Annotated in this window: 45 protein-coding genes and 1 tRNA gene; 28 read left to right on the top strand and 18 right to left on the bottom strand. The window is 70.3% G+C overall.

Annotation, left to right across the window (positions count from 1 at the left end; all coding sequences use genetic code 11):
* A partial coding sequence (locus ACIRDX_RS04335; protein WP_396624174.1) for a CHASE domain-containing protein occupies positions 1-727 on the bottom strand: 727 nt, incomplete at its 3' end.
* 388 nt (positions 728-1,115) lie between these two features.
* Between ACIRDX_RS04335 and ACIRDX_RS04330 the strand changes: the two genes are divergently transcribed.
* From ACIRDX_RS04330 to ACIRDX_RS04310, 5 genes are all read left to right on the top strand, one after another.
* Positions 1,116-3,350 carry a TonB-dependent receptor domain-containing protein gene (locus ACIRDX_RS04330; RefSeq protein ID WP_396624173.1) on the top strand — a complete coding sequence of 745 codons (2,235 nt, stop codon included), beginning with the start codon at positions 1,116-1,118 and terminating at the stop codon, positions 3,348-3,350.
* Complete coding sequence (locus ACIRDX_RS04325) at positions 3,351-6,725, top strand: M20/M25/M40 family metallo-hydrolase (RefSeq protein WP_396624172.1); 3,375 nt, start codon at positions 3,351-3,353, stop codon at positions 6,723-6,725.
* A 67-nt stretch (positions 6,726-6,792) separates the two neighbouring features.
* A complete protein-coding gene (locus tag ACIRDX_RS04320) occupies positions 6,793-8,151 on the top strand; it encodes a sigma-54-dependent transcriptional regulator (protein ID WP_396624171.1) in 1,359 nt (452 codons plus the stop codon).
* Between the two features lie 132 nt (positions 8,152-8,283).
* A complete protein-coding gene (locus tag ACIRDX_RS04315) occupies positions 8,284-8,493 on the top strand; it encodes a hypothetical protein (protein ID WP_396624170.1) in 210 nt (69 codons plus the stop codon).
* A gap of 69 nt (positions 8,494-8,562) precedes the next feature.
* The gene (locus ACIRDX_RS04310; RefSeq protein WP_396624169.1) at positions 8,563-9,954 is read left to right on the top strand and encodes an ATP-binding protein; all 1,392 of its coding nucleotides are present in this window, start codon (positions 8,563-8,565) and stop codon (positions 9,952-9,954) included.
* A gap of 196 nt (positions 9,955-10,150) precedes the next feature.
* Here ACIRDX_RS04310 and ACIRDX_RS04305 read toward each other — a convergent pair whose 3' ends face one another.
* Positions 10,151-10,768 carry a YceI family protein gene (locus ACIRDX_RS04305; protein ID WP_396624168.1) on the bottom strand — a complete coding sequence of 206 codons (618 nt, stop codon included), beginning with the start codon at positions 10,766-10,768 and terminating at the stop codon, positions 10,151-10,153.
* Positions 10,769-11,036: 268 nt separating this feature from the next.
* Between ACIRDX_RS04305 and ACIRDX_RS04300 the strand changes: the two genes are divergently transcribed.
* From ACIRDX_RS04300 to ACIRDX_RS04285, 4 genes are all read left to right on the top strand, one after another.
* Complete coding sequence (locus tag ACIRDX_RS04300; RefSeq protein ID WP_396624167.1) at positions 11,037-11,666, top strand: DUF4410 domain-containing protein; 630 nt, start codon at positions 11,037-11,039, stop codon at positions 11,664-11,666.
* Between the two features lie 116 nt (positions 11,667-11,782).
* On the top strand, positions 11,783-12,505 hold the full coding sequence (locus tag ACIRDX_RS04295; RefSeq protein WP_396624166.1) for an ABC transporter ATP-binding protein: 723 nt from the start codon (positions 11,783-11,785) through the stop codon (positions 12,503-12,505).
* A 5-nt stretch (positions 12,506-12,510) separates the two neighbouring features.
* Positions 12,511-14,874 carry an ABC transporter permease gene (locus ACIRDX_RS04290; protein ID WP_396624165.1) on the top strand — a complete coding sequence of 788 codons (2,364 nt, stop codon included), beginning with the start codon at positions 12,511-12,513 and terminating at the stop codon, positions 14,872-14,874.
* A gap of 9 nt (positions 14,875-14,883) precedes the next feature.
* Positions 14,884-16,071 carry an efflux RND transporter periplasmic adaptor subunit gene (locus ACIRDX_RS04285; RefSeq protein ID WP_396624164.1) on the top strand — a complete coding sequence of 396 codons (1,188 nt, stop codon included), beginning with the start codon at positions 14,884-14,886 and terminating at the stop codon, positions 16,069-16,071.
* Positions 16,072-16,152: 81 nt separating this feature from the next.
* Here the strand turns inward: ACIRDX_RS04285 and ACIRDX_RS04280 are convergent, their stop codons facing one another.
* Together ACIRDX_RS04280 and ACIRDX_RS04275 are read right to left on the bottom strand one after the other, a co-directional pair.
* The gene (locus ACIRDX_RS04280; RefSeq protein ID WP_396624163.1) at positions 16,153-16,662 is read right to left on the bottom strand and encodes a GNAT family N-acetyltransferase; all 510 of its coding nucleotides are present in this window, start codon (positions 16,660-16,662) and stop codon (positions 16,153-16,155) included.
* Positions 16,659-18,662 carry an alkaline phosphatase gene (locus tag ACIRDX_RS04275; RefSeq protein WP_396624162.1) on the bottom strand — a complete coding sequence of 668 codons (2,004 nt, stop codon included), beginning with the start codon at positions 18,660-18,662 and terminating at the stop codon, positions 16,659-16,661. The genes ACIRDX_RS04280 and ACIRDX_RS04275 overlap by 4 nt, the downstream gene beginning before the upstream one ends.
* A gap of 114 nt (positions 18,663-18,776) precedes the next feature.
* Here ACIRDX_RS04275 and ACIRDX_RS04270 point away from each other — a divergent pair, with 114 nt between their 5' ends.
* The 5 genes from ACIRDX_RS04270 to ACIRDX_RS04250 all read left to right on the top strand — a co-directional run bounded on the left by ACIRDX_RS04270 (position 18,777) and on the right by ACIRDX_RS04250 (position 24,332).
* Positions 18,777-19,892 carry an alkaline phosphatase gene (locus tag ACIRDX_RS04270; protein ID WP_396624161.1) on the top strand — a complete coding sequence of 372 codons (1,116 nt, stop codon included), beginning with the start codon at positions 18,777-18,779 and terminating at the stop codon, positions 19,890-19,892.
* A gap of 73 nt (positions 19,893-19,965) precedes the next feature.
* Entirely contained in the window at positions 19,966-21,114 is a 1,149-nt protein-coding gene (locus tag ACIRDX_RS04265; RefSeq protein ID WP_396624160.1) for a D-2-hydroxyacid dehydrogenase, read from the top strand.
* A gap of 137 nt (positions 21,115-21,251) precedes the next feature.
* Complete coding sequence (locus ACIRDX_RS04260) at positions 21,252-22,208, top strand: sugar phosphate isomerase/epimerase family protein (RefSeq protein WP_396624159.1); 957 nt, start codon at positions 21,252-21,254, stop codon at positions 22,206-22,208.
* A gap of 13 nt (positions 22,209-22,221) precedes the next feature.
* The gene (locus tag ACIRDX_RS04255) at positions 22,222-23,379 is read left to right on the top strand and encodes a Gfo/Idh/MocA family protein (RefSeq protein WP_396624158.1); all 1,158 of its coding nucleotides are present in this window, start codon (positions 22,222-22,224) and stop codon (positions 23,377-23,379) included.
* Positions 23,376-24,332 carry a sugar phosphate isomerase/epimerase family protein gene (locus ACIRDX_RS04250; protein WP_396624157.1) on the top strand — a complete coding sequence of 319 codons (957 nt, stop codon included), beginning with the start codon at positions 23,376-23,378 and terminating at the stop codon, positions 24,330-24,332. Before ACIRDX_RS04255 ends, ACIRDX_RS04250 begins: the two co-directional genes overlap by 4 nt.
* Before the next feature lie 29 nt (positions 24,333-24,361).
* Here ACIRDX_RS04250 and ACIRDX_RS04245 read toward each other — a convergent pair whose 3' ends face one another.
* A complete protein-coding gene (locus ACIRDX_RS04245) occupies positions 24,362-25,615 on the bottom strand; it encodes a M14 family zinc carboxypeptidase (RefSeq protein WP_396624156.1) in 1,254 nt (417 codons plus the stop codon).
* 133 nt (positions 25,616-25,748) lie between these two features.
* Here ACIRDX_RS04245 and ACIRDX_RS04240 point away from each other — a divergent pair, with 133 nt between their 5' ends.
* A complete protein-coding gene (locus ACIRDX_RS04240; protein ID WP_396624155.1) occupies positions 25,749-29,099 on the top strand; it encodes an amidohydrolase family protein in 3,351 nt (1,116 codons plus the stop codon).
* A gap of 64 nt (positions 29,100-29,163) precedes the next feature.
* Here ACIRDX_RS04240 and ACIRDX_RS04235 read toward each other — a convergent pair whose 3' ends face one another.
* Together ACIRDX_RS04235 and ACIRDX_RS04230 are read right to left on the bottom strand one after the other, a co-directional pair.
* The gene (locus tag ACIRDX_RS04235; RefSeq protein ID WP_396624154.1) at positions 29,164-30,324 is read right to left on the bottom strand and encodes a hypothetical protein; all 1,161 of its coding nucleotides are present in this window, start codon (positions 30,322-30,324) and stop codon (positions 29,164-29,166) included.
* A 199-nt stretch (positions 30,325-30,523) separates the two neighbouring features.
* Positions 30,524-31,645, bottom strand: coding sequence for a sugar phosphate isomerase/epimerase family protein (locus tag ACIRDX_RS04230; RefSeq protein WP_396624153.1), 1,122 nt, complete (start codon positions 31,643-31,645; stop codon positions 30,524-30,526).
* Positions 31,646-31,767: 122 nt separating this feature from the next.
* On the opposite strand from ACIRDX_RS04230, the gene ACIRDX_RS04225 reads away from it, so the two are divergent.
* Positions 31,768-32,649 carry a c-type cytochrome gene (locus ACIRDX_RS04225; RefSeq protein WP_396624152.1) on the top strand — a complete coding sequence of 294 codons (882 nt, stop codon included), beginning with the start codon at positions 31,768-31,770 and terminating at the stop codon, positions 32,647-32,649.
* A gap of 10 nt (positions 32,650-32,659) precedes the next feature.
* Here ACIRDX_RS04225 and ACIRDX_RS04220 read toward each other — a convergent pair whose 3' ends face one another.
* Entirely contained in the window at positions 32,660-33,691 is a 1,032-nt protein-coding gene (locus tag ACIRDX_RS04220; RefSeq protein ID WP_396624151.1) for a potassium channel family protein, read from the bottom strand.
* 29 nt (positions 33,692-33,720) lie between these two features.
* Positions 33,721-34,641, bottom strand: a complete 921-nt coding sequence (locus ACIRDX_RS04215; protein WP_396624150.1) for an ankyrin repeat domain-containing protein — start codon at positions 34,639-34,641, stop codon at positions 33,721-33,723.
* Between the two features lie 59 nt (positions 34,642-34,700).
* Here ACIRDX_RS04215 and ACIRDX_RS04210 point away from each other — a divergent pair, with 59 nt between their 5' ends.
* From ACIRDX_RS04210 to ACIRDX_RS04200, 3 genes are all read left to right on the top strand, one after another.
* Entirely contained in the window at positions 34,701-36,236 is a 1,536-nt protein-coding gene (locus tag ACIRDX_RS04210) for an arylsulfatase (protein ID WP_396624149.1), read from the top strand.
* Positions 36,237-36,246: 10 nt separating this feature from the next.
* On the top strand, positions 36,247-37,521 hold the full coding sequence (locus tag ACIRDX_RS04205) for a porin (RefSeq protein WP_396624148.1): 1,275 nt from the start codon (positions 36,247-36,249) through the stop codon (positions 37,519-37,521).
* Between the two features lie 166 nt (positions 37,522-37,687).
* Positions 37,688-37,921: a hypothetical protein gene (locus ACIRDX_RS04200; RefSeq protein WP_396624147.1), complete on the top strand. Its 234-nt coding sequence runs from the start codon at positions 37,688-37,690 to the stop codon at positions 37,919-37,921.
* Between the two features lie 13 nt (positions 37,922-37,934).
* On the opposite strand, the gene ACIRDX_RS04195 is transcribed toward ACIRDX_RS04200, so the two are convergent.
* From ACIRDX_RS04195 to ACIRDX_RS04185, 3 genes are read right to left on the bottom strand one after another with little or no spacing between them, the layout of a single operon-like run.
* Positions 37,935-38,330 carry an iron chaperone gene (locus ACIRDX_RS04195; RefSeq protein WP_396624146.1) on the bottom strand — a complete coding sequence of 132 codons (396 nt, stop codon included), beginning with the start codon at positions 38,328-38,330 and terminating at the stop codon, positions 37,935-37,937.
* A gap of 8 nt (positions 38,331-38,338) precedes the next feature.
* Positions 38,339-39,499: a cation:proton antiporter gene (locus ACIRDX_RS04190; protein ID WP_396624145.1), complete on the bottom strand. Its 1,161-nt coding sequence runs from the start codon at positions 39,497-39,499 to the stop codon at positions 38,339-38,341.
* Positions 39,500-39,511: 12 nt separating this feature from the next.
* Positions 39,512-39,760 (bottom strand): hypothetical protein, encoded by a 249-nt coding sequence (locus ACIRDX_RS04185; protein ID WP_396624144.1) that lies wholly within the window; start codon positions 39,758-39,760, stop codon positions 39,512-39,514.
* 222 nt (positions 39,761-39,982) lie between these two features.
* Between ACIRDX_RS04185 and ACIRDX_RS04180 the strand changes: the two genes are divergently transcribed.
* A complete protein-coding gene (locus ACIRDX_RS04180) occupies positions 39,983-41,575 on the top strand; it encodes a right-handed parallel beta-helix repeat-containing protein (protein WP_396624143.1) in 1,593 nt (530 codons plus the stop codon).
* 410 nt (positions 41,576-41,985) lie between these two features.
* Here the strand turns inward: ACIRDX_RS04180 and ACIRDX_RS04175 are convergent.
* From ACIRDX_RS04175 to gap, 5 genes are all read right to left on the bottom strand, one after another.
* A tRNA-Leu gene (locus ACIRDX_RS04175) sits at positions 41,986-42,072 on the bottom strand.
* A gap of 107 nt (positions 42,073-42,179) precedes the next feature.
* Complete coding sequence (secG, locus tag ACIRDX_RS04170; protein ID WP_396624142.1) at positions 42,180-42,632, bottom strand: preprotein translocase subunit SecG; 453 nt, start codon at positions 42,630-42,632, stop codon at positions 42,180-42,182.
* 120 nt (positions 42,633-42,752) lie between these two features.
* Positions 42,753-43,508 (bottom strand): triose-phosphate isomerase, encoded by a 756-nt coding sequence (gene tpiA, locus ACIRDX_RS04165; RefSeq protein ID WP_396624141.1) that lies wholly within the window; start codon positions 43,506-43,508, stop codon positions 42,753-42,755.
* Between the two features lie 187 nt (positions 43,509-43,695).
* On the bottom strand, positions 43,696-44,886 hold the full coding sequence (locus tag ACIRDX_RS04160; protein ID WP_396624140.1) for a phosphoglycerate kinase: 1,191 nt from the start codon (positions 44,884-44,886) through the stop codon (positions 43,696-43,698).
* A 115-nt stretch (positions 44,887-45,001) separates the two neighbouring features.
* Complete coding sequence (gene gap, locus ACIRDX_RS04155) at positions 45,002-46,009, bottom strand: type I glyceraldehyde-3-phosphate dehydrogenase (protein WP_396624139.1); 1,008 nt, start codon at positions 46,007-46,009, stop codon at positions 45,002-45,004.
* A gap of 194 nt (positions 46,010-46,203) precedes the next feature.
* On the opposite strand from gap, the gene ACIRDX_RS04150 reads away from it, so the two are divergent.
* The 5 genes from ACIRDX_RS04150 to ACIRDX_RS04130 all read left to right on the top strand — a co-directional run bounded on the left by ACIRDX_RS04150 (position 46,204) and on the right by ACIRDX_RS04130 (position 51,226).
* Positions 46,204-47,511, top strand: coding sequence for a 3-deoxy-D-manno-octulosonic acid transferase (locus ACIRDX_RS04150; protein WP_396624138.1), 1,308 nt, complete (start codon positions 46,204-46,206; stop codon positions 47,509-47,511).
* Complete coding sequence (gene lpxK, locus ACIRDX_RS04145; RefSeq protein WP_396624137.1) at positions 47,508-48,542, top strand: tetraacyldisaccharide 4'-kinase; 1,035 nt, start codon at positions 47,508-47,510, stop codon at positions 48,540-48,542. Before ACIRDX_RS04150 ends, lpxK begins: the two co-directional genes overlap by 4 nt.
* Positions 48,539-49,486, top strand: coding sequence for a lysophospholipid acyltransferase family protein (locus ACIRDX_RS04140; RefSeq protein WP_396624136.1), 948 nt, complete (start codon positions 48,539-48,541; stop codon positions 49,484-49,486). Before lpxK ends, ACIRDX_RS04140 begins: the two co-directional genes overlap by 4 nt.
* The gene (gene waaF / locus ACIRDX_RS04135) at positions 49,483-50,493 is read left to right on the top strand and encodes a lipopolysaccharide heptosyltransferase II (protein WP_396624135.1); all 1,011 of its coding nucleotides are present in this window, start codon (positions 49,483-49,485) and stop codon (positions 50,491-50,493) included. Before ACIRDX_RS04140 ends, waaF begins: the two co-directional genes overlap by 4 nt.
* Positions 50,494-50,752: 259 nt before the next feature.
* Positions 50,753-51,226 (top strand): REP-associated tyrosine transposase, encoded by a 474-nt coding sequence (locus tag ACIRDX_RS04130; protein ID WP_396624134.1) that lies wholly within the window; start codon positions 50,753-50,755, stop codon positions 51,224-51,226.
* A 120-nt stretch (positions 51,227-51,346) separates the two neighbouring features.
* On the opposite strand, the gene ACIRDX_RS04125 is transcribed toward ACIRDX_RS04130, so the two are convergent.
* The gene (locus ACIRDX_RS04125; protein ID WP_396624133.1) at positions 51,347-52,792 is read right to left on the bottom strand and encodes a sodium:solute symporter; all 1,446 of its coding nucleotides are present in this window, start codon (positions 52,790-52,792) and stop codon (positions 51,347-51,349) included.
* A 122-nt stretch (positions 52,793-52,914) separates the two neighbouring features.
* Between ACIRDX_RS04125 and ACIRDX_RS04120 the strand changes: the two genes are divergently transcribed.
* The 3 genes from ACIRDX_RS04120 to ACIRDX_RS04110 are packed head-to-tail and all read left to right on the top strand — an operon-like array spanning position 52,915 to position 54,952.
* Complete coding sequence (locus tag ACIRDX_RS04120; protein WP_396624132.1) at positions 52,915-53,493, top strand: D-glycero-alpha-D-manno-heptose-1,7-bisphosphate 7-phosphatase; 579 nt, start codon at positions 52,915-52,917, stop codon at positions 53,491-53,493.
* Positions 53,490-54,497, top strand: coding sequence for a bifunctional heptose 7-phosphate kinase/heptose 1-phosphate adenyltransferase (locus ACIRDX_RS04115; protein ID WP_396624131.1), 1,008 nt, complete (start codon positions 53,490-53,492; stop codon positions 54,495-54,497). Before ACIRDX_RS04120 ends, ACIRDX_RS04115 begins: the two co-directional genes overlap by 4 nt.
* Positions 54,494-54,952, top strand: a complete 459-nt coding sequence (locus ACIRDX_RS04110; protein ID WP_396624130.1) for an adenylyltransferase/cytidyltransferase family protein — start codon at positions 54,494-54,496, stop codon at positions 54,950-54,952. Before ACIRDX_RS04115 ends, ACIRDX_RS04110 begins: the two co-directional genes overlap by 4 nt.
* Positions 54,953-55,040 lie beyond the last annotated feature (88 nt).

The following is a 55,040-nucleotide window of genomic DNA, read 5'->3' as shown; positions in this document are numbered from 1 at the left end:
GTTCGCTTGCCACCAGGGGGGTGTACACGAGCGCCAGCAACTGCCGGCGGCGCTCCGCGACGGTCGTCGGCTGGCCGCGGTACACGGGGACCAGGAGGATGTAGCCGGGCCCCTTGTCTCGGTCATATACGAGCGACACGCGCTGGGTCAGCGCGGGCTCGCCGGTGTCGATGGCCCGCTCGGCTGCCCGCCGGCGGAAGAGTTCGCTGCCCATGTCGTAGCCCCAGGCGGGGCGGTTGGTGTCGAGGGGCTCGATCGTGGTGACCACCAGCAGGTCGGCGGCATGGCCGCCCGTGCGGACCGCGAAGCCCTCGCCGTCGTCGGCGCGCTGGGCTGCGACGAAGGCATCGAGGTCGACGCGCGCCACCCGTGTCACCACGCCGAACCCGCGGACGCCTGGGAACTCGCGGTCCATGTCCCGCGAGGCGACGTAGCGGCGGAACTCGGACCGCGTCAGGGGACGGCCCGCGACGGCGAATGCCGCCACGGCGCCACGCATGCCATAGAGGGGCTGGCGGAGGCGCTGCGCCACGTCGGTGCGCAGGCGCTCGCTCAACTGCTCATAGCGGGCACGGGCCGTGGCATCGATGGCCGTCGCGCTCGAGCGCGCAGCCTGGACGCTCACGACCAGACCGCAGATCACGGCCGCAAGGGCGCCGGCCAGCACACCCCGCCGGGATCGTCGAAGGCGCTGGAGCACGGCCGGAGCCGCGGCGATGGTAGGCATGTCCCGGACGGACCTCCTGTCGAGCTATCGGCAGAAAGGTCCATGTCTTGACTCACCAAGGGCATGGCGGCGGTGGCGGGCCTTCCTGGGCCGAGGCGCTGCTCCCGAAGACCCCGCCGACTGCCGACTGCCCACTGCCGACTGCCGTTCCGTGGCCTTCGCCGTCCCATGAATGCCACGCCTCAGGCTTGACCCCGGCTCGGCCGTCGGTGACAGTACCCATAGGCCCCTCGCCGCCGTACGGCGTGTCTCCGATCCCAGACGGGGCCCTCGTTCCCATGCGTGCCGCCCGAGCGGGCGGCGACAGGGCGTGTTCGTGTCAGGCCAGGTTGGCTGGACTGACCTCGGCGTTCGTTTTCCCGGTCGCTCGACCGTTCGCGTTTCCCCCATGCACTGCTCCCCTCTCGCTCGTGCGGCCGTCCTGCTGGGCGCCGCGATCGTCATGCTCCCCTGGTCGGCCGTGCGCGTCGGTGCGCAGGTGCCGGCCGTGTCTCCCGGTCGTGTCGAGGTCACGGTGCGCGACGTCGACGGCGTGATCCCCGGCGCCGCGGTGAGCGCTGCGCCCGCCGCAGCGCCCCAGTCGCCCCTCGCGTTCGCGACGACCGACGAGTCCGGCGTCGCCGTGCTGCCCGGGCTCGTGCCCGGCCCCTACACGATCCGCGTCGCGTTCCCGGGGTTCGCCGAGGCGACGCACCCTGATGTCGCGGTGCCGGCTGACGGCGCCGCCACGTTGGCGGTGACGCTGTCGGTCGCGCAGTTCTCGTCGGAGGTCACCGTGACCACGGCCAACCGGCGCGAGCAGGTGCTGCTCGACGTGGCCGACCCGATCGTGCTCATCGACGAACAGCAGATCGCCGACACGGGGGCGCGGACGGCCAAGGACCTGCTCGTCGAGCAGACCGGCGCGGGCATCCAGGTGCAGGCCGGCGGCGGGCAGGGGCACCTCTCGCTCAACGGCATCCCGAACAGCGGCGTGCTCGTGCTGATCGACGGCCGTCGCTACCTGGGCAAGGACGCCAACGGCAACCTCAACCTCGAGGACCTGCCGCTCACGGGCATCGACCGGGTGGAGGTCGTGAAGGGCGCCGGGTCGGCGCTGTACGGGTCGGACGCGCTCGGCGGGGTGGTCAACTTCGTGACGCGGCAGTCCAAGACGCCCGGCATCACGAGCCTCTCCGACCTCAGCGGCGGCAGCTACGGCGACTACCGCGCGAACCAGACCCTCGGCTGGCGAGGCGCGCTCGGCGGCATCAGCGGCAGCGCCGGCTACCGCGAGTACGAGGGGTTCGACCTCAGCGAGGCCAACCCGCAGACGATCGGCCAGCCGCGCAGCGACTGGTGGTCGGGCACCCTGAACGCCGACACGCGCATCGGCTCGCGCATCTTCCTGCGCGCCGCCGGCGACTACTCGAAGCGCGACATCGACGACTACTTCTTCTCGGGCGCCACGCAGTTGCCCGCCACCGTCTACGACTCGCAGCGCGAGCTCACGCGCTATTCGGTGTCGCCGACCGCCGACCTCATCCTGGCGCCCTCGACGACGATGACGATCGGGTACACGGGGGGCTGGTACCTGCGCGACGAGACGCGCGTGTTCCCGGTGGGCAATCGCGTGCAGCCGCAGGCACCCTGGCGAGAGTGGAACGACGAACTGCGCGTGACCGCCGCGCACACGTGGCGGGCCTTCGGCGGCGACCATCCGCTGCAGGGCGGCATCGAGCGGCGTCACGAGCAGCTCTCGCGCGGGTCGCTCAACGTGACCGACCCGGAGCGCGACATCACCACGGCGTGGTTCCAGCAGGAAGTGCGCCTCGGCAACCGCCTCACCGTGGCAGGCGGTGCGCGGTACGACGACTTCAGCGACTTCGGCAGCGAGTGGAGTCCCAAAGCCAGCCTGTCGTATCGCCTCGGCGACACCCAGCGCCTGCGGTTCTCGGCGGGGCAGGGCTTCCGGCCGCCCTACTTCGGCGAACTGTACCTCTTCACGCCGCCGGCCTTCGTGGGCAACCCGAACCTGCAGCCGGAGACGGCCACGACGTACAACGGCGGCTATGCCTGGTCGAGCGCCCGCCTGCAGGTCTCGGCCGACTGGTTCCGCTCCGACGTCGAGAACGGCATCACCTTCGACCTGAGCCGCCAGCCCTTCACGTACGCCAACCTGCGCGCGTTCACCTCGCAGGGCACCAACCTCTCGGCCGGCGTCGTGCTCCCGGGCGGCTTCGCTCCGAGCGTGGCCTACACCTACACGCGGCGCGAAGACGCCAACGGCGTGGAGATCGGCGGATTCGCGCGTCACACTGCGTTCCTGAAGCTGCTCTGGACTCAGCAGCGCTGGGGCCTGCGCGCCAACCTGCGCGGCCAGATCCTCGGCGACGTGCCGCCGGCCGTCGACGGCACCTACCAGAGCGGCTACCAGGTGTGGAACGCGCAGGTGGCCAAGACCCTGTGGCGCAGCGGGGGCAGCATGGTGAGCCTGTACGCGCAGGTGGGTAACATCTTCGACGAGGGCGACGTGTTCCTGCGCAACGCCCAGGGGCAGCCGATCGAGGGCGACTTCCAGGCGTGGCTCGCGCCGCGCACGTTCCTGGCCGGACTCACGGTCGATCTCGGAGGACTTCGGTAGATGAACGGACGGATGCGGGTCGGACTCCTTGCCCTGTGCGCCACGCTCGTGGCGGGCAGCGCGGCGGCGCAGGACCGCGTGCACGAACGGCTCGACGTCGCGCTCGATGCCGCCAGCGGCCGCGTCACCGTGCGCGCCGACGTGACGCCCGACGGCGGACTCCGCGAGGTGGAGTTCCTGCTGCACGCGCGGCTCCGCATCACGAAGGCCGAGCCTGCGGTCACCGAGATCGCTCTCGGCGACGTCGCCTGGCTGGGCGACATCGAGGGCGGCGAGATGCAGAAGGCGCCCGCGATCAAGCGATACCGGGTGCAACTGCCGATGCCGGGCGCGTCCTTCCACGTCGAGTACGACGGCGTCTTCGACTTCGCGCTGTCGGACGCGCGCGAGGAGTACACCCGCGGGTTCCGCTCCACACCCGGGCTGATCGGCAAGGAGGGCGTCTACCTCCCCGGCGCCAGCGGCTGGTATCCGCTCGTCGGGCGCGCGCTCGTCACCTTCGACGCCGTCGTCGCGCAGCCCGAGGGCTGGCGCGTGGTGGCGGAGGGCGAGGGCACGTCGCGCGACGCCGACGGCCGGGCCCGCTGGGCGTCGAAGGCGCCCGTCGACCAGATTCACCTGGTGGGCGGCCCGCTTCGCCTCACCACGCAGGCCGCCGGCGCCGTCGAGGCGCAGGTCTACCTGCACGAGGACGACAACGCGCTCGCGCAGAAGTACCTCGCGGCGACGGCGCAGTACCTCGAGATGTACCGCGGCCTCATCGGCCCGTATCCCTACGGCAAGTTCGCCCTGGTCGAGAACTTCTGGGAGACCGGCTACGGCATGCCGTCGTTCACGCTGCTCGGGCCGCAGATCATCAGGTTCCCGTTCATCCTCACCTCGTCGTATCCCCACGAGATCCTGCACAACTGGTGGGGCAACTCCGTGTTCGTCGACGAGACCCGCGGCAACTGGTCCGAGGGGCTCACCGCCTACATCGCCGACCACCTGATGCAGGAGCAGCGCAGCGAGGACGCCACCTACCGTCGCTCGACGCTGCAGAAGTACCGCGACTACGTCTCGACCGCGCAGGACTTCCCGCTCGTGCAGTTCCGGGGCCGCCACAGCGCCGCTACCGAAGCCATCGGCTACGGCCGCACGATGATGGGCTTCCACATGCTGCGCCGGCTGGTCGGCGACGACCACTTCCGCACGTTCCTCGCGCGCTTCTATCGCGACTTCCGCGGCAAGCGGGCGTCGTTCGACGACGCCAGGAAGACGATGGAGGCGGTGAGTGGGCGCGACCTCGCGCGCTTCTTCGACGACTGGATCGCCCGCACCGGCGCGCCGTTGCTCGTGGTGAAGGACGTGCGTGTCACGCGCCAGGGCATCTCGCACGTGGTCGAGGGCTTCGTCGAGCAGGCGCAGCCGGGCGAGCCCTTTGCCCTCGACGTGCCCATCGTGGTGCAGACCGACGGCAAGCCCCTCGAGACCACCGTGCCGCTCACCGGCGCACGCACGGCCTTCCGGTTCGAGATGGGGGCGACGCCACTGATGCTGCACGTCGATCCCGCGTTCGACCTCTTCCGGCGCCTCGAGGCACGGGAGACGCCGCCCTCGCTCGGCCAGATCTTCGGCGACGCCGCGCCGCTCGTGGTCATCGCGTCGAAGGACTCGCCGGCCCGGATTGCCGCGTACCGCGCCATGGTGGAGGGCTGGAAGGCGCCGGCCCATGCGCCGCGCATCGTGCTCGACACCGAAGTCAAGGCGCTGCCCGCCGACCGCTCGGTGTGGCTGCTCGGCCGCGAGAACCGCTTCGCGAAGGCGCTCGTCGACGGCGCTGCGGTCCGTGTCGATGCGGCCGGCTTCGCCATCGACGGGCAGAAGATGGCTGCCACCGATCACGCCGCCGTCATCGTGCGGCGCCACCCCGGCAGTGTCGGTCGGGCGCTCGGCTGGATCGTGGCCGACCGCGTCGACGCGATGCCCGGCCTCGGCCGCAAGCTGCCGCATTACGGCAAGTACTCGTACCTCGGCTTCGAGGGCGCCGAGCCCACCAACATGCTGAAGGGGCAGTGGCAGGCATCGGACTCGCCGTTGTCGGTCGACCTGCGCGGGGTGGCCGCGAAGGTGACGTCGATTCCGCCGTTGTCGCTGGCGCGGGCGCCACTGGCGGCCCTGCCCGCCGTCTTCTCCGAGACGTCGCTCAAGGGCCACGTGGACACGCTTGCCTCCACGCCCTACACCGGGCGTGGCGTGGGTACGGCGGGCCTCGACAAGGCCGCGGAGTACGTGGCTGCCCAGTTCAAGGCGGCGGGACTCGCGCCGGGGATGCCCGATGGCAGCTACCGGCAGCCCTTCACCTCGCCGCAGTCGCCGTCGGGCTCGCCGGCGTCGCTGGTCAACATCGTCGGCGTGCTGGCCGGCAGCGATCCGGCCATGAAGGACCAGTCCATCGTCGTCACCGCGCACTACGACCATCTGGGCATGGGCTGGCCCAATCCACGCGCCGGCGACGAGGGGCGCCTGCACCCCGGCGCCGACGACAACGCGAGCGGCGTTGCCGTGCTGATCGAACTCGCCAAGGTGATGGCGGCCGCCGGCGCGCCGCGTCGGACGGTCGTGTTCGTCGCGGTCTCGGGCGAGGAGGCGGGCCTGCTCGGGTCGAAGCACTACGTGGAGCATCCGGTGCGGCCACGCGAGGGCATCCGGGCCGCGCTCAACATCGACAGCGTCGGTCGTCTCGGCACGACGCCGCTCGGCGTGATCGGGAGCGGGACGGCCACCGAGTGGCCGCACGTGTTCCGCGGCATCGGGTTCGTCACGGGCCTGCAGACGCAGATGGCGCAGCAGGGCCTCGAGTCGTCGGACCAGGCCAGCTTCATCGCCAGGGGGATCCCGGCGGTGCAGTTGTTCACGCCGCCGCACGTCGACTACCACCGCCCGGGCGACACGTCGGACAAGGTCGACGTGCCTGGACTGGTGCGCGTGGCGACCGTGGCCAGGGAGGCGGTGTCGTACCTGGCCGAACGGCCGGAGCCGCTCACGGTGACGATCAGCACGACGACGCTGACCGGGCCTGGGGCGCCTGGCCGCCCCGCTGCCGAGGCGCCGCCGGGCGCGGCCGCGCCGCGTCGTGCCGGCTTCGGCATCGTGCCCGACTTCGCGTTCGGCGGCCCTGGCGTGAAGGCGTCGAGCCTGGTGCCGGGATCGCCGGCCGAGCAGGCCGGCATGGCCGCCGGCGACGTCCTCGTCGAGATGGCGGGCAAGCCCCTCGCGTCGCTCTCGGCCTACTCGGACGTGCTCAAGACGCTCGCCCCCGGGCAGGCCGTGCCCATCGTCTTCGAGCACGCCGGGACGAAGGTCAACGCCACGGTCACGCTCACGGCCAGGTGACATGGCTGCGGGCCACGGGCCACAGGCTGCCTGCCGCCCGTGGCCTGTGGCCTATACTGCGCCCTGCATGGCCAGCATTCTCGTTGCCGATGATGAGCAACTGATCCGGTGGTCGCTGTCCGAGCGCCTGCAGTCCGACGGGCTGCGGGTCGTCGAGGCGGCGACCGGGCAGGAAGCGATCGACAAGGTCCACGAGGGCATCGACCTCGTGCTCCTCGACTACAAGCTGCCCGACATCGATGGCGTCACCGTGCTCCGCCAGATCAAGGAGCACGACCCCGACATCGTCGTGATTCTCCTGACCGCCTACGCGACCGTCGACACGGCGGTCGAGGCAATGAAGACCGGCGCGTACCACGTCGCCAACAAGCCCTTCAACGTCGACGCCGTGTCGGACCTCGTGGCCAAGGCGCTCGAGACCACACAGCTGCGGCGCGAGGTGCGGAACCTGCGCGCCGAGAAGGCGCAGCCGTACTCGCCCGAGCGCATCGTCGGCGACTCGGGCAAGATGCTCGAGATCAAGGCGCTGCTGAAGAAGGTGGCGACCAGCCCGGCCTCCACCGTGCTGCTCACGGGCGAGAGCGGCACCGGCAAGGACCTCGCCGCCAAGGTGCTGCACTTCAACAGCGATCGGTCGCACAAGCCGTTCGTCAACATCACCTGCTCGGCGATCCCCGAGACGCTGCTCGAGAGCGAGCTGTTCGGGCACGAACGCGGCGCGTTCACCGACGCCCGGCAGCAGAAGCGCGGCCTGCTCGAGTCTGCCGATGGCGGCACGGTCTTCCTCGACGAAATCGGCGAGATGGTGCCGGCGCTGCAGGCCAAGCTGTTGCGCGTGCTCGAGGAAAAGGCGTTCAAGCGGGTGGGGGGCCAGCACGACGTGCGCGTGGACGTGCGCATCATCGCCGCCACCAACCGCAACCTCGAGGAGCAGGTGAAGGGCGGGCACTTCCGCTCGGATCTCTATTACCGGCTCAACGTGCTGCCCATCGAGCTGCCGGCGCTCCGGTCGCACCTCGAGGACGTGCCCGCGCTCGTGACCTTCTACGTGGACCAGTTCAATCGCGAGTTCCGCAAGGCGGTGCGCGGCGCGTCGCCGGCCGCCCTGAAGGCCATGCAGCAGTACGGCTGGCCCGGCAACATCCGTGAGCTGCGCAACGCCGTCGAGCGCGCGATGCTGCTGTCGGATGGCCCCTGGCTCGAGCCGGTCGACTTCCCGGCGCTCACCGGCGGCCTGCCGGTCGCGTCGGGGCTCGGCTTGCCCGCCGAGGGCGTCAACCTCGAGGAACTCGAACGCAGCCTCGTCGTGCAGGCGCTCGAGCGCGCCGGGGGCAACCAGACGCGCGCGGCCGCCCTGCTCGGCCTGAACCGCGACCAGATCCGGTACCGCATCGAGAAGTTCTCGCTGGGCAAGACCACGGCCTGAGGGGAGGGGTATTTTCCCCCTGCCTGCGGGAGAGTTCGGCTGCCGAGGGGCGCCGGATCACCGCCGAGTATCGGCAGGGGCCGTGTTTTTGGTTGTCGAAAAGTCGGCACGTGTGTTGCTGAGCGTTTCGGCATGAGTGCCGGCAAGCACCTCGACGCCCTCGCGATGCCCTGCCCGTCGTGCGGGCAAGCGCGCGTGCCGCCGATGGCCGGTAGCACCCTGACCATCGCCTGGTACGCGTGCGAGTGCGGGCACTTCTGGTCGGCCCGCGTCCGCGATGGCCGGCCGGTCGCCAGTCCGCCCACCACACCCGCCGCGCAGGCAGCGCAGCCCCAGCGCTGAGCGCTGAGCCCTGTACCCGGCACCCCGTACCCGGCACCCGGTCCTTGATGCGCTAGCATCGAGCCCTGCGTGCCCACGACCCTGCGACGCCTCACGTCCTCACGCGCGAGCACCGTGCCGCTGCTCGGCCTGCTGCTCGCCGCCGTCATCTTCACCCTCGACTACGAGGCGCCCGTCGGCGCCGCCGTCGGGATGCTGTACGTCGGCGTGATTCTGCTGGGCCTCTGGACCCCCTCGATGGCCTACCCCGTCGTGGCGGCCGGCGGGGCGTCGCTGCTGGTCGCCTTCGACCTGTACGCGTCATGGAGCGCGGACGTCCCGCCGGGCGTCATGATCAATCACCCCCTGATGATCCTGGTGTTCGGCATCACCGCGATCGTCGTCAGGCGGTTCGTGCTCCTCGAGCGGCAAGCGGAGGCACACTTCGAGCAACTCGGCGACTTCAAGCGGGCGCTGGACGCTTCGGCGATCGTGGCGATCACCGACGTGAAGGGCCGCATCACCTACGTGAACGACAAGTTCACCGAGATTTCCGGGTACTCGCGCGAGGAACTGATCGGCCAGGATCACCGCCTCATCAACTCGGGGTTCCATCCGCCCGAGTTCATCCGCGGCCTGTGGCGGACCATCGCGACGGGCGCGGTGTGGCAGGGCGAGATTCGCAATCGCGCCAAGGACGGCCACCTCTATTGGGTGGACACCACCATCGTGCCCTTCGTGAACGAGCAGGGCAAACCCTACCAGTACATCGCGATCCGGGCCGACATCACGGCACGCAAGGCGGCGGAAGACACGCTCACGCACCAGGCCTCGCTCGCCCGGGTGGGGCAGATGGCGGCGGTGCTCGCGCATGAGGTCCGCAATCCGCTGGCCGGTATCCGTGGCGCGATGCAGGTCTTGATGGGGAGGCGTCCCGACGGCGATCCCGAGCGGGCCGTGATGCAGGAGATCCTGAAGCGGACCGAGTCGCTCAACGACCTGCTCGATGACCTGCTGCTGTTTGCGCGCCCCAGGCCCCCCCGCATGTCGATGGTCGACCTGGCGCCGTTGGTGCGCGACGTGTTCGCCACGGTCTCCCAGGATCCGGCCGGGGCGGGCGTCACCTTCGAGGCCGCGGGCGAGCCGCTCGCCGTGCACGCCGATCCCGACCTGACGCGGGCCACGCTGCTCAACCTCGTCCTCAACGCCGCACAGGCGCTCCAGGGCTCTGGCCGGATCACGGTCTCGACGGCGGCGCGGCCCGCCGGGATGGTGGAGATGCAGGTGCGCGACACGGGACCGGGGATTCCCCCGGAGATCCGGGAGCAGGTGTTCGAGCCCTTCTTCACGACCAAGGTCCGCGGCGGCGGGCTCGGGCTGCCCATCGCCCAGCGCACGGCGGAGCTGCACGGCGGGTCACTGACCGTGGCGTGCCCGGCCGAAGGCGGCACGGTGTTCACGCTCACGCTGCCGAGAGGGTAGAAGAGCAGAAGAGCAGAAGGAAAGAAGGCAGAGCGGGAAGACGGAAGAAGGGCAAGGACACTGCAAGGGGTCGACAAAAGAAGGGGCGAGCGGACCAGGGGAAGCACCGGCTTCTCCTTCGTCCCCTCGCCCCTTCCGACTTCGACCTTCCCGGTTTGCCTTCTTACCTTCTACTCTTCTGCTCTTCTGCTCTTCCCTATGTCGTCGGCTTGGCGAGCACGGTCTCGAACTTGATGGTGACCTTCGGGTCGGTCTTCAGCATGCCCATCATGGCGGTCGGCGGGGCGATGCCGAAGTCCGTCATGTTGAGGTCGACGCTTCCGAGCACCAGCAGCTTGCCGTTACGCAGGCTGGTGACGAGCGGCAGCATGATGTCCTTCTCGACACCGGCCACCTTGAGCGTACCGAAGGCATTGGCGCCACCGGGCTTCTTCTCCATGCGGGCGAGCGTGAAGACGATGTCGGGGTGCTGATCGGCCTTGAGGGCGACGTGCATGTCGGCCGTGAAGTTGTCGCGGTCGGACTTCAGGGCGGCGATGGGCACCACCACCTCGAAGGACTCGACGGCGCCGGGCTGGATGACGCCGACCCAGAAGAAGTCCCCACCCGGAAGGTCCTTGGTGACCTTCACGTTGCGGGTCTGCGCCTCATTGGTCGTGGCGCTCCAGTCGAGCACGGTCGACGTACCGGAGATGGTCACCTTGGCGCTGGCGACGACGACGGGGGATTCCTGCGCGTACGCGAGGCCGGCGACCAAAAGAGCGGTCACGGTCATCGTGGCGAGCAGCCTGGGACGGGGAATCGAGAAAGTCATGATGGGAACCTCGGCGGAATGGATGAAGCAAGCTCCGACGCTCACAGAGGCAACTTGCGTGCCGCTGCCGGATGCGCTGGAACCCGCCGATTCCGTATTGATTCCATAAGTGCGGGACATAAGTGGGGAAGGGTCCCCGAGGGGCTGCGGAATTCTCCGCCATGCCCGCCGGCCGGGCGTCTCCGCCGGGAACGCAGCGAGCCTGGGTGTCTTCCCGCGCTGGCGCGTTGTTTGCCTCTGTACACCTGCGGACAGGGAGGCAACATCCATGCACACGAGACTGCTTGCCGTCGCCGGGCTGGCGATGGCCGGGACGCTGGTTTCAGCCCAGGCTCCCGTCCGCGTCGTCGAGGGCGGGGTACTCGATCGCATCGAGTTGTTCGTGGCCAGTCCCGAGGGGGCGTCGGGGGCCACCGTGGCCATCATGGCGTTCGACACCTCCGGCACCGATCTCGGGACCGGCGGCAAGGACGGCAAGCAGTCGCGGCAGGAAGAGGCGCAGACCATGCAGGCCGAGGGGCCGCGGCTGCTGGCAGAGCGCTTCGTCGCGGCACTGAAGGCCAGCGGCGGCTACAAGGACGTGATCGCCCTGAAGGCCGGCGAGACGCCGCCCCCCGGCGCCCTCGTCGTGAGCGGGCGCTTCCTGACGCTGGATCCAGGGAGCCGAGCCAAGCGTCACTTTGCCGGCTTCGGCGCCGGCAAGTCGTCGGTGGAGGTCGCTGGCGAGGTCAAGGACGCCGCGGGCAAGACGCTCGCGACGTTCCAGCAGCGGCGCATCGGGGCGATGGGCCTGGGCGGCGGTGACTCGCTCGGGAAGTTGATCAGTGACTCACGCAGCATCGGCGAGGACATCGCCAAGTTCATGGCGGCCTGGGCGGGCCGTGGGAAGTTGAAGTAAGGGCGAGCCCCGCGCGCCAAGGGGGCGCCGCCAGGCGGGCTCGTCGCGCTGGCGCGTCCGGCCCCGGGCATCCGCTCCCGGCCTTGGCGTCGGGCTTGCACTACATCAAGGCGGTCATGGCCGTCTCCCCGGATTCGCCGGTGGTCTTCCGCGCCCGCGGGCTCACCAAGGTGTACCGCATGGGCGAGGTGGAGGTGCAGGCGCTGGCCGGCGTCGACTTCGACCTGCGCCAGTCCGAACTCGTCGTCCTGCTCGGACCCTCCGGCAGCGGCAAGTCCACGCTGCTCAACATCCTCGGCGGGCTCGACGTGCCGACCACGGGTGAGGTCGTCTATCGCGACCACGTCCTCACGACGGCTGACGATCGCGCGCTCACCGAGTACCGCCGCGACCACGTCGGCTTCGTCTTCCAGTTCTACAACCTGATCCCGAGCCTCACCGCCCGCGAGAACGTCGCCCTGGTGACCGACATCGCCCGCGACCCGATGCGCCCGGAGGAGGCGCTCGCCCTCGTCGGCCTGTCCGGACGCCTCGATCACTTCCCGTCGCAGCTGTCGGGCGGTGAGCAGCAGCGGGTGGCGATTGCCCGCGCCATCGCCAAGCGCCCGGACGTGCTGCTCTGTGACGAGCCGACCGGCGCACTCGACAGCACGACGGGCGTGCTGGTGCTCGAGGCCATCGACCTCGTCAACCGTGAGCTGGGCACGACGACGGCCGTCATCACCCACAACGCCGGTGTTGCCGCGATGGCCGACCGGGTCGTGTCGTTGGTCGACGGCCGCGTGACGTCGATCCGCGAACACGCCACCCGCGTCGCGCCACGCGACCTGTCCTGGTGATGCCGATGCGTGCCCTCGATCGCAAGCTCCTGCGTGACCTGTGGCGGCTGAAGGGCCAGGCCATCGCCATCGGTGCCGTGATGGCGGTCGGCCTGGCGATGTTCGTGGCCTACCTGTCGACGTTCGCCTCGCTGCAGCTCACGCAGCAGGCCTACTACGACCGCTACCGGTTCGCCGACGTGTTCGCCAGCGTGCGACGCGCGCCCCTGGCCGTGCGTCCGCGCCTCGAGGCCATCCCGGGCGTGGCCCGTGTCGACCTGCGCGTGGTCGCCGACGTGACCCTGGACCTGCCGTCGCTCCGTGAGCCGGCGACGGGACGACTCGTCTCGATTCCCGTGCCGCACCTGCCGGTGCTCAACGACGTGTTCCTGCGGCGCGGCCGCTACCCGGCTGCGGGGCGCGCCGACGAGGTCCTTGTGGCCGAGGGCTTCGCGCTGGCGCACGACCTCGGGCCCGGCAGTGTCGTGATGGCGCTGGTGAACGGTCGCCGCCGGGCACTCCAGGTGGTCGGCGTGGCGCTGTCGCCCGAGTACGTCTACACGGTCCGGCCGGGAGACGTGATTCCCGACGCCTCGCGCTACGGCGTGATCTGGATGGCGCGTGATGCGCTCGGGGCCGCCTTCGACCTGGAGGGCGGATTCAACGACGTGGCGATCGCCCTGGCGCCGGGCGCGTCCGAGCCCGCCGTGCTTGCGGCCGTCGACGACGTGCTGCGGCCCTACGGCGGCCTCGGCGCCATCCCCCGCCGCCTCCAGGTCTCGAACTGGTCGTTGAGCAACGAGCTCGACCAACTGCGCGGCTTCGGGCTGATCGTGCCTGCCATCTTCCTGGCCGTCGCCGCGTTCCTCCTCAACGTCGTGCTGACGCGCATCGTGTCGGTGCAGCGCGAGCAGATCGCGGCCCTGAAGGCGCTCGGCTACTCGCGCGGCGCCCTCGGCTGGCACTACGTGACGTGGAGCCTCGTCGTCGGTGCGTGTGCGAGCGTGGTGGGCGTACTGGGCGGCGTGTGGATGGGCGGTGGCATCGTCGGGATGTACAACGACTACTTCCGCTTCCCGATCCTGCTGTACCGGATGCCTCCGGTCGTCGCGATCGGCGCCGTGGCGATCAGCCTGGCGGCCTCGGCGCTCGGGGCCCTCGGGGCGGTGCGGCGCGCCGTGCAGTTGCCGCCTGCCGAGGCGATGCGGCCAGAGCCGCCGGCCCGCTACCGGGTGAGCCTCGTCGAGCGCCTCGGCCTCGGCGGCTGGCTCGGTCCGGCCGCGCGCATGGTCGTGCGCAACCTCGAGCGCCAGCCGTTGCGGGCAGCGACGTCGGTCATCGGCGTCGCGATGTCGGCGGCGTTGCTGGTCGTGGGCCTGTTCTTCCTCGACGCGATGGCGGAGATGATCCGCGTCCAGTTCGACCTCGTGCAGCGGCAGGACGTGACCGTGTCGCTCGTCGAGCCGCGAGGGGCGCAGGCGTTGCACGAACTCGAGCGGCTGCCGGGCGTGATCGCCATCGAGCCGGTGCGTGCCGTGGCGGTGCGCCTGCACGCCGCCCAACGTTCCCGGCAGGTCGCGATCACGGGACTCCCCCCGAACCCGACCCTCCAGCGCGTGGTCGACGTCAACGGGCGGGTGCGCGACGTGCCACCTGCCGGGCTGCTGATCTCGCGGGCGCTGGGCGATGCGCTCGGCGTGCAGGCAGGCGCCGTGATCGAGGTCGAGGTGCTCGAGGGACGACGGCGGAGGGTGCGCGTGCCGGTTGCCGGTCTCGTCGACGAGTACCTGGGCCTCTCCGCCTACATGGCGCGCGACGCGCTGGCGGTGCTCGCGGGCGAGGGCGCCGTGATCTCGGGGGTGCACCTGCGGGTGGATCCGCGCGAGGCCTCGATCCTCCACGCGCGCCTCAAGCGACTGCCGCTCGTCGCGGGTGTGGCGCTCACCGAGGCCATGGTGGAGAGCTTCGACAGGACCCTCGGCGAGACGATGGGCGTGATGATCGGGTTCAACGTGCTCTTTGCCAGCATCATCGCCTTCGGGGTGGCATACAACGCTGCGCGGGTGTCGCTGTCGGAGCGCAGTCGTGAGCTCGCGAGCCTGCGTGTGCTCGGCTTCACGCGCGCCGAGATCTCCGTGATCCTGCTCGGCGAACTCGTCGTCGTGACGCTGCTGGCGGTGCCGCTCGGCCTCGCCATCGGCCATGGCCTCGCCTGGGTCGTGGTCACGGCCTTCCAGACCGAGATGTACCGGTTCCCCCTGGCGGTGGCGCCCCGCACGTTCGCCGTCGCGGCCGCTGTCGCCGTTGCTGCCGCGGGCGTGTCCGGACTCGTCGTGCGGCGTCACCTCGATCACCTCGACCTGGTCAGCGTCCTCAAGACGCGGGAGTAGAGTGCTGACATGGCTGCGCCCCGTTCGCGCGTTGCACGCCGCCTCGTGCTGGTCCTGGCCGGCCTGGCGCTGGTGGGCCTGGCCGCCTGGGCACTGCGCCCGCAGCCCCTGCCCGTCGAGACCGTGGTGGCCTCGGCGGGGCCGCTCACCGTCACGGTCGACGAGGACGGCGAGACCCGCGTGCGCGATCGCTACGTGGTGTCGGCACCGGTCTCCGGTCGCGTGCTGCGCATCGGCCTCGAGCCTGGTGACGCGGTACGTGTGGGGGCCGTGGTCGCCACGATGCAGCCGGCGCAGGCGGCACTGCTCGATGACCGGACACGCAGCGAGCTCCGGGAGCGCCGGGCCGCGGTGGAGGCGACGGTGCGCGGCGCGCGAGCGGAGGAGACCCGCGCGCGGGCCCAGGCCGAGCAGGCGGAGCGCGACCTCGCCCGTGTGCGTCGGCTGCTCGAAGCCGGCGCCGTGTCGGGCGAGCGCGCCGAATCGCTCGACGTCGCTGCGACGACGGCGCGCCAGGCGCTGGCGGTCGCGCGGGAGCGCGTGGCGGGGGCGGACGCCGAGCTCCGCCAGGTGCGTGCGAGCCTCGCACCCTCGTCGGCCGCCGGCACGCGCGCCGTCGACGTCCACGCGCCCGCCGACGGCGTGGTGCTGCGACGCCTGCGCGAGAGCGAGTCCGTGGTACCGCAAGGCGAGCCCCTGCTCGAGATCGGCAACGTGACCCAGCTCGAGGTCGTGGCCGACTTCCTGTCGACCGAGGCGGTGCGAATCGCGGCCGGCCAGGCGGCGCTCGTCGAGGGGTGGGGAGGCGCCGACCCGCTGCGGGGCCGGGTCAGGCGCGTCGAGCCTGGTGGCTTCACCAAGGTGTCTGCGCTGGGCATCGAGGAGCAGCGCGTGAACGTGGTCGTCGCGCTCGACCCCCTGCCCGTTGGCGTGGCGCTCGGCGATCGCTATCGCGTCGACGTGCGCGTCGTCGTGTGGGAGTCGCCGCGCGTGGTGACGGTGCCGGTCGGCGCGCTCGTGCGTGATGGCGAGGCCTGGGTCGTGTTCGCCGTGCGCGACGGCCGCGCGCTCCGCACGCCCGTCGTGATCGGGCACCGCAACGGTGTCGCGGCGGAGGTCACGTCTGGCCTCGCGGCTGGCACGCGGGTCATCGCGTTCCCTGGCGACGGCGTTGCCGACGGCGTGCGGGTGAGGTAAGGCGCCGTCTCCCCTTCGACTCCGCTCAGGGCCGGCGACCGCGCCGCTCTCGACAGCGGCCGCGTGGGACACGCGGCCCCATCACCGTGAGGGCTTCCACTCTTCGCGCAACAGGCCGAGCATCAGGATGTCGTCGGTCACGCCGTCGAGGATGCGGGCGGCGCGGCGCCGGCCTTCCTCGACGAACCCGGCCCGCCGGTAGAGCGCGTGGGCCCGCGTGTTGGAGGCGAACACCTCCAGTTCGATCCGCGTGAAGCGCTCGAACCCTTGCCGCAGCGCCTCCAGTAGCAGTGCGCGACCGATGCCCTGGCCCCGCGCGTCTGCTGCCACGCCCATGCCGAGCCGTCCGTAGTGCGTCAGGCCTTCGAACGGGCCCGACAGGACGTCGACCCACCCCACCAGGCGCGCATCGACGTCGGCCACGAGCGCGACGCCGCCGCTCGCCTGCACGTGCGCGAGGTAGCCGTGTGTCTGCTCGAGCGTGAACGGCTGCGTGGCCCCGAGATACCGGCGCTCCAGCGCCACGGCGCCGACCAGGGCCTGCAATGCCTCGGCGTCTTCGGCGGTCGTGGCGCGGACGACCGGCGTCATCGCGCTCCTGCCGCCCGCTTCCCGGTGCCCGTCCCCGTACCCGGCACCCGGTACCCGGCACCCGGTGTCCCGGGGTATGTCCCCGCCGCGGCCCGCAGGATCTTGAGCAGCACGTCGGTGTTCTCGTAGACGCCCGTGAACTGCCAGGCGCCCGGGCCCGTCGCCGAGAGCGGCACGTCGGTGGCGGTGTGCCCGGCGAAGGTGTGGCCATTGGAGGCCGTGTCGGCAGGACACCCCTTGGGGTCCGGGCAGGCCGTCTCGCCGTTCTCGATGGTGCCCGAGACCAGGAAGCCCGCGACCTCTCCTGGCTTCGCGCGTGCGGGATTGGCCACCGCCACCAACCGGCCGTCGTCCTTCTTCTCGAGCACCGCGGCCTCGGTCTGCACGCGGTCGGAGGTCCAGTTCTCGTGATGGTCCGGCGCCGCCGCCCAGCCGAGCAGCAGCTTGCGCGACGGATTCGGATCGACGGGGAAGCCGCGCGCGTCCAGCACGTAGTTCGGGCTGAAGTCGAGGACCTGCTCGGGCAGGAAGCGGAAGACGGCCGCGTAGTCGCGCACCGCCTTGCCGAGCGTCGCGGGGGCGTAGCGCTCGTTGCCCACGCCGATGATCGCCATGCCGCCGCACTCGTGATCGGCCGTCACGATCACGAGCGTGTCGTTGTCGGGGTTGGCGTCGCTGTTGGTCTTCGCCGCGAACTCGAGCGCCACGGCCACGGCGCGATCGAACTCGATGGTGTCCCAGATCGAGCGCTCCTGATCGGCGGCGTGCGCGCGCTTGTCGATGGAGGCGCCCTCGACCATCAGGTAGAAGCCGGCGGGCGAGTGGGCCGTGAGGGACTTCAGGGCGGCCTTCGTCATGTCTTCCAGCATGGGCGTATCGCGGTAGGCGGCGTTCTTCTCGAGCGCGAGCTCGTCGCTGTAGCGGCCAGCGCCGACCTTGTCGAACGCCACCACGAGATGCGACTGGTGGAAGAGGCCGAGCAGGGCCTTCGGCGCCGGCGTCGCGGGATCGAGCACGGCCTTCACGTCCGCGCCGGTGCGCAACGTGCGGTAGCCGGCCGCCGCGAACTCGTCGACGAGGTTGCGCGAGTCGGGGCGCGAGCCGCCGGCCGCCTTCGGGGCGAAGTGCGTGGCGCCGCCGCCGAGCAGCACGGAGACGCCGTTGGTCGTCCGCTCGTCGAGGAAACGCGCCGCGATGCCTGCGCCGGCGAAGCGGCTCGAGGTGTGCACGGCGTTGGCCGCCGGCGTCGAGTCGGTGACGTCGGCGGTCGTCACGATGCCGACGTTGAAGCCGGGCCCGCGCGTGCGCCGCAGGATCTCGCCCAGGTACTCGATGCGCGGGTTGTCGAACTGGTCCGCCGTGTTGTCCGGGAACACGCCCTGCTGGTTGTTGGCCGACTTCTGGCCGGTGACGTAGCTCGACATGCCCGGGGACGAGTCGGTGATCACGTCGTTGAGCGACCCGGTCATCACCATCCCCGTCACGTCGAGCGTGTCCATCGCGAGGCGGCCGCCGGCCCTGCCGCTGCGCCAGCCGCGCGACACCAGGCGGGCGGCGGTGCGGTGCGCGGCGCCCATGCCGTCGCCGAGGAACAGGATGACGTTGCGGGCGCGCGGACGTCCCGCGCGCACCGGGCCGGCCCACGCGCCCACCTGCAGCCGCGACTCGGCGGTGGCGCCATCGGCCGTCGTGGCGCGAATCACGAGCGTGCCTGCGGTGGCACGGCTGAACCGACGGACCAGGAAGTTGGCGGTACCCGCCGCGGCGCCCTGCTGGGCGTCGGGGGCGTTGCGGGCGGTCCATTCGGTGCCGTCCACCCACACGCGCAGTCCCGCCGGGGCGACGCCGTCCGTGCCGGTGGCCTCGACGCGGATGTCGACGAGCTGCCCCGCTGCCAGCGTGCTGCCGTCGGGCGGCATGATGCGGATGGTCGTGGCCGCCTCGGCGGCGCTTCTCGGCAGCAGGGCCGCGAACAGGAGCAACAGGGCAAGGCGACGCATGCGCCGCATCATAGCCGCCCACGCGGCCCTCGCACGCGCGTGCGACGACGACGTGACGCCGGTGTTGCGTCGTCGACACCTCGGTCCCCGCCTGGCACACCTATACTCGGCGCCATGAAGAAGGCGCTCATCCTCCTCATGCTCGTCGTGCCCGTGCTGGTCTCCGCACAAGGGCGCGCGCGCAACGTCGTCCTCGTCCTCGCCGATGCCGGAGGGCTCGGCACGATCACCGCAGCCAGCCTGCATGCGACGGGCACGTCGCGTGGCCTGTTCGTGCAGTCGCTGCCGCACGTCGCGCTGTCGGACACGTCCACGGCCTCGCAGATCGTCTCCGACTCCGCGGCCGGGATGACCGCCATCGTCACCGGCCAGAAGACCCACAACGGGGTCATCTCGCAGGGGGCCGACGCCGTGCGTGGCAAGAGCGACGGCACCGCCCTGAAGACGATCCTCGAGTACGCCGAGGAGCACGGGCTGGCGACCGGGCTCGTGAGCAACGACGCGCTGACGGGCGCCACGCCCGCGTCGCTCTACGCCCACGTCAACGACCGCGGGCAGACGGCCGCCATCTTCATGCAGGCCTTCGCGCCGCGGTTCGGCGACGGCGTGGACGTGATGATCGGGCCGGGCCGGGCCTCGATTGCCAAGGCGCTCGCCGCCACCGGTAGCAGCCTCGAGGCGGTGTCGGCGAGTGCGAAGCGGCCGATCCTTGCGTCGCTGGCCGACGTCCCGGCCGACGCGCGGCGCGCCGTGGTGCTGCTCGAGTCGTCGACGTTCGACATCAAGGACGCGACGCTCGCCGCGCACCGGATCCTGTCGCGCAACAAGAAGGGCTACTTCCTGATGGTCGAGGGCGACGTCCACACCGACCGGGTGCGGGCCGGGCTCGAGAGCATGGTGGCGCTCGACGCGACCGTGGCGGCGCTCTCGAAGGTGATGGGGCGCGACACGCTGCTCGTCTTCACCGCGGATCACTCCTTCGACCTGGCCCTGCGCAGCGGCCGCCTCGGGGCGACGCTGCTCGAGGGCGTCGACGAGGATCAGGCGAAAGCTGCCGAAGAGAAGCGCAGCAGCGTGAGCATCCCGACCTTGCGCATGGACGACAGCCACACCGGCGAGCCGGTCATGGTGGCCGCGACCGGTCCCGGAGCCGAGCGCGTCAAGGGCTACATGCGCAACACCGACATCTTCACGGTGATGATGCAGGCCTTCGGCTGGAAAGCCGACTGACACACGGGCCGTGGGGAGTAGACTGGCGGTTTCCCGGATTCCATCGAGAGGACCGTCAGTGCCACAGTCGCCCATGTTCCGTCGTTTCGTCATCGGTCTCGCGGCACTCTGCGCGCTGGTTGCCACCCCCGCAGGTGCCCAGCAGGACGAGGGGCGCGCGGCCCGGCTCATTGCCGACCTCGGCCTGCGGGAAGCGCCGCAGCCCGTCAGCGAATTGACCGGCTGGGCCAAGCCGCGCCGCATCGTCGTGCGCGACCTCACGCCGGAGCGGCGCGCCTGGCTGCAGCTCGCCGCACCCGGTGTAGAACTTGTCGGCGCCGCCTCGGTGTCCGAGGCCGCCGAGGCCGCGCGGGATGCCGATGCCGTCCTGGGCTTCTGCGAGGAGCGCGTCCTCACGGCTGGGCCGCGCATCCGCTGGGCGCAGACCTACAACGCCGGCGTCGAGCGGTGCCTGTCGAGCACGATCTTCCGTGAACGCGGCATCCTCCTCACGAACATGCAGCGCATCCTCGGTCCGGTGATGGCCGAGCACGTGATGGCGCTGGTGCTGGCGCACGCGCGCGGGCTGCCAGGGTACGTCCTCGCGCAGCGCGAAGGCCGGTGGGCGCGCGGGGGCGTGCCAGCGACGCCCGGACTGCCGTCGCTGCCCGGGGGCGACCTGCCGGCGTTCGCCCTCACCGGCCGCACGATGCTCGTGATCGGCTACGGCGGCGTGGGCAGCGAGGTGGCCAGGCGGGCGCATGCGTTCGGCATGACGGTGCTGGCCGTCCGGAACAGCACCGGCCCGCTGCCCCCGATTGTCAGCCGCATGGGGAGCTCGGCCGACCTGCCGGCCTTGGCCCGCGAGGCGGACATCATCGTCGACACCCTGCCGCTCACCCCCGAGACGAAGGGGATTCTCGGCGCCCCGTTCTTCGCCGCGGTGAAGAAGGGCGCGTTCTTCGTCAACGTCGGGCGCGGCGGCACCGTGGACACCGACGCGCTGGTCAAGGCCCTGCGGGAGGGCCGGCTGGGCGGCGCCGGCCTCGACGTGACCGAACCGGAACCGCTGCCGGCGGGCCATCCGTTGTGGGCCATGCCCAACGTGATCATCACGCCGCATGTGTCGGCCGACTCCGAACTCGACGAGGAGATTCGCTGGCTTCTGGTCCGCGAGAACCTCAAGCGGTACGTGTCGGGTGGCCGGATGCTGTCGGTGGTGGATCCCGCGCGAGGGTACTGACGCTGGCAATTCAAAATCTGGAATTTGAAATTCTCGGCGGCTTGGCCTTCGGCCTTCGCCGCGCCAGGCGAAGCCGGCGCGCATGAATTTCGAATTTCAAATTTCAAATTGCCAGCGTGTCGGATATCGTGCAGTTCATGCACAGACGGCTGTTCCTCGGCGCGCTGGCCGCGTCTGGTCTTGCGTCGCGGCTCGCGCCGCCGGCGCTCGCGCGTGAGCAGCCTGCGGCGGCCACCGCGCCTGCGGGCGCGCCCACGCGGTTCCAGTACGCCTGCATGACGCTCCCGTACTCGGCCTTTCCCCTCGAGCGCGCGCTCACGGGGATCAAGGCGGCCGGTTACGACCACGTCGCCTGGGGCGTCACGCACAAGGACGCGGGAGGGCAGCAGCGTCCGGCGATGGATGTGGCCGCACCGCCCGCCGAGGCCGCCGCGCTCGCGCGCCGCTGCCGCGACCTCGGCCTCGCGCCGGTGATGATGTTCTCCACCGTCTTCCTCGAGGAGCCCAACGCCACCGACGACCACCGTCGTCGCATCGCGCAGGCGGCTGCGGCGGGCATCCCGTACCTGCTCACGTTCGGCCGCACGCGGCCGGGTGAGTACGAGCGCGTGGTGGCGTGCCTGAAGGCCATCGGCCCCGACGCGCGCAAGGCTGGCGTCACCGTGCTGATCAAGCAGCACGGCGGCAACACCGCCACCGGCCAGATGTGCGCGCGCATCATCCGCGAGGTCGGCGACGCAGGTGTCCGCATGTGCTACGACGCCGGGAACGTGCTCGACTACGAGAGCCACGACCCGATCACCGACATCGCCACGTGCGTCGGCGACGTGCGTGCCTTCGCGATCAAGGATCATCGCGACTGGCCGAAGGACGAGGACTGCGGTCCCGGCTTCGGCGAGATCGATCACTACCGCCTGTTCCAGCCCGTGATGCGCACGGGGCTGACCATGCCGCTCGTGTTCGAGAACATCTTCGAGCCCCTGGTCCCGCGCCCATCGACGCCCGAGGGCGTCGATGCGCTCGCGCGGCGCGCCAGGGAGTACATGCAGAGTGTCATCGGCGGCCTGCAGGCGCAGGCGGCCCGTCCCGCGTGAAAGGCCTGAACCCGTGACCCACGACATCTCCAGACGACACTTCCTCGAGGCCGGCGCCTCGATCGCCACCACGGCCGCGCTCGCCACACGCGCCGGCGCGCAACCCCAGATCGTCGTCCCGGCGGCGCCCGTGGCCGGTGCGATTCCCACCGGCGTGATCGGCACCGGTGGACGCGGCACGCAGGATCTCCGCTCGGTGCTGGAACTCGGCAAGGTGGTGGCGCTGTGCGACACCAAGGCCGACCGGCTCTCGGCCGCCGCCACGCTTGCCGCGCGCGACAACCCCACGACCGTCTCCGACTGGCGGCGGGTGATCGACCGGAAGGACATCGAGGCGGTGGTCATCGCCACGCCGCCGCACCTGCACGCCGAGATGGCTGTCGCGGCGCTGCAGTCGGGCAAGCACGTCTATTGCGAGAAGCCGGTGGCGATCACGCCGGCGTCGGTGCAGGCCGTGGCCAAGGCCGTGAAGGCCTCAGGGAAGGTGTTCGTGACCGGCCAGCAGCTGCGCTCGTACAAGCGCCTGCAGGCCGCCGTCGGGAAGATCCGCAGCGGTGCCATCGGCGACGTGCTGATGGTGAAGGCGCAGCGCCACTCCGAGTCCGACCTGAGTCACACGGGCTCGTCGGCCGACTGGTTCTTCGACGTCGAGAAGTCGGGCGGCTACCTGATCGAGATGTCGGTGCACAACCTCGACCTGTGCAACTGGGCCGTCGGCGCCACGCCGATCAAGGCGGCCGGCTTCGGCGGCATCCTGCTGTACAAGGACGACCCGCCGGGGCGCTCGATCATGGACGGCTACACGCTCAGCTACGACTACCCGGGCGGCGTGAAGCTGTACTTCACGCAGATGGTGTTCCACCCGAAGGGCCTGCCCGGCGGCGGCCAGTTCGTGCACGTGTACGGCCAGAAGGGCGCCTGCGACCTGATGGGCGACACCAGCGTGTACCCGCTCGACGGCAAGGCCTCGCCGTCGATGCTCGCCGAGAAGGTGGACGAGCACCCGAGCGCCCACATGCAGGCGTTCTACGACTGCATCCGCGGTACCGCGAAGAACCCGGCCGACATCAGCGTCGGCGCGACGGGTGCGCTCACGGCCATCATGGGCCACCAGGCCATCACCACGGGCAAGGTCGTGGAGTGGAAGACGATCGCCGGAGATCTCTCGTGAACTCGACCACCCGTCGCCACTTCCTCTCGACCGCCCTGACCGTTCCCGCGGCCGCCGCGCTCGGCGCCCTGGCAGCGCCGGTCCGCGTCGCCGCGCAGGCGAAGGGCAAGGCCCCGCTCTACAAGATCTCCCTCGCGGAGTGGTCCATCAACCAGCCGCTCCGCAAGGGCACGATGGAGCACCTCGACTTCGCCAAGATCGCCAAGTCGTGCGGCGTCGACGCCATCGAGTACGTCAACCAGTTCTTCATGGACAAGGCGACCGATGCAGCCTACCTCGCGGAGATGAACACCCGCGCCAAGGGCGAGGGCGTCACGCAGGTCCTGATCATGTGCGACAACGAGGGGCGGCTTGGCGATCCGGACGCGGCCAAGCGCCAGACGGCCGTCGAGAACCACTTCAAGTGGGTGACCGCCGCGAAGACCCTCGGGTGCCACTCGATCCGCGTCAACGCCTACAGCAGCGGTACGCCCGAGGAGCAACAGAAGCTGGTGGCCGAGGGCCTGCACAAGCTGTGCGTGTTTGCCGACACGCACGGCCTCAACGTGATCATCGAGAACCACGGCGGCATGAGCAGCAACGCCAAGTGGCTCATGCAGACGATCAAGCTCGCCGATCACAAGCGCGCCGGCACGCTGCCCGACTTCGGCAACTTCTCGATCTCGCGCCCGACGCAGGCCAATCCCGACGCGAAGACGGAGAGCTACGACTCCTACGTCGGCGTGCAGGAGATGATGCCGCTGGCCAAGGGCGTCAGCGTGAAGCCGACCGTGTGGGACTTCAAGGGCAACCAGAGCCCGCTCGACTACCCGCGCATGATGAAGATCGTGCTCGACGCTGGCTACCACGGCTACTGCGGGATCGAACACGGCGCGTCGGGCCGTGAGCTCGACAGCATCCGCGAGGTGCGCCAGGCGCTCGAAGCGGCGCGCGAGCAACTGTCGAAGGCGTAAGGCAGCGGGCCGGGCTGGGACAGCCGGCCCTACCTGTCCCTGAAGTACACCTCGAACACGGCCGGCAGCGCGGCGCCGTACTCCTGCCACAGCGCTGCCGACGTGAACGCTTTGCGGCCCTCGACCCGGTTCGCGTTGAGCTCGTGCACGAGCGCGTCGATGCCGTAGCGCTCGAGCCAACCGTCGCCAAGCGTGCCGCTGTTGCGGAACGCGCCTTCCGTATGCCCCTCCGTGAACCATGTGCGTTCGCGGAGGATTGCCTCGAGGCGCGCCATGCGCGCGAGGTGTTCGTCCAGGCCCGGCACCGGCGGGCGTGAGAGGTGCAGCAGGCCGCGCCCGTCGTTGTGCAACTCGATGGCGAGATCCGGCTTCCGCCCGCCCGCGATCATCCCCTCGAGCCAACGCTCCAGTGCCGCGTTCTCCGGCACCAGTGCCTGATCGACGGGCCGATCCCAGTTGCGGTTCAGGTCCTTGCCGTTGACGTTGAAGCGCGTGCCGCCGCGTGCGACGCCGTCCTTGTTGGCCATCGGCAGCACGTACACGGTGAACTGCCCGCGCCAGCGCGCCGCTTCGGCGTCGTCGCCCAGCAGGCGCTCGACCAGTCCCTGCATCACCCAGCTGCTCCCCGACTCCCAGGGATGCGCTCGCGCGCGCAGGAAGACGCGCCGGGGTTCGTCGCCGCGGCCGATGCGGATGATCTCGAGCGGCCGCCCCTGCACCGTCGCGCCGATCGTCGTCACCTCGGCGTGCGCGCTCGCACGGGCCTTCGCGACGAGCCGGTCGAGGTCCGACAGGCGGTACGGCTGCATGCGCGCGAGGTGCAGCACGCCCCCGGCCGGCATCGTCACCGTGACGCGGATGCGGTTGCCGGGCAGTGTGTCGGTGGGGACCGTCGTCCACGTCGTGCCGTCTGCCGACAGCGCCACCGTCTTCAGCTCGCCCGCGACCGATCCGGGCTGGCCATTCCACACGTTGTCGAGGTTGACGAACTCCAGCGTGATGGGCGCGCCTGGCCGCCCGACCATCCGGAAGTGGATGTGCCCGGCGGCACGGTTCGGCGAGTCGCGCTCGTGGTCGTACAGCAGGTGCACGCGGTACGCGCCATCGTCGCCACGCTCGTACCAGAGCGGCGACGCGTTCTCGATGCCGGTGTCGATGAACGCGAGGTCGGGCGGCGGCACGGCTGTCGGCGGCGGCGCCTGCGCGCGGGCGACGGCACTCGCCAGCAGCGCGAAGAGGAGGAGGAGGGCCAGCCTGGCGTCGGTGGTGCAGCGGATGGGCACGGCGCATCGTGTGCCGGCACGGGCGTCGTCCGCAACGGTCTCGGCGCGATCGCTCCTCACGATGGGTAGTTCATGAGCTAGACTCTCCGGACTCATCAGCTAGCCCGTCTCCACGTCGTTCATGGAGGACCCATTGCTTCGTCGTTCCTTCACGCACTGGTCAATCGTCGGGGTCGTGCTGGCGGTGGTCGCCGCCGCACCAGTCGGCGGGTACCTCGAGTCGCAGGATCCAGCCTCGCCGCCGGCCGCTTCCGACGATGGCCGGGACGGGAAGAAGCCCGAGGGCCTCGTCCTCAAGACCGCCGAGACGATCGAGTTCGAGACCGACCAGGTCACGTGGATGTCGGTCGACGTGTCGCCCGACGGGCGCACGATCGTGTTCGACCTGCTCGGGGATCTCTACACGATGCCGTCCTCAGGCGGCCAGGCCACGCGCATCGTCGGCGGCCTGTCGTTCGAGTCGCAGCCGACGTTCTCGCCAGACGGCAAGACGATCGCCTTCCTCAGCGACCGCACAGGCGTCGAGAACCTGTGGCTGGCCAACGCCGACGGCACCAACCCGCGCGCGGTGAGCAAGGACGGGCGGACCAACGATCGGCCGCAGATCATGGCGTCGCCGGCGTGGACGCCCGACGGCGAGTACGTGGTCGTGTCGAAGGCGCGTGCGCCCGACCCGGGCACGTTCTGGTTGTTCATGTACCACCGCGACGGTGGCTCCGGCGTGCGCGTGGGGGCGCCGCCTCCGCCCCAGCCCTCACCCGAGGCCGCTCCCGGGCCACCGCCCGCGCCGGCCCCGAACCGCATGGGCGCCGTGGTGTCGCCCGACGGCCGCTTCGTCTACTACGCCCAGCGCACGGGCAGCTTCACCTACAACGCGCGCTTCCCGCTGTGGCAGATCCACCGACTCGATCGCGAGACCGGCGACACCGTGCAGGTGACCAATGCGCAGGGCAGTGCGATGCGCCCGGTGCTGTCACCCGATGGCACGCGCCTGGTCTACGCCACGCGTCACAAGGCGGCCACCGCGCTGCGCATTCGCGACCTGCGCACCGGCGCGGAGAAGTGGCTCGCGCATCCGGTCACGCGCGACGACCAGGAGTCGCGCGCCTCACGCGACACGATGCCGCGCTACGCGTTCATGCCCGACGGCACGTCGCTGCTCGTCCCGATCGACGGCAAGCTGGCGCGCATCGACGTCGAGACCGGCGCGCGCACGCCGGTGCCGTTCACGGCACGGGTGCAGGCCGAGATCGCCCCGCGCGTCTACACGCCGGTGCGCGTGGACGATGGCGAGACCGTGAAGGCACGGCTGGTGCGCTGGCCTTCCCTCTCACCAGACGGCCGACGCCTGGCCTTCAGCGCCCTCAACCGGCTGTACGTGATGGACATGCCGTCCGGGACGCCACGCCTGATCACGTCCGCGCCTGCCGGTACGGCGCCAGAGGGCGAGTTCATGCCCGTGTGGTCGCCAGACGGGTCAACGATCACCTACGTGACATGGACGACGACCGGCGGGCACCTCAAGCGGGTGGCCGCGACCGGGGGCGCGCCCGTCACGCTCACGCCGCACGAGGGGTACTACCTCGACCCGGCGTACACGCCCGACGGCACGCAACTGGTCTTCATCGCCGGCACCGCGAACGATCACGTCTACTCGATCCTGCTCGACACGCCGCCGCCCGACGACGATGACGGGGCACCCGGCGAGATCGGCGGCGTCGATGCGCCGAATACCCTCGAGCTGCGCCGCATGCCCGCCGCGGGCGGCGCGTCGACGCTGGTGGCTTCGGCGCAGAACGGGCGGTCGCCGCAGTTCGTCCGCAACGACGGATCGCGGGTCTACCTCACGACGCCGCGCGGCCTGCAGTCGATCACGATGGACGGCTTCGACCGCCGCACGCACCTGCGCGTGCAGGGCGTGGGCCCCGGCAACAACCCGCCCGGCGCCACCGAGATCCGCCTGTCGCCCGACGGAGGCCGCGCCGTCGTCAGCGTCCAGAACCGCCTGCACCTTGTCACCGTGCCGCGCGCGGGACGCGAGACCCTGACGATCAGGATCGGCGGCCGGGGCGACGGCACGCCCGTGCCCGTCAAGAGCCTCTCGGCCGAGGGTGGCGACTACCTGGCGTGGACCGCCGACGGCAAGGCCGTCACCTGGGCGCTCGGTGCACGGTTCCACCAGCAGGCCCTCGATGCCACGTCGCCCACGGCGACGGATGTGCGCGTCGAGGTGCCGCGCCGCCGGCCGCGTGGCTCGGTCCTCCTTACTGGTGCGCGCATCGTCACGATGAAGGGCGATGAGGTGTTCGAGCGCGGCGACGTACTGGTGACCGACAACCGAATTGCCGGCGTCGGTCGGCGCGGCAGCCTGCGCCCGCCGGCGGGGACGCGCGTCATCGACGTGACTGGCAAGACCGTGATGCCGGGCCTTGTCGACGCGCACTCGCACATGTGGGCGCCACGCGGATTGCACCAGACGCAGGTGTGGCAGCACCTCGCCAACCTCGCGTATGGCGTGACCACCACGCGCGACCCGCAGACCAGCACGCCGGACGTCTTCGCGTATGCCGATCTCATCGACGCCGGCGTCATGCCGGGCCCACGTGTCTATGCCACGGGCCCCGGCGTGTTCTCCACCTCCGGCATCGACAGCCGCGAGGCCGCCTTCGCCTTCATCAAGCGCTACAAGGAGGCCTACGGCACCAACACCATCAAGCAGTACGTTGCGGGAGACCGGCTCGTCCGGCAGTGGATCATCGAGGCCTGCGCGAAGTACGGCATCACGGCCACCATCGAGGGGTCGCTCGACATGAAGCTGAACCTCACGCAGATGGCCGATGGCTACTCCGGGCAGGAGCACTCGTTCCCGATCCAGCCGCTCCACAAGGACGTGATCGAGTTCGTGGCGCGGACGAAGACGTACTACACGCCGACGATCCTGGTGGCCTACGGCGCCCCGTGGACCGAGAACTACTGGTTCGAGAAGGAAGACCTGATCAACGACACGAAGCTGCGGCGCTGGGTGCCATGGGAACTCCTCGACGGCATGATCCGGCGTCGGCCGCAGTGGTTCCTCCCCGAGGAGTACGGGCACACGCGCTTCGGCAAGCAGGTGGCCGACATCGTCCATGCCGGCGGCAAGGCTGCGCTCGGCAGCCACGGGCAGTTGCAGGGCCTCGGCGCGCACTGGGAGACGTGGAGCCTCGGGTCTGGCGGGCTGACGCCGCACGAGACGTTGCGCGTGGTCACGCTGAACGGAGCCGAAGCCATCGGCCTGCAGCAGGACCTCGGCTCACTCGAGTCCGGCAAGCTCGCCGATCTCCTCGTGCTCGACGGCAACCCGTTGGTGGACCTGCGCCAGACGAAATCGCTGCGCTACGTGATGAAGAACGGCGAGCTGTTCGACGCCACCACGCTCGACCTCGTATGGCCCGAGGCGCGTCCGCTGCCGAAGCCGTTCTGGTGGGGCACCGAGCCGCAGTGACGTCGGCGTACTGACATCCCTCGTGCGCGCCGGCGATCGCCTGCGCGCACGGGCACGCGGAACGTCAGTTGCTGGCCAGCGGACGGCTGAACACGGCGCCGTGGGGAATGCCCTTGGCGGTGCCGCCGTGCGGCCACGTCTTGTCGTCCATCCGGAAGCCCGGGGCCGCGGCCCCCTCCTCGCGGAAGCGCTCGTCCCAGGCCAGCGCGCCGGTCGCTGGATCGAAGCGGGCGATGACGACGCGATGCTGCATGCCCTCGTAGCCGGTCACGACGACACGCCGCTGGTCGGGCGAGATCGAGATCCAGTGCGGCACGTCGTTCGCGCCGAGCGAGACGCGACTCACTTCTCGTGGCTTCGACGGGTCGCTGATGTCGAGGCTCACCACCGCGCTCCAGGCGGGCACCGTCACCAGGTAGTACTTGCCCGCGATCACCGGGATTGCGCAGTTGGTGCCTTTCTTCTTCGGGAACGAGGCCACCATGCGCGCCGACGGCGCATCGCCGCCCAGGTTCTCCATCAGGTAGAGCCCGCAGTTGAAGGTCGAGACGAGCACGGTCTTGCCGTCGCCGAGCAGTCGCGGCTCCGCGGTGAGCAGGCCCTCGTCACCCGCGGGCCCGTCAGGGAGCGCGAACGTGGAGAGCAGCTTCAGATCCGACAGCCGCCACACCTGGAGGTTCCGCGACGCCTTGTAGTCCTTGTCCATGTCCGTCGTCGTCGTGACGACGCGGTCGAGGGACGTGACGATGGCCCCGCTGTAGACGCGCAGTTCCGGGTCGATCCCCGGCCCGCCCGCGGCGCTCGATCGCACGGGCACCCCGGCAGGCGTGAGTTCCACCAGGCCACCCGGTGTCATCCCGGTAGCGTCGTGGCGCATCTGGAAGGTGGCCAGCACGTTGCCATTCGGCAGGCGCAGGAACGAGTGCGGGTGCGAGTAGCCCTCGAGGTCGCCGAACTGGTGCGTGATGCGCGGGCGGGTCGCGTCGGCGAGGTCGAAGATGAAGGTCTGGCCGGTGCCGAAGCCGTTGGCGAACAACTGCCGGTCGGCGGGCATCTCGTGCTCGGTGTGGTGCGGCACGTTCTCGCGTCCCGGCACCGGCAGCGTCGTCACCAGGCGCCCGTAGCGGTCGCCGCGCTCGGTGACGTCGAGCACCGCCAGGAAGTCGGGCTGCGTCTTGTCGTCCGAGGCCGTCCAGAGGTAGAGGTGCGTGGCATCAGCCGACACCGCGGGTTCCGGCGCACGTGACGTGCAACCAACGAGTGAGACGAGCAGGATCGCGACGGAACCGAGGCGGCAGCGCACCCGCCAACGATAGTGCGAAGTCGTCGCCGTGCCAATGCCGCATCGCCGGCGCCCCTGGCGAGTGGTGATCGAGACCACGCCTGCGTGCCCCGCGAGTTCCGCGAGCCGATCCCTCTCGTGACTAGAGCGCCGCGAGCACTTCCTTCATCAGCCACTGGTTGCCTTCGATGCCGTCCATGGGCCCGCTCTCCCACTCGAGACCGATCGTGCCCGTGTAGCGGTGCGCGTTCAGGATGCGCACGCTGCGTCCGACGTCGTTCCAGTCCCTCTCGGGCGTCTTCCACCGGTCCCAGTACTTCGCGTGCACGTGCGTGTGCGTGTAGGGCATCACTGCCTCGAGGCCGTGGAAGAGGTGGTACTCGTACTCCCAGTTGCTGAAGTCCGGCGTGCACTCGCAGTAGGGGTGGTTCACCTCGTCCATGATGATGCGGATGTGCATGGGGTTGGCGCACAGGCCCCAGTGGTTCTCGATCGTGATCTTCACGCCCACCTTTTCGCCATACTCGGCCAGTTCCCGGAACGACTCGATGCACTTCTTCAGGTAGACCACGATCTTGTCGTTCTTCGGAAGGCCGGTGCTGTGGTCCTCGGCCCCGGGCATGATCCGCCCGATCGCCGTCCCCGTGTTGGCGCGCATGGTCTTGGCGCCGAGGATCGCGGCCACGTCCATCCACATCTTGGCGGCGCGGATGCCTTCCGTGCGCTTCGCGTCGTCGGGATCGGCGAGGAACCGGGGCACATCGTTGGAGAGGTGCTGGGTCACGAACCCCTCGTTCGCGATCACGGACGCCAGTTTCTCCAGCCACTTCCTGGCCGCCGGAGCGCCCGGCTCCCAGCGACGCATCGGGAACGGCTTGTTGTCCCGCTGCACGGTCGTCTCGGTGTACTGCGTGGAGTCGGCGGGATCGCCGAACACGTCAGACCAGAGGTCGAGGTGATGGACGCCGGGGAAGAAGTCCTTCGTCCACCTCGGCAGATCGAGCAGCGTGATCTCGCCGTACTTCTTGCGCAAGGCCACCGTCTCTTCGTTGGGCGCGCCGCGGCCGTACGTCTTGAACAGGTGCCGCAGCGGCCAGCAGGTCATGGCGATGCGCGACCGCTTCTCCGATTCGGTCAGCTGGCGCGCCACAGACGCCTGCGCGGACAGTGAGTGCGGCAGGAGCGTCCCTGCGGCGGCGACGCCGAGGCCAGCCTTCAGCAGGAAGTCGCGGCGATCGGTGGTGGATGGGTGGCGCGTGTCCAAGATTCCTCCCGGCACGAACAGGTGCCGCGGGCATCCTACCCTAGCGGCGGCAGGATCCTGGCGGTCGTGCCGCGCGTTCGGGTTGACTCGACGCGGCTCGAGTTTCGGTAGATGATTGGGCCATGCAAGGCCGTCTCTGCTTACTAACGCTCTGCGCCACAGCCCTTCTTGTGGGTTGCGACAAGGGCCTTGCGCCCTCGGCTCCCCCGGTCGCGACGGTCGCCGAGCCGGAGCCCTTACTGACGATAGTCGTCGGCGCCACGGAGCGGCACCTCACCCGCGGACAACTGCTCGAGCGCGCGGATCTCCAGCCACTCACCATTCAGGATGAGTCCGCCTATGAGGGGCGCACGCTGGAATGCGAAGGGATCAGCGCCCAGGCGTTGTTCCAGGGGCTCGACATTCCCGGCGAGGCAGCGCTGACCTTCACTGCCACCGACGGCTTCTCCGCGACAATCTCCGCAGCCCGTGTCCTTGCCAACTCGGAGAACGCGGCGCGTGGTTTTCTCGCGATCGAACGCAGCGACAAGCCGTGGCCCAGGATGCGGCCCACCCGCCCGAGCGCGGGAACCTTCTACTGGGTGTGGAAGGACCCGCAGAAGTCGGACATCGGCCGGGAAGAGTGGCCGTTCAAGATTCGCCGGATCGAGGTGACGCTGCCGTTCGCCGCGCGTTTTCCCGGCCTGTTGCCCGACGCGGCGCTGGCCAAGGACGCACGGGAGCACCGAGGCTTCGAGGTCTTCCAGAAGGACTGCTCGCCCTGCCACACCTTGAACCGCCAGGGAGGTGCCAACGTGGGGCCGGATCTCAACGAGCCCATGAGTCCCACCGAGTACTTCCCGGAAGCGGTGTTCCGGACGCTCATCCGCAACCCGCAGTCGGTGCGGCATTTTCCGAACTCGAAGATGAGCGGGTTCTCCAAGGAGATCCTGCCGGACTCCGAGGTCGACGATCTCCTGGCGTACCTGCGTCACATGGCGGCGCGAAGGAAGACGACGCCCTGACCCTGTGGGTTCATTGCTCGCGAGTCGTCGCCGCAACCACCCCGGCGTGGGACGCCAACTCCGCGAGCCGATCGGCCGGACCCAGAAGGACCAGATGGTCGCCGGCCTCCATCCGGGCCTCTGGCGCCGGGTTGAACTCCATCTTCCCGCTGGCGCGCTTGATCCCGACGACGATCACGCCGAACTTCTGGCGCAGGTTGGCGCCGACGATGGTCTGGCCGGTGAGCGGGCCGTTGGCGCGAATCTCGATCTGCTCCATGGAGAGTTCGAGGAACTCCGAGCTGGTCGCGAGCTGCACGAAGTCCACGACGGCCGGACGCAGCGCCAGTTGGGCCATGTGCTGGCCGCCGATCTGGTAGGGGGAGATCACGCGGTCGGCGCCGGCGCGCTTGATCTTGCGACCCGACTCGTCGCTCTCGGTGCGGCCGATGATGTAGAGCGTCGGCTGCATCAGCCGCGCGGTGAGGATCGTGTAGACGTTCTCGGCGTCGCTGGAGAGGGCCGCGATGAGGCCCCGCGCCCGCGACACGCCGGCCTTGGCGAGTACGTCCTCGGAGCTCGCGTCGCCCTCGACGACGAGGTGCCCGGCGTCGGTCAGCGCGCGCAGGCGCTCGGGGTCGCGCTCGACGACGACGTACGGGACGCGTTGGCGGCGGAACTCATCGACGAGGATGCCGCCGATGCGTCCGTACCCGCACACGATGAAGTGGTGCTCCAGTCGCTCGAGCATGGCGGAGATCCGTCGGCGTTGCCAGGGGCTGTGCAGGGTGCTTTCGATCACGCTGGCCCCGATCAGCGTGAACGAGTAGAGGACGGTGCCGACGCCGCCGACCAGCACCAGCATCGTGAAGGCTTCGCCCGCACGGGACATCGGGTGGACTTCCTTGTAGCCGACCGTCGTGAGCGAGATGACCGTCATGTACAGGGCATCCCACGCTGACCACCCCTCGATCAGCATGTAGCCGACGGTGCCGGTCAGCACGATCGTGAGGAGCAGGATCGCGGCCTGCACCGACGTCCGGGACCACGCGGCGGCGTTCACAGGCCCCAGTGTATCCGCCTCGTCCTCTGCTAGCGCAGGCGCGCGAGGACGGCGGCCACGGCGGCCTTGTCCGTGAAGTCCAGGCGGGCGTCCGACTCCAGCCGTGTCTGCAGGTCGCGCCCCTGGAGGTCGCGATACGCCCGCCAGTCGATGCCGCGATCGAGCAGCAGGTCGACGACGGGCCAGTGCTGCGCGTTGACCGCATCGAACAGCGCGGTCCGGCCGTCAGTCGATCTCGCGTTGACGTTGGCGCCGCCATCGAGCAGCAGCGACAGCACGCCGGGAGCGGTTTGGTGCCCGGTCGCACTGAACCAGGCGGGTGAGCCGAAGGGGCCCGTCGCGTTCGGGTCGGCGCCGGCGTCGAGCAGCACGCGGGTCGCCTCGGGGCCGACGCGAATGGCTTCGACGAGTGGCGACGCGGCACCTCCGTCGTTGGCGTTGGCACCCGCCTTCAGCAGCGCCTGGACGACGTCGGGAGGCCCGTGGTGCGCCTGCAGGTGACGGAGCGCTACCACCAGCACCGTCATGTCCTGGATGGAACGTTCACCGACATCAGCCTCTCGCGCCAGCGCGGGGATCGCGGTGGCATCACCGCGCGCGATCGCGCCCTCGATGGCCTGCATCGGCGCCGACCGGAACTGCGTGGCTGCGCCCGAGGCATCGCGAAACTGGTTGATGCGGTAGCCGGCATACACCGGCGCGAGCGCCACGATCAGCAAGGGGGCCGCGGCGAACGCGAAGGCCAGCAGTCGCACCGGGAGGGACGGCGCGAGGTGGAAGAGGGCAATCGCTCCCAGGATCAGCAGGCCCGGCACCACGAGGATCGTCAGGGCAATCGTGAGGGGACCCGTGTGCGACGGCGGGCCTGCCGCGAGCCCGAGCAGGAACACCAGCCCGAGTCCGGCCAGGTCGGCCAGGATCACGATCCAGAAGGCGACGGTCAGCAGCATGGGAACTGGACGATGGTAAGCGAGCACTACGTCCGCGGGTACGGTAGGGTATGCCGGTGATGCGTACCCGGATCCTCGTCCTCCTCGCCCTTGCGTGCGTGGCAGCGGCCGCGTGGGACACGCGGCCCTACCTCGAGCTGCCGTCCGTGCAGGCCCAGGCGCCGCCCAGGCTGAACGTCGTCTTCATCATGGCCGACGACCTCGGATGGGGCGAGGTCGGCGCCTATGGGCAGCAGAAGATTCCGACGCCGAACATCGACCGGCTCGCGGCGCAGGGCATGCGCTTCACGCGCCACTACTCGGGCGCGCCGGTGTGCGCCCCTGCGCGGGCCGTGCTGATGACCGGCAAGCACATGGGCCACGCCGAGATCCGCGGCAACATCCAGGCGAAGACGCGGCTGCCGCAGTTCACGGAAGGGCAGTACCCGCTCAGCGACGGCGCCGTGACCATCGCGCAAGTGTTCAGGAACGCCGGGTACGCCAGCGGCGCGATGGGCAAGTGGGGACTCGGTCCGGTGGGCAGCACCGGCGATCCGAACCGCAAGGGGTTCGACCTGTTCTTCGGCTACAACGACCAGTCCGTCGCGCACAGCTACTACCCGCCGCACGTCTGGCGCAACGCCGAGAAGATCGCGATCAACGCCCGGCCGGTCCCCGGGCACGCCACGCAGCCAGACGGTCCCGTGTCGATGGACCCGTGGATCGGCGAGACCTACGCGCCGTCGCTGATGATCACGGAGGCGGAGCGCTTCATCGCGGCGCAGTCCGGTCGGCCGTTCTTCCTGTACCTGCCCTTCATCCAGCCGCACGTGGCGATGCACCCGCCGAAGGCCCTCGTCGAGCGCTTTCCGGCAGAGTGGGACACCGTGCCGTACCGCGGCGCCAACAACTACCTCCCGCATCCGCGCCCACGTGCCGGGTATGCGGCGATGATCGCCGAACTCGACGACCACGTCGGGCGCGTGCTTGCCGCGATCGAGAAGGCCGGCGTCGCCGACCGCACGCTCGTGGTCTTCACCAGCGACAACGGGACGACGCACCCGGGTGCGAAGGATCCGGCGTTCCACATCGGCGGCGTGGACGCGGCCTTCTTCAACAGCACGCGAGGCCTGCGCGGTTACAAGGGCAGCGTGTACGAAGGCGGCATCCGCGTGCCGATGATTGCGCGCCTGCCGGGCCGCATTCCCGCCGGCAGCGTGAGCGAGGTGGCCAGCTACTTCCCCGACTGGTTCCCGACGCTCGCGGCCGCGGCGGGGCTGCAGGCGCCCTCCGGACTCGACGGCGAGAGCCTGTGGCCCGTCATGACCGCAGGCGCCTCGTCGGTGCCGACGCGCCGGCCGATGGTCTGGGTGTTCCCCGAGTACGGTGGGCAGGTCGCAGTGCGCCTCGGCGACATGAAGGTGGTGCGCCAGCGGCTGCAGGCCGCGGAGCCCGGGCCCTGGGAGGTGTACGACCTGGCGGCCGATCCGAACGAAACCCGTGATCTCGCCGCGAGCCGCGCCGACCTGGTTCGGCAGGCGCAGGACGTGCTGCGCCGCGAGTCGCTACCCAACGAGATCTTCCCCGTGCCGATTCCCGGTGTCACCACGCGCTGAGGCGGCCCCAGTGTCTGTGCTCCGACGGGTCCTTGCCGCGTTCGCCTTCGCCATCGCGACCGCCACGCTCGCCGGCGCCCAATCGACGACGCCGCCCACGTCGCCGCAGGGGCCGGCGCCTGTGGCGGCCGCCCCGTCCACGCAACCGACCCTCGTGCCTCCTCACGTCGAGGTGGACGATGAGGGTGAGCGCAACGATCGCCCGAAGAAGCGATCGCAGCGCGACGACCTGACCGGGTGGGCGTACGCGAGCAAGGGACTGCAGTTCCGCTCCGAGGGTGGCGGCCTCTACCAGTACTTCTCGCTGCGCAACCAGTTCCGGTTCACCTCGGAGCAGGACGACGAGGAGTGGGCTGTCAACCGGTCGCGCCTGAAGTTCGGCGGGCACCTGTGGTCGCCGCGCGTCTCCAACTTCGTCGAGATCGACCTGAAGACGCCGCGTGCGTACCACTTCTTCGTGCAGGTGAAGGCGCGCGACTGGCTGCAGGTGCGCGCCGGCCAGTGGAAGGTGGAGTTCAATCGCGAGCGCGTCGACTCGTCGGGCGACCAGCAGCTCGTCGACAGGTCGCTCGTCAATCGCGACTTCACCCTCGACGGCCAGCTCGGCGTGATGGCTCGTGGCCGCGTGCTCAAGGGGCGCCGCTTCGACGGCGAGTACTTCCTCGGCGTGCTCGCCGGCGAAGGCCGCCTCGCGCTCGGCGACGGCGACGGCGTGCCGATGGTGCTCGGCCGCTACCAGTGGAACGTGTTCGGGCGCAGCGTCGGGTTCTCGCAGTCCGACGTCGAGTACCACCCGAAGCCTGCGATGGCGATTGGCGTGGCGGCCGTGAGCAATCGCGGCCGGTTCACGCGATTCAGCTCCGATGGCGGCGCGCAGCTCTCCGGCTTCGAGACCGGCGCGGCCGGGCGGTACGACCTGCGGCAGTGGATGGTCGACATGGCGCTGTTCAACCGAGGTTTCTCGCTGCAGACCGAGCAGCACTGGAAGCACGTGCGCGACCGCGAGACGGCCGTCGAGCGTCGCCTCTTCGGCGGATACGTGCTGGCCGGATACTTCCCGCACGACCGGTGGCGAGCCATTCCGGCAGCGCTCGAGTTCGCGGGTCGCGTGGCCTACGCGGATCCGGACCGCGACGCGGCCGTGCCGATCGACCGCGAGATCACCGGCGGCATCAACTGGTACTTCAACCAGCACCGCAACAAGCTGAACCTCGACGTGTCGCGCCTCACGATCCAGGGCGCCACGCACGGGCGCGTGCGGCTGCAGTGGGAGATCTCGATCTAGGACGGCAGTCGGCGGTCGGGAGTCGGGAGTCGGGAGTCGGCACAGGGCCGGGTACCGGGTACGGGGTACCGGGTACGGAGAAAAGCGGCGAATGTCGGCGGCGGATCGTTACCGCGTCGTCACAACCCCCGGCGGCGCGATCACGTATCTCCGTGCAGGAGGTGTGATGGTCGTTCCGGTACTGCTGGTGCTCGGAGGGCTCGGCCTGGTGGTGGTCCTGGTGGCGCTCGTCGGGTGGGGAGGGCGTGTGGCGCCATCGGCCGGCGCAAGGAGCGCCGAGCACGGAGGGGATGACGGCGGCCTGCTGGCGATGCTGGCGGCAGGCGCAGATACGGGAAGCGCCGGCGGCGACACGGGCGCCGACGCGGGTTGCGACGGCGGCGGGTCCGGCGGCGACTGACCGCGGCGCGGGACTAGCGCTTCTTCGCGGCCAGGCGGCGCACGCCGCGCGCGGCATCCTCGGCCGCCCGGAGTCGGGCGATGCGAGTGAGCAGCGTGACGGGCACCCGGCCCGTCAGCGGAAAGCGAATCGTGCCCTTGCCGTTGTACTCGTAGGGCGCGAGCGCGTCGCCCAGCGCGTCCACGAGATCGCGCGTCGCCGGGTACACCGAGTAGTGCGACGTGAACGCCGCGCAGTACACCACCACCCGCCCCCCGCTCTTCAGTGCCGGAATGCCGTACGACACGACCGGTTCTGCCCCGGGCAGGCCCTTCCGCAGTGCGGCGAACACCCGCGTGAGCGTGCCGCGCGAGGCATCGGGCAGCGCAGCCAGGTAGTCGTCGACAGAAGCAAAGGCGGGACGCGGCATGGGCAGTCTCAGGCGTGCCCCGCGGAGGCCGGCCGGGCCACCGGCACCACGTCCGCGGCGGTCGATGGGTACAGCCGGGCCAGCAGCGGGGTCGTCATCACCGTGGTGACCAGCGCCATCACCACCAGCATCGAGAACAGGACGGGCGAGATGATGCCGAGGTCGAGGCCGAGGTTCAGCACGACCAGTTCCATCAGCCCCCGCGTGTTCATGAGCACGCCGAGCGCCACCGAGTCGCGCGTGTTGAGTCCGCTCACGCGCGCGGCCACCGCGGAACCCACCAGCTTGCCCAGGATCGCGAGCACCAGGATCAGTCCGCAGTAGAACCACATCTGCGCGCCGCTGACCAGCCCGATCTGCGTCCGCAGTCCCGTGAACGCGAAGAACACCGGCAACAGCAGCGTGGTCGCGACGAGCTCGAACCGCGCCGTGATGGCCTCGACGAACGCGTCGGTCTTGGGCAGCATCACGCCGACGAAGAACGCCCCGAAGAGCAGGTGGAGGCCGATCCACTCGGTGGTCACCGAGGCGAGCATCACCACCGTGAGCAGCAGGGCCACGGCGTCTTCACTGAGCCGGTGCCGCTTCTCGAAACTCGCGAGGAAGAGGCCGAGGCCCGCCCGGCGCAGCACCGTGATGACGGCGATGAAGGCCGCCAGCCCGCCGATCATGACCGGTATCGGCAGGGTGTGCTGCGAGGCCCGGACGAGCGCGACGATGCCGGCGAGCAGGCACCAGGCGGTGACATCGTCGACGGCGGCGCAGGCGATGGCGACGGTGCCGATGCGGGAGTCGAGCAGGCGGCGCTCGCGGAGGATGCGCGCCAGCACGGGAAACGCCGTCACGCTCATCGCCGTGCCCATGAACAGCGCGAACTCGTGGAAGCGGACGTCGGCCGATGACAGGCGCGGGTAGAGATAGAGCGCCAGGGAGACGCCGAGGAGCATCGGGAGCGTGATGCTGGCGTGGCTGGCCAGGACGGCGGTGTGCCCGAGACGGCTCAGGCGGCGCAGGTCGAACTCCAGGCCCACGAGGAACATGAAGAGCAGCAGTCCGAGCTGACTCAGCGTGTTCAGGTGGGCGTGGTTGGCTGCCGGGAAGAGTGTGGCCGAGACGCCGGGGGCCATCCAGCCGAGCAGCGATGGCCCGAGCGCGATGCCCATGGCCATCTCGCCCACCACCTAGGGCTGGCCGATCGCGCGCGCCGCGAGGCCCGCCGCGCGTGCGCAGGCGACCAGGACGGCCACCGACAGGAGCAGCCAGGGCAGGCTGAACTCGCCGACCGGTCCGGCCGCGCGTGCGACGTCGTGCATCGGCGCCGCCGGGGCGACCAGCGACGCCCCGAGGCGCAGGGCGAGCAGCACGCCCGCGATGGGCAGGCCGACGAGCAGGCCGTACTCGACGAGGACACGGGACGCGCGAATCAGCATGGGGCCAGACACGCCAGCATAGCGCGCTGCGGCCCCATCGCCGCCTCACGGATACAGCCGCGGCCGATCGCCCGGTCCAACTGACCATCGTCTGGCAGCAGGTCGGCCTGCCGCCGGATTCGGCCCGTCTCGATCAGACGCGCGACGGATTCGCGCCCACCCTGGCTGACGCGTCACCGCGGGCAGTGGAGGAGAGGGGTAACCCAGCCGATTGGCCCTGACATGAAGACCTGCGTCCGGCGTTTCCTCATCGGCGTGAGCTTCCTCGCGGCGTGCCCCGTTGCCGGATTCGGGCAGTCGGCTCCCCGCTACGATGCGGGCGATCCCACCCTGCAGCAGATCTGGGTCGACCCTGCCAGCGGTGACGACCGATCGAGCGGCCGCAGCGCCGGCGACGCGGTGCGCACCCTCCGTGAAGCCTGGACCCGCATTCCGGCCAATACGGCGGCGAGTCCGTTTGTCGCCATCGGGTACGAGATCCGGCTGCAGCCCGGTGAGTATCCGGCCGACACCATCCCGCACTACATGGAAGCGCGCTACGGCACCGCGACCGCGCCGATCGTGGTCCGCGCCGTTGGCGGCGCCGGCACCGCCACCTTGCGCGCGGGCCTGAACATCGCCCACGTCGCCTACCTCTACTTCGTCGACCTCGACATCGTGCCGACGCCGGCGGCCGACGTGTTCCACTGCGAGGATTGCGACACCATCCTGCTGCGCAACGTCACGTTCACGGGCGGCACGCGGCCGGTGGACGGCGCGGACGCGGCCGTGGCCCACGAGACCGTCAAGGTCAACCAGTCCACGCACATCTACATCGAGGACTCGCGCATCGGCGGTGCCGATGACAACGCGATCGATTTCGTGGCCGTGCAGGACGGACACATCGTCGGCAATCGCGTCTTCGGGGCGGGCGACTGGTGCGGCTATGTCAAGGGGGGCTCGGCGTCGATCCTCGTGGACAGCAACGAATTCCATGACTGCGGCACCGGCGGCTTCACGGCAGGACAGGGCACGGGCCTGCAGTTCATGAGCACGCCATGGCTGCACTACGAGGCCTACGACATTCGCGTCGTCAACAACATCGTGCACGACACCGAGGGGGCCGGCCTTGGCGTCAGCGGTGGCTACAACGTCCTGGTGGCCTGGAACACGCTCTACCGCGTCGGCACGCGCAGCCACGTCCTCGAAGCCGGCTTCGGGGCGCGCAGCTGTGATGCCGCCGACGTGGCATCGGAGCTTACGGCCTGCGAGAGCCGGCTCGCCGCGGGCGCCTGGGGGACGACGGTGGTCGACGATGGCGATAACTTCGTGCGCATTCCCAACAACCACGTCTTCCTGCTGAACAACGTCGTCTTCAACCCCGAAGGCGCCGGCAGCCAGTGGCAGCACTTCCAGATCGCGGGCGCGGCTCCGGGCGGCGCGACCGGGCCCGGAGTGCCAGTCTCGAGTCGCGGCGACAACGATGTGCGGATTGCCGGCAACGTGATCTGGAACGGGCCGTCGGGGCATCCCCTTGGTGTGGGCGGCGATGCGGGGTGCCCGGCCAGTCATGCGACGTGCAGTGAGCCGTACATCAGCGGTCACAACGCGATCAATACGCAGCGACCCAGCTTTGTCGACCTCGGGACCAACGACGTGCGGCCGACCGGCTCGCTGGCAGACGTCCGCAGTGTGCCGGCACCTGACTTCGCGTATGGGGACCTGCCGTCGCGGCCCCAGGCGCCAGCCGGCGCCACGTCGAACCGGGTCGCGCTCGATCGCTACGGCCGCGCGCGTGGCGCCAACGACCCCCCTGGCGCGGCGCTGCCCCAGTAGCCGGCAAGGGCCTCCACACCGACGGGGCCCCCGCTCGAAGCGCGACTCACGCTCGCATGAGCGTCCCCACGCAAGTGACCGACCGCCTGGTGCTGACCGTGTGATGCGGAAGACGGGACGCGAGCCCGAACGCCGAGCCACGCAGCGCCGCTGGCTGAGGGCCTGACGCCGCTCTTTCCGCGCCGAATCAATGTAGTGAGTGGGGGCCTTCGACTCGCAGGGCTGACCGAGCCTGAGCGAGAACCTGTTCGCCGGCTGGCCATGAGCGAGCCTGGAGCGCGAGCCTGCGAGCGTTCCAGGCGAGTCGAATGGTGCGGAAGAGGGGACTCGAGCCCGAGGGCCGAGCCGCACAGCGGCGACGGCTGAGGGCCTGAGGCCGCCATTCCGTGCCGAACGAACGAAGTGAGTGATGGTGCGGAAGAGGGGACTCGAACCCCTACGAGATTGCTCCCGCCAGCCCCTCAAGCTGGTGCGTCTGCCAATTCCGCCACTTCCGCAAGTGGTGTTGCCGGTCCTTGCGATGCGCTGCAAGGTCGCGACAGAACCACGAACTATAGCAGGTCCGTGGCGTTGAGGGAAGCGCCTGGGTCGAAACCCGGCGCCGTTACTGCTTCTTGGGCTCGGGCGCCGTGGCCGGTGCCGCTGGTGCCGGCGCGAGCGTCGCGGGCGCGGGTGCGGCCCCTGCGGGCTGCGACGTCGCGGTCCCGGTGGCGGGCGCAGGACTGGTGGTGGCCGTCGGCGCCGCCGGCGCGCTCGGCGCCTTGGTCGCCGGAACCACGGGCGCGGGCGCCGCTCCGGGCACGCCGCTCATCACCGAGCTCGGCCCCCGCGTGCCGACGATGGCCAGACCGAGGGCGCCGAGCATGAAGAGCCCACCGAGGATGGCCGAGGCCTTGGTCAGCACGGTCGCGCCCTGACGGGCGCCGAACGCGGCCTGTCCGCCGCCGCCACCGAAGGCGGAGGCGATGTCACCGCCCTTGCCCTGCTGCAGCAGGACGGCCAGCAGCAACAGCAGGCACACGACGACGTAGAGGGTGACGAGGAGCCAGTACAGCATAACGACTCAGTGTAAATCGGGAAGCGGGAATCGGGAAGCGGGAATCGGGTCGCGGGTCGCGGAACGCGGGAATCGGAGAGCGCAGCCAGGGCTGGCTCTCCGATCCGGAAACGGCCTGGATCACACCGCGGCGGACGCGATGGCGTAGAAGCCCTGGGGATCGAGGCTCGCGCCGCCGACGAGCGCCCCGTCCACGTCCGGCTGCTGCAGGATGGCCCGGGCGTTGTCCGGCTTCACGCTGCCGCCGTAGAGGATCTGGCACTTGTCGGCCGCTTCGGCGCCCACCCAGGCGCGCAGGCGACCGCGGATGTGCGCGTGCGCCTCCTGGGCCTGCTCCGGGGTGGCGTTCCGCCCCGTCCCGATGGCCCACACCGGCTCGTACGCGATCACCATCATGGCGAACTGGTCGGACGAGAGTCCCTCGAGACACGCCTTCAGCTGCGTGTCGAGCACCTCGAACGTGCGGCCCGCCTCGCGCTCCTCGAGGGTCTCGCCGATGCAGGCAATCGGGGCCAGGCCGGCGGCATAGGCGGCGTGGATCTTCCGCGTGACGTCGGCATCGGTGTCGCCGAAGACGCGGCGGCGCTCCGAGTGGCCGAGGATGACCAGCGCGGCGCCGGCCTCCTTGACCATCGGGGCGCTGACGGCGCCCGTGAAGGCGCCGTCCTTCTCCCAGAAGCAGTCCTGCCCGGCCGTGGCGATGCCGGAGTTGCGCAGCGCGTCGGCCACGGCGTGGATGGCCGTGAACGGCGGCGCAATCACCAGTTCCACCGTCGTCAGGTCCTTGGCGAGGGCGCGGAACTCCTTGGCGTAGGCGACAGCGTCGGCCACGCCCTTGAACATCTTCCAGTTACCGGCAACCAGCGGAGAACGCATCCTTGATCCTTGTCGAAGGAAAGAAGAGCAGAAGAGTAGAAGGCAGAGCGGGAAGACGGAAGGGTGGAAGGAAAGAAGAAGGTGAAGGAAGGGACGGAACCGTCGGCCTTCACGGCCCTGGTTCCGTCAAGGCTTTCGTGCTTCTACCTTCCCGCTCTGCCTTCTTTCCTTCTACTCTTCTGCGCTTCTACTCTTTTTCCGGGAGCACCGCGACGCCCGGGAGTGTCCGGCCGCCGAGGAATTCGAGGCTGGCGCCGCCACCGGTCGAGATGTGGCTGATCTTCTCGGTCACGCCGGCCTTGTGGACCGCCGAGATCGAGTCGCCGCCGCCGATGATCGTGATGCCGTCGACGTTGGCCACGGCCTGCGCGACGGTGTTGGTGCCGTTGGCGAAGGCCGGAATCTCGAACACGCCCATCGGGCCGTTCCACACCACCGTCTTCGCCCCCTTGATCAGCTCGGCGTAGCGCGCCGCCGTCTTCGGGCCGATGTCCAGGCCCATGCGGGTGCCGATGGCGGCATCACCCACGGCCAGCGTTTCGAACGGCACGTCGGCCGACAGGGCCTCGGCCACGACGTGATCCTCGGGCAGGGCCAGCGTGAGGCCACGCGCGTCGGCCTGCGCCTTCAGGTCGCGCGCGGTCTCGACCAGATCGGCCTCGACCAGCGACTTGCCGACCTCGAGGCCCGCGGCCTTGAGGAAGGTGTACGCCATGGCGCCGCCGATGACGAGCGCATCGACCTTGGGCAGCAGGTTCTGGATCACCTCGAGCTTGTCGCTGACCTTCGCGCCGCCGAGGACGGCCACGAACGGCCGCTCGGGGTTGGTCAGCGCCTTGCCCATGTAGTTGACCTCGTTGGCCATCAACAGGCCTGCCGCCGCGTCCTTCACGTGGGCGACGATGCCCTCGGTGGAGGCGTGCGCACGGTGCGCCGAGCCGAACGCGTCGTTGACGTACACGTCGCACAGGGCCGCGAGCTGCGCCGCGAAGCCGGGATCGTTGGCTTCCTCCTCCGCGTGGTAGCGGAGGTTCTCGAGCAGCACCACGCCCGGGGCGCCTGCCTTGGCCACGGCCTCGGCCGCGGGGGCGCCGACGCAGTCGCTCGCGAACACGACGGGCTGGCCGAGCAGGGCCGACAGGCGGTCGGCCACTGGCTGCAGCGTGAACTCCGGGTTCGGCTTGCCCTTGGGCCGGCCGAGGTGGGACGCGAGGATCACGGTCGCGCCCTGCTCGAGCGCGTAGCGGATCGTCGGCAGCGACGACTGGATGCGCGTGTCGTCGGTGATGACGCCGTTCTTGATCGGCACGTTGAAGTCGACGCGGATGAACACGCGACGACCCTTCAGGTCGAGGTCGGTGATGGAACGCTTGGCCATGGAAGCTCGCAGGAAGAAATGCAGAGGGGCGGCGGCTTGCGCCAGCCGCCCCTGAGTGTCGAACGATGCGGTGCCCGGTACCCCGTACCCGGCACCCGGTACCCGGGTTGAGTGCCTACAGGCCCTTCGTGGCCATGTAGTTGACCAGATCGACGCAGCGGCTGCTGTAGCCCCACTCGTTGTCGTACCAGCTCAGCACCTTCACGAAGTCGCCGTCCATGACCTTCGTGTACGCCGAGTCGACGATCGAGCTGTTCGGGTTCTTGCGGAAGTCGATCGACACGAGCGGCGCGTCCTCGACCGCAAGGATGCCCTTCAGCGCGCCGGCGGCCGCGGCCTTGAACGCCGCATTGACCTCCTCGGCCGTCGTCTTCTTGCCCACGATCACCGCGAGGTCGACCACCGACACGTTCGGCGTCGGCACGCGCATCGCGAAGCCGTCGAGCTTGCCCTTCACGTGCGGCAGCACCTCGCCCACGGCCTTGGCCGCGCCCGTCGTCGTCGGAATCATCGACATGGCCGCGGCACGCGCCCGGCGCAGGTCCTTGTGCGGCAGGTCGAGCAACTGCTGGTCGTTCGTGTAGCTGTGAATCGTCGTCATCCAGCCCTTGACGATGCCGAACTGCTCGTCGAGCACCTTCACGAACGGCGCGAGGCAGTTCGTCGTGCAGGAGGCGTTGGACACCACCACGTGCTTGGCCGGGTCGTACTGCTCGTGGTTGACGCCCATGACGAAGGTGCCGTCGGGGCCGGTGGCCGGGGCCGTGATGATCACGCGCTTGGCGCCCGCCGCGATGTGCTTGGCCGCATCGTCACGCTTGGTGAAGATGCCCGTGCCCTCGAACACCACCTCGACGCCGAGGTCACCCCAGGGCAGCTGCGCCGGATCACGCTGCGCGAGCACCTGGAACTTGTCGCCGTTGACGCTGATCCAGCCGTCGCCCGACTCCACCGTCGCGTCGAGGTTGCCGAGGATCGAGTCGTACTTGAGCAGGTGCGCCAGCGTCTTGGTGTCCGTCAGGTCGTTGACGGCGACGAAGTCGAGCTGGCCAGAGCCGAGGGCGGCTCGCATGATGTTGCGCCCGATGCGTCCGAAGCCGTTGATGCCAACCTTGATGCCCATGGAGGTTCCTCCTACGCGGTCGCTGACCTGCGGATGATGACGGTCGGTATGAATGGTGTGCCGACGGTGGTCCGGCCTGCATGCCGGACGCCGCCGGGACGGCACAACCGCAGATGGTATCGCGAATGGTTCGCTATACTCCACGCAGCCGCCTCGACCCATGCAGGAACCGGGGGCGGGCAGGACTGCGTGCCATGTATTTCCTCTACAGCCTGCTCGTCGCGTGCGGCCTGGTGGTGTTGGCTCCCTGGCTGGTCCTGCAGGCGTTCCGCCACGGCAAGTACCGGCATCAGTGGCACGAGCGTTTCGGGCGATTGCCAGATTCCTTGGCCGGCAGCGCCGCCCCGACGCTGTGGTTGCACGCCGTGTCGGTGGGGGAGGTGCTGAGCGCGGCGCCCCTGGTTGCGGCCGTGCGACGCGACCATCCCGATTGGCGTGTGGTGGTGTCCACCACCACCCGGACCGGACGCGAGACCGCCGTGGCCCGGCTGCCCGGGATCGTCGGCGTCTTCTACTTCCCCCTCGACTTCGCCTGGGTGGTGCGGCGGGTCCTTCGGCATATCCGCCCCAGTCTGCTCGTGATCGTCGAGACCGAGATCTGGCCCAACGTCGTCCGGCTGTGCCGCGAGGCCGGCGTCGGGGTGTTGCTGGTCAACGCGCGCATCTCCGACCGCAGCTTCCCGCGCTACCGGCTGATCCGCCGGGCGCTGGCCAAGGTGCTCGCGCAGTTCGACCGCCTGTGCGCCCAATCGGCCGCCACCGCGGCCCGGCTCCGGGACCTCGGGGCCCCGACCGACAGGCTCGTGGTGACCGGCAGCCTCAAATTCGACGTCCCCGCCGACGCCCCGGCGGGCGTCTCCGCCGTCGGCGCGCGGCTCGAGGGACGTCCCGTCCTCCTCGCGGCGAGCACGCTCAAGGGCGAGGACGAGATCCTGCTCGAGACCCACGCGCGCCTGCGTGAGACCGCTCCCGACGCCGTGCTCGTACTGGCGCCACGCCATCCTGAACGATTCGAGTCCGTGGCCGCACTGGCCTCGCGGACCGGGCTGCGCGTCGTCCGGCGAACGGCACTTGGGGCAACGCCCGACGCCCCGTTCGATGTGCTCGTGCTGGACACCATCGGCGAACTCGCGGCGCTCTGCGCGCATGCGACGGTGGTGTTCGTCGGCGGGAGCCTGGTGCCCGCCGGCGGGCACAACATCCTCGAGCCGGCCAGGTTCGCGCGCCCGATCGTGGTCGGGCCATCGATGTCCAACTTTGCCGAGATCGCCCGTGTATTCCTCGACGCCGGGGCACTGGTGCAGGCGCCAGACGCCGCGACCGCGCAGCAGGAACTGCTGGCCCTGTTTGCCGACCCCTCCCGTCGCCAGTCGCTGGGCGCCGCCGCGCAAGGGGTGCTCGATCGACATCGCGGTGCGGTCGGCCGGACGATGCGCGAGATCAGCGCCGTGATGGCCGCGCGCGGCCTGGGCGTGGGCGCCGTGGTCGAGGGGGCCCGATGACCGACTCGCCCTGGAGCTTCCGCATGCTGCGGGCCGCGGCGCGCCTCTACGGGCATGGCGCGGGCCTGCGCCGGGAACTGCGCCGGAAGATCCCGATGCGGCTCGCGCGGCCCGTGGTCAGCGTGGGGAACCTCGCCGTCGGCGGTCGCAACAAGACGCCGGTGGTGGCCTCGATCGCCCGGATGCTGCACGGGTGGGGCGAGCGGCCGTCGGTGCTGAGCCGAGGCTACCGTCGCGAGACGCCGACGCGCGACGTGGTCGTCGTGCGCGACGCCGAGCACATGCGCGCCACCCTGGCCGAGAGCGGCGACGAGCCGTTCATGCTGGCGCGCGAGTTGCCCGGCTGCTGTGTCCTCGTGCATCCCAAGCGCGCTCGCGCCGGCGCGTTCGCCGAGGAGACGCTGGGCTGCTCGGTCCATGTGCTGGACGATGGCTTCCAGCACGTGGAACTCGCACGCGACGTGAACCTCGTGCTGCTGACGATCGACGACGTGCTCCATGGCGAGGTGCTGCCGGCCGGCCGCCTGCGTGAGCCGCTGCATGCGCTCGAGTACGCCGACGCGCTGCTCGCGGTGGACGGCAGTGCGTCGCGGCTGCGCATGGCGCTCGGCCGGACGCCCGACGTCCCGATCTTCGAGGCGCGTCGCCATCTCGGCCCGCCGCGGCCCATCTCGGGGACCACGGATTTCTCGCGCCTCCAGGAAGGACCGGTGTTGCTGGTCACGGCGGTGGCCGAGCCGTCGCGGGTGGCCGATGACCTCCGCCGGGCGGGATGGACGCTGGCCGACGTCCTGAGCTTTCCCGATCACCACCGCTACCGCGCGGAGGATGCCGCGCTGATCGACGCCCGCGCAAGGGCGGCCGGTGCCCACGCCGTCATCACCACCGCGAAGGATGCCGTGAAGCTGGAGCGGTACCTCCCGCTCGAGACGCCGGTGGCGGTCGTGCCGCTCGAGGTGGTGATCGAGCCCGTCGACGAGTTCGCGTCCTGGCTGCGCGCGCGTCTCGCGCTGGATCCGGAGGGCGCGTGAGCGACGCCACGTCGGGGCGCCGGCACCGGCTCGAGCAGGCAGCCGTGTCGGGCGTCGCGGCCGTCGTGCGCCGCCTGCCGCAGTCGTTCGCCACCAGGCTCGGACACGGCATCGGCGCCATCGGCTATCGGCTCGACGCGCGTCACCGGCGCATCACGCTCGACAACCTCGCGGCGACCTTTCCCGAACGGTCCGTGGCCGAGCGCACGCGGATCGCCAAGCAGGTGTTCGCGCACTTCGGGCGCAAGCTGATCGAACTGCTGTGGTTCACCGGCCTGCCCGCGGAGCGCCAGCTCGCGCTCGTCGAGTTCGTCGGCGCCGAGCACATCGAGGCGGCGCGCCGTGCCGGCAAGGGCGCGCTGATCGTGACCGGCCATTTCGGCTTCTGGGAACTGCACGCGCTGGCTCACGGCCTCAAGCTCGGCCCGATGGCCGTCGTCGCGCGCGCGCTCGACAACCCGCTGCTCGACCGCACGCTCATCGACCTCCGCAGCAGCACGGGCAACATCGTCATCGACCGCAAGGGCGGGCTGCGGCGCATCATGCGCGCGTTGAACGCCAACCAGGCGGTGGCGGTGCTCATCGACCAGCACATCCTGACGGCAGACGCCGTGAAAGTGGACTTCCTCGGACGGCCCGCGGCCACGACCTCCGCCGTCGCGGTCCTCGCGCTGCGCACGGGGGCGGCCGTGATTCCGGCCTTCTCGCTGCCGCTGAATGACGGGCGCTACCGGCTGATCTACGAGAAGCCGCTCGAACTGCCCTCGAGCGAGTCGCCCGACGCCGTGCGCGACCTGACGCAACGCTGCACGAAGGTGCTCGAGAAGTACGTGCGCGCCCATCCGGAGCGCTGGCTGTGGATGCATCGCCGGTGGCGCGACGATGTCCGCACCACCGAGTCGCCGTCGCTTGCGGTGGACGACGCGGGGGACGCGGAGGCGTGAGCGCGCGGCGGGTGGTCGTCCGCGGCCCCAACTGGCTCGGCGACCTGGTGATGGCCGCGCCGTCGATCCGCGCGATTGCCGACGCCTGGCCCGATGCCGTCGTCGACGTGGCCGTGCCCGCGGGCCTGGCGCCCATCGTCGCCGTGCTCGATCCGCGCGCCGGTGTCGTGCCTCTGGAAGGGCGGACCGGTCCCGGCGCGGTCCGGCGGCATGCCGCGCAGATCGCCGCGGGCGCCTACGATCACGCCATCCTGTTCACCAACTCCTTCGCGTCGGCACTCGCGGTGCAACAGGCTGGTGTGCCCGAGCGCTGGGGCTATCGGCGCGACGCGCGGGGCCTGCTGCTCACCCGCGCCATCCGCCCGCGTGCCGCCCGGAGGATGTCGACGCATCACGCCGATTACTACGCGGCACTGGTCGAGGCGCTGGGGCTGCCGCGTCCCACGCCCGAGTTGCATGCGCTGCTCCCGAGGGCGGCCCGTGACGAGGCCGTCGGACTCCTGCGCGAGGCGGGGTGGGATGGGCAGGCGGCGATCCTCGCCTGCGCGCCCGGCGCGGCCTACGGCGCGGCCAAGCAGTGGCCGCCGCGGCTCGTGGCCGAAGTGGCCGACGCCTGGATCGCGCAGGGCGGGGTGGTGGTCATCGTCGGGGCCGGCGCGGATCGACCGGCATCCGCAGCGGTCCGCGCGGCGCTGGCGGCGCCCGGCCCTGGTGTGATCGACCTCACGGCTCGCACCAGCCTGCTCGCGTTGGCCGGCGTGCTCGGCATCGCGACGCGCGTCCTCGCCAACGACTCGGGCGCCATGCACGTGGCCGCGGCGCTCGGGACGCCGACGGTCTCCGTGTTCGGCCCGACGCGCGAGTGGGCCACAGCGCCGATCGGTCCGCACCGGATCCTCACCCACGAGGTCTGGTGTCGCCCGTGCATGCTGCGCGAGTGCCCGCTCGACCACCGGTGCATGACCGGCGTCTCCGCCGATCGCGTCATCGCCGCGTTGCGCGGCTGACACGGGGAAGAGGCGCGTCGACCTGAAGGTCGACGCCCACGAACCGCAAGGTCGACGCCGGTCAAGCGAGGGGGCGCGGTTCCTGTGTTCGTGGCCGCCGACGTTTACGTCGGCGGGCGGTTCTGCCCCCACAGTTCATCGGCGGTAACTGGCGGGTGCGAGCGCAACCTGAGTTGACGCTCTGGGAGCCCTCTATTCGTGGCCGTCGACGTTCACGTCGGCGGGCGGCCTTGGCATGTCACCTGCAGCGGAGAGCCCCATGGTGGGGCGCCTGCGTGGATGGGACTATCGTTCGCCCGGCGCGTACCTGGTGACCGCATGTACGCATCGAAGACGGCCAATCTTCGGTGAAGTGGTGGGCGAGACCGTGGTGCTCTCGGAACTCGGCCGTGCGGCCGTCGAGGCTTTGGAGACAACAGCCCAACGCCACCACGGTGTGTTGGTCGGGGCTTTCGTGGTCATGCCCGACCACATACATGCCGTGATTGAGATCGGGCTGGATGAGGCGCCGACTGGCTCCCTCTCGCACCTCGTGCGCGAGGTGAAGGCCCGGGTCACGATGGCGGCTCGTGTGGCGGAAGCGGCAGGACCGCAAGAGCCACTCTGGCAGCGTGGGTACCACGATCGAATCATCCGGTCGGATGCGGAGCGTGCAGCGCTCCTTGCCTATATCGCCGAGAATCCCTTGCGATGGACGCTCCGCGAAGCCGCTGGGCGGAGTGCGTCGACCTGAAGGTCGACGCCCACGAACCGGAAGATCGACGCCGACCAAGGGAGGGACCTTGGCTCCTGTTGTTCGTGGCCGCCGACGTTCACGTCGGCGGGCGCGCGACGGGCGTGCTCCCCACGCGCGTCAGCCTGCGTGGGCGCGGGGGGAGGGCGCGGGCATCACGGCGCTGAAGGCGAGCGCGGCCAGCGCGGTGACGCTCGAGCCGATGAACGCGTACCACGTCCACGCGACCGGCGTGGCCATGAAGATGTAGACCAGCACGGCCAGTCCCACGCACATGCCCGCGAGCATGGCGGCGGCACTCACGCGGGTGGTCGCGAAGCCGACGAGGAAGGCGCCCAGCACGGGGCCCGCCGTCAGCGACAGGATCGACAGCCCGGCGTCGAGGACCGACCGGTCCATCCACTGGCAGGCGAGGGCGACGACCAACTGCACGAGGCCCCAGAGGAGCGTGGCGCGGTACGACACGCGCATGATCGTCTGCTCGTCGGCCGTCTCGTTGACGTAGCGCAGGTAGAAGTCGTTGACCGTGGTCGCCGCCATCGCGTTGATGGACGGGGAGAGCGCCGCCGCCACGATGGCCGCGATGATGAAGCCGGCGACGCCGCTCGGCAGCGTGTTGATCACGAACCGCGGCAGGATTTCGTCGGGGCGCCCCAGCACCGGAGCCGGCACCTGCTGGTAGTACGTGAAGAGCATCACGCCGATGATGAGGAACAGCCCGAACTGCAGCAGCACCAGCACGCCGCTCAGCATCAGGCCCCGGCCCGCGTCTCGCGCCGAGGGCGCCGAGAGCAACCGCTGCACCAGGAACTGGTCGGTGCCGTGCGTGGCCAGCGTGAGGGCCACGCCACCCACCAGGCCCGCCCAGAACGTGTAGACCTTCGTGAAGTCGAGGCCGAACTCGAAGACGTGGAACTTGCCGGCGGCGCTGCCGGCCGCGACCACGGCGCCCCAGCCGCCCTCGATGCCGTTCAGCAACGCGAAGAAGATGATCAGCGCCCCGGCCAGGTACACGAACATCTGCACGACGTCGGTCCAGATCACCGCCGCCGACCCGCCGTACATCGTGTAGACGATCATCGCCGTGCCGAGCAGCACGACGGTCCACGGCACCGGGATGCCGGTGACCACGGCGATCACCAGCGCCGTCGTGAACAACCGGATGCCGTCGGCCAGCGATCGCGTGACCAGGAAGATGGCCGCCCCGGCCGATCGCACCAGTGGGCCGAAGCGCCACTCGAGCAACTGGTAGGACGTCATCAGGTCGCCACGGAAGTACGCCGGCAGGAACAGCGCACTGACGATGACCCGGCCGATCACGTAGCCGATCGGCAGCTGCAGGAACGCCATGTTCCCGGTGTAGGCGGCCGCCGGCACCCCGATGAACGTGATGGTGCTCGTCTCGGTGGCGACGATGGTGAAGCAGATGGCCCACCAGGGCACCGAGTGGCCCGTGAGGAAGTAGTCCTTGCTCGACCGCTGGAATCGGGCGAAGTACGTCCCGAACGCCGTCAGGGCCAGGACGTAGCCCGCGATCACTGCGTAATCGAGCCAGTTGAGGACCATCGGCCGGCCAGCGTAACACTCGAATGCCGGGAATGCCGAGGACGGCCGGAAATGCCGTGGAATGGGTTCGGGCGGCATCGCGGCATTCCGGCATCGCGGCATTTCCCGTAACATGCCGTCCAATGTCGTCCCTCGCGCCTGCGGTCTTCCTCGACCGCGACGGCACCCTCATCGAGGAGGCCGGTTACCTGGACAGCCTCGACCGCATCGCGCTGATTCCGTCGGCGGTGGACGCCCTGCGGGTGCTCGCGCGCGCCGGCTTCAGGCTGGTGGTCGTGACCAACCAGAGCGGCATCGCCCTCGGCCTGTTCGACGAGGCGTTCGTGCGCCGCACCCACGACGCGCTCGACGCCCGCCTGCAGGCGGGCGGGGCCCGCATCGACGGCTGGTACTTCTGCCCGCACCATCCCGCGGGCCAGGTGCCCGAACTCACGATGACGTGTGCGTGCCGCAAGCCTGGCCCGGCGTTGCCACGGCAGGCTGCGGCAGACCTGGGCCTCGACCTGTCGCGCTCCTGGATGATCGGCGACCGCTGGGGCGACGTGCAGCTCGCATCGTCAGCCGCGATGGCTGGCGGCCTTCTCGTGCGCACCGGCTACGGCCGCAGCGCGGAGGCCCGTCCAACCTCCGGAGTCACGGCCGCGTGCATCGCCGACGACCTCATGGATGCCGCCGGGTGGATCCTGAGGCAACCGCAATGATCGAACGCCTCCTCGCGGCGCTCGACGCCCTTGCCGGCCGCCGCACCGTCGTCATCGGCGACATCGCCGCCGACGAGTTCCTGTACGGGCGCGTGGCCCGCGTGTCGCGCGAGGCGCCTGTCCTGATCCTCGAGTACGACACCACCGAGATCGTGCCCGGCGGGGCGGGCAATGCCGCCGCCAACGTCGCGGCGCTCGGCGCCAGGGCGAGCCTGTTCGGCGCCGTCGGTCGCGACGAGCAGGGGGCGCGGCTGGTGGAGGCGCTCACGGCCCGTGGCGTGGATGCCCGTGCCGTCGTTCGTATTCCGGGCCTGGTGACCACGACGAAGACGCGCGTGCTCGCCGGCGGCATCCACTCGGCCAAGCAGCAGGTGGTCCGGATCGACCGCAAGGGCGACGTCGCGGCGCCGCGCGCCGTACACGAGGCCTGGGGACGCCGCCTCGATGCCGCGCTCCGTACCTGCGATGCCGTCCTCATCTCCGACTACGGGGGCGGCGTGGTGACCCCCGCGCTGGTCCGGCACGTGCGCCAGGCGCTCCGTGCGCGCAAGGGGCGCCGGGTCCCGGTGCTGGTGGACTCCCGCTACGACCTCGGGCGCTATCGCGGGCTGACCGCGTCGACGCCCAACGAATCCGAGGTCGAGGCCCTGCTCGGCCTCCGCATCGACGACGACCGCAAGGTGCTCGAGCGGGCGGGACGCGCGCTGCTGGAGCAGACGCGGATGGAGGCCGTGCTGATCACGCGCGGCAGCCGCGGCATGGCGCTGTTCGAGCCGGACCGGCCGACCGTCCACGTGCCGATCCACGGCACCGACGAGATCGCCGACGTGACGGGCGCCGGCGACACCGTCATCGCCACCGTCACGCAGGCGCTGGCGGGCGGGGCGTCGATGGAAGAGGCCGCACGGCTGGCCAACGTGGCCGGCGGGCTGGTGGTGATGAAGCGCGGCACCGCGACCGTCACCGTGGCCGAGATCCGGGCCGCGCTCGAGGCCGGCCGATGATCGTGTCGCGCGACGCGCTGCTCTCGCGCATCGAGGAGCACCGCGCGCAGGGGCAGACCGTGGCGCTGGCCAACGGCGTGTTCGACCTGTTGCACGTGGGGCACCTCCGGTACCTGCTGGGCGCGGCCGAGGAAGCCGACATCCTCGTCGTGGCGGTCAACGACGACGCGATCGTGCGGGTACTCAAGGGGCCTGATCGGCCCATCGTGCCGCAGGACGCGCGCGCCGAGCTGATCGACGCGCTGCGCGCCGTCGACTACGTGGTGCTCTTCGGCGATCCCACGGTGGGGCCGCTGCTCGAGGCGCTCCGGCCCGACGTCCACTGCAAGGGCACCGACTACACGGTGGACACCGTGCCCGAACGCGCGATCGTCGCGGCCTACGGCGGCCGCACGGCCATCGTGGGCGACCCCAAGGATCACTCCACCCGCGACATCGTCGCCCGCCTGCAGTGACCTCGTTCCTCCTCGTGCGACTCGGCGCGCTCGGCGACATCGTGCACGCCATGCCGGTGGTGGCGGCGCTGCGCGCGGCCCATCCCGC

The sequence above is a fragment of the Luteitalea sp. genome, assembly GCF_044337415.1.
GTDB lineage: Bacteria > Acidobacteriota > Vicinamibacteria > Vicinamibacterales > Vicinamibacteraceae > Luteitalea.
The sequence above is the reverse complement of the archived record's forward strand: the minus strand, read 5'-3'. Positions and strand labels throughout refer to the sequence as shown.

What these genes read in the sequence shown, in the direction of transcription:
- ACIRDX_RS04110 (WP_396624130.1), top strand. Translation starts at nt 54,494, where the DNA reads ATGATCGTGTCGCGCGACGCGCTGCTCTCGCGCATCGAGGAGCACCGC.
- lpxK (WP_396624137.1), top strand. Translation starts at nt 47,508, where the DNA reads ATGACCGACTCGCCCTGGAGCTTCCGCATGCTGCGGGCCGCGGCGCGC.
- ACIRDX_RS04125 (WP_396624133.1), bottom strand. Translation starts at nt 52,792, where the DNA reads ATGGTCCTCAACTGGCTCGATTACGCAGTGATCGCGGGCTACGTCCTG.
- tpiA (WP_396624141.1), bottom strand. Translation starts at nt 43,508, where the DNA reads ATGCGTTCTCCGCTGGTTGCCGGTAACTGGAAGATGTTCAAGGGCGTG.
- gap (WP_396624139.1), bottom strand. Translation starts at nt 46,009, where the DNA reads ATGGGCATCAAGGTTGGCATCAACGGCTTCGGACGCATCGGGCGCAAC.
- ACIRDX_RS04195 (WP_396624146.1), bottom strand. Translation starts at nt 38,330, where the DNA reads ATGCCGCGTCCCGCCTTTGCTTCTGTCGACGACTACCTGGCTGCGCTG.
- ACIRDX_RS04260 (WP_396624159.1), top strand. Translation starts at nt 21,252, where the DNA reads ATGCACAGACGGCTGTTCCTCGGCGCGCTGGCCGCGTCTGGTCTTGCG.
- ACIRDX_RS04320 (WP_396624171.1), top strand. Translation starts at nt 6,793, where the DNA reads ATGGCCAGCATTCTCGTTGCCGATGATGAGCAACTGATCCGGTGGTCG.
- ACIRDX_RS04215 (WP_396624150.1), bottom strand. Translation starts at nt 34,641, where the DNA reads ATGCTGCTGACCGTCGCCTTCTGGATCGTGATCCTGGCCGACCTGGCC.
- ACIRDX_RS04225 (WP_396624152.1), top strand. Translation starts at nt 31,768, where the DNA reads ATGCAAGGCCGTCTCTGCTTACTAACGCTCTGCGCCACAGCCCTTCTT.
- ACIRDX_RS04295 (WP_396624166.1), top strand. Translation starts at nt 11,783, where the DNA reads ATGGCCGTCTCCCCGGATTCGCCGGTGGTCTTCCGCGCCCGCGGGCTC.
- ACIRDX_RS04270 (WP_396624161.1), top strand. Translation starts at nt 18,777, where the DNA reads ATGAAGAAGGCGCTCATCCTCCTCATGCTCGTCGTGCCCGTGCTGGTC.
- ACIRDX_RS04210 (WP_396624149.1), top strand. Translation starts at nt 34,701, where the DNA reads ATGCGTACCCGGATCCTCGTCCTCCTCGCCCTTGCGTGCGTGGCAGCG.
- ACIRDX_RS04290 (WP_396624165.1), top strand. Translation starts at nt 12,511, where the DNA reads ATGCGTGCCCTCGATCGCAAGCTCCTGCGTGACCTGTGGCGGCTGAAG.
- ACIRDX_RS04330 (WP_396624173.1), top strand. Translation starts at nt 1,116, where the DNA reads ATGCACTGCTCCCCTCTCGCTCGTGCGGCCGTCCTGCTGGGCGCCGCG.
- ACIRDX_RS04275 (WP_396624162.1), bottom strand. Translation starts at nt 18,662, where the DNA reads ATGCGTCGCCTTGCCCTGTTGCTCCTGTTCGCGGCCCTGCTGCCGAGA.
- ACIRDX_RS04150 (WP_396624138.1), top strand. Translation starts at nt 46,204, where the DNA reads ATGTATTTCCTCTACAGCCTGCTCGTCGCGTGCGGCCTGGTGGTGTTG.
- secG (WP_396624142.1), bottom strand. Translation starts at nt 42,632, where the DNA reads ATGCTGTACTGGCTCCTCGTCACCCTCTACGTCGTCGTGTGCCTGCTG.
- ACIRDX_RS04285 (WP_396624164.1), top strand. Translation starts at nt 14,884, where the DNA reads ATGGCTGCGCCCCGTTCGCGCGTTGCACGCCGCCTCGTGCTGGTCCTG.
- ACIRDX_RS04190 (WP_396624145.1), bottom strand. Translation starts at nt 39,499, where the DNA reads ATGGCCATGGGCATCGCGCTCGGGCCATCGCTGCTCGGCTGGATGGCC.
- ACIRDX_RS04315 (WP_396624170.1), top strand. Translation starts at nt 8,284, where the DNA reads ATGAGTGCCGGCAAGCACCTCGACGCCCTCGCGATGCCCTGCCCGTCG.
- ACIRDX_RS04280 (WP_396624163.1), bottom strand. Translation starts at nt 16,662, where the DNA reads ATGACGCCGGTCGTCCGCGCCACGACCGCCGAAGACGCCGAGGCATTG.
- ACIRDX_RS04160 (WP_396624140.1), bottom strand. Translation starts at nt 44,886, where the DNA reads ATGGCCAAGCGTTCCATCACCGACCTCGACCTGAAGGGTCGTCGCGTG.
- ACIRDX_RS04200 (WP_396624147.1), top strand. Translation starts at nt 37,688, where the DNA reads ATGGTCGTTCCGGTACTGCTGGTGCTCGGAGGGCTCGGCCTGGTGGTG.
- ACIRDX_RS04120 (WP_396624132.1), top strand. Translation starts at nt 52,915, where the DNA reads ATGTCGTCCCTCGCGCCTGCGGTCTTCCTCGACCGCGACGGCACCCTC.
- ACIRDX_RS04305 (WP_396624168.1), bottom strand. Translation starts at nt 10,768, where the DNA reads ATGACTTTCTCGATTCCCCGTCCCAGGCTGCTCGCCACGATGACCGTG.
- ACIRDX_RS04185 (WP_396624144.1), bottom strand. Translation starts at nt 39,760, where the DNA reads ATGCTGATTCGCGCGTCCCGTGTCCTCGTCGAGTACGGCCTGCTCGTC.
- ACIRDX_RS04180 (WP_396624143.1), top strand. Translation starts at nt 39,983, where the DNA reads ATGAAGACCTGCGTCCGGCGTTTCCTCATCGGCGTGAGCTTCCTCGCG.
- ACIRDX_RS04300 (WP_396624167.1), top strand. Translation starts at nt 11,037, where the DNA reads ATGCACACGAGACTGCTTGCCGTCGCCGGGCTGGCGATGGCCGGGACG.
- ACIRDX_RS04325 (WP_396624172.1), top strand. Translation starts at nt 3,351, where the DNA reads ATGAACGGACGGATGCGGGTCGGACTCCTTGCCCTGTGCGCCACGCTC.
- ACIRDX_RS04115 (WP_396624131.1), top strand. Translation starts at nt 53,490, where the DNA reads ATGATCGAACGCCTCCTCGCGGCGCTCGACGCCCTTGCCGGCCGCCGC.
- ACIRDX_RS04130 (WP_396624134.1), top strand. Translation starts at nt 50,753, where the DNA reads ATGGTGGGGCGCCTGCGTGGATGGGACTATCGTTCGCCCGGCGCGTAC.
- ACIRDX_RS04265 (WP_396624160.1), top strand. Translation starts at nt 19,966, where the DNA reads ATGTTCCGTCGTTTCGTCATCGGTCTCGCGGCACTCTGCGCGCTGGTT.